The organism is Trabulsiella odontotermitis, from assembly GCF_001188485.1.
Taxonomy (GTDB): Bacteria; Pseudomonadota; Gammaproteobacteria; order Enterobacterales; family Enterobacteriaceae; genus Trabulsiella; species Trabulsiella odontotermitis_A.
In genome coordinates, this window is record NZ_JNGH01000059.1 from 1 (window position 1) to 42,973 (window position 42,973).

Annotated in this window: 33 protein-coding genes and 7 pseudogenes; 16 read left to right on the forward strand and 24 right to left on the reverse strand. The window is 56.3% G+C overall.

Going from position 1 to position 42,973, the window contains the following annotated elements; genetic code table 11:
- The 5 genes and pseudogenes from GM30_RS04385 to dapA all read right to left on the reverse strand — a co-directional run.
- A pseudogene (locus GM30_RS04385) lies at positions 1-1,334 on the reverse strand (tRNA(Met) cytidine acetyltransferase TmcA); the annotation flags it as partial.
- An 8-nt stretch (positions 1,335-1,342) separates the two neighbouring features.
- Positions 1,343-2,206 carry a KPN_02809 family neutral zinc metallopeptidase gene (ypfJ, locus tag GM30_RS04390; protein WP_049847643.1) on the reverse strand — a complete coding sequence of 288 codons (864 nt, stop codon included), beginning with the start codon at positions 2,204-2,206 and terminating at the stop codon, positions 1,343-1,345.
- A 127-nt stretch (positions 2,207-2,333) separates the two neighbouring features.
- Complete coding sequence (gene purC, locus GM30_RS04395) at positions 2,334-3,047, reverse strand: phosphoribosylaminoimidazolesuccinocarboxamide synthase (RefSeq protein WP_049847644.1); 714 nt, start codon at positions 3,045-3,047, stop codon at positions 2,334-2,336.
- A 113-nt stretch (positions 3,048-3,160) separates the two neighbouring features.
- The gene (gene bamC, locus GM30_RS04400) at positions 3,161-4,192 is read right to left on the reverse strand and encodes an outer membrane protein assembly factor BamC (protein ID WP_049847645.1); all 1,032 of its coding nucleotides are present in this window, start codon (positions 4,190-4,192) and stop codon (positions 3,161-3,163) included.
- Positions 4,193-4,208: 16 nt separating this feature from the next.
- Positions 4,209-5,087: a 4-hydroxy-tetrahydrodipicolinate synthase gene (gene dapA / locus GM30_RS04405; RefSeq protein ID WP_049847646.1), complete on the reverse strand. Its 879-nt coding sequence runs from the start codon at positions 5,085-5,087 to the stop codon at positions 4,209-4,211.
- 153 nt (positions 5,088-5,240) lie between these two features.
- Between dapA and GM30_RS04410 the strand changes: the two genes are divergently transcribed.
- Together GM30_RS04410 and bcp are read left to right on the forward strand one after the other, a co-directional pair.
- Entirely contained in the window at positions 5,241-5,813 is a 573-nt protein-coding gene (locus GM30_RS04410) for a glycine cleavage system transcriptional repressor (RefSeq protein WP_049847647.1), read from the forward strand.
- A complete protein-coding gene (gene bcp, locus GM30_RS04415; protein WP_049847648.1) occupies positions 5,813-6,283 on the forward strand; it encodes a thioredoxin-dependent thiol peroxidase in 471 nt (156 codons plus the stop codon). The genes GM30_RS04410 and bcp overlap by 1 nt, the downstream gene beginning before the upstream one ends.
- A gap of 36 nt (positions 6,284-6,319) precedes the next feature.
- Here the strand turns inward: bcp and GM30_RS04420 are convergent, their stop codons facing one another.
- Positions 6,320-7,381: an AI-2E family transporter gene (locus GM30_RS04420; protein WP_049847649.1), complete on the reverse strand. Its 1,062-nt coding sequence runs from the start codon at positions 7,379-7,381 to the stop codon at positions 6,320-6,322.
- A gap of 224 nt (positions 7,382-7,605) precedes the next feature.
- On the opposite strand from GM30_RS04420, the gene bepA reads away from it, so the two are divergent.
- Positions 7,606-9,069: a beta-barrel assembly-enhancing protease gene (gene bepA, locus GM30_RS04425; RefSeq protein ID WP_049847650.1), complete on the forward strand. Its 1,464-nt coding sequence runs from the start codon at positions 7,606-7,608 to the stop codon at positions 9,067-9,069.
- A 9-nt stretch (positions 9,070-9,078) separates the two neighbouring features.
- Positions 9,079-9,438 (forward strand): arsenate reductase (glutaredoxin), encoded by a 360-nt coding sequence (gene arsC / locus GM30_RS04430; protein WP_049847651.1) that lies wholly within the window; start codon positions 9,079-9,081, stop codon positions 9,436-9,438.
- On the opposite strand, the pseudogene GM30_RS04435 reads toward arsC, so the two are convergent.
- Positions 9,435-10,219, reverse strand: a pseudogene (locus GM30_RS04435) (transposase family protein). The gene arsC and the pseudogene GM30_RS04435 overlap by 4 nt on opposite strands.
- A gap of 154 nt (positions 10,220-10,373) precedes the next feature.
- On the opposite strand from GM30_RS04435, the gene GM30_RS04440 reads away from it, so the two are divergent.
- The 3 genes and pseudogenes from GM30_RS04440 (at position 10,374) to GM30_RS04450 (ending at position 14,044) form a co-directional block, all read left to right on the forward strand.
- Positions 10,374-11,693 (forward strand): PTS sugar transporter subunit IIC, encoded by a 1,320-nt coding sequence (locus GM30_RS04440; protein ID WP_049847652.1) that lies wholly within the window; start codon positions 10,374-10,376, stop codon positions 11,691-11,693.
- Positions 11,694-11,696: 3 nt separating this feature from the next.
- Positions 11,697-12,650, forward strand: coding sequence for a glycosylasparaginase (locus tag GM30_RS04445; protein WP_049847653.1), 954 nt, complete (start codon positions 11,697-11,699; stop codon positions 12,648-12,650).
- A gap of 3 nt (positions 12,651-12,653) precedes the next feature.
- Positions 12,654-14,044, forward strand: a pseudogene (locus GM30_RS04450) (leucyl aminopeptidase family protein).
- Between the two features lie 68 nt (positions 14,045-14,112).
- Here the strand turns inward: GM30_RS04450 and GM30_RS04455 are convergent.
- The 4 genes and pseudogenes from GM30_RS04455 to GM30_RS04470 form a co-directional block, all read right to left on the reverse strand.
- Complete coding sequence (locus GM30_RS04455) at positions 14,113-14,814, reverse strand: DnaA inactivator Hda (protein WP_072092117.1); 702 nt, start codon at positions 14,812-14,814, stop codon at positions 14,113-14,115.
- A gap of 95 nt (positions 14,815-14,909) precedes the next feature.
- Positions 14,910-16,195 (reverse strand): annotated as a pseudogene (gene uraA, locus GM30_RS04460) (uracil permease).
- Between the two features lie 90 nt (positions 16,196-16,285).
- Positions 16,286-16,912: a uracil phosphoribosyltransferase gene (upp, locus tag GM30_RS04465; protein ID WP_049847655.1), complete on the reverse strand. Its 627-nt coding sequence runs from the start codon at positions 16,910-16,912 to the stop codon at positions 16,286-16,288.
- A 186-nt stretch (positions 16,913-17,098) separates the two neighbouring features.
- Complete coding sequence (locus GM30_RS04470) at positions 17,099-18,529, reverse strand: 6-phospho-beta-glucosidase (RefSeq protein WP_049847656.1); 1,431 nt, start codon at positions 18,527-18,529, stop codon at positions 17,099-17,101.
- A gap of 252 nt (positions 18,530-18,781) precedes the next feature.
- Between GM30_RS04470 and purM the strand changes: the two genes are divergently transcribed.
- The 4 genes from purM (at position 18,782) to ppx (ending at position 24,276) form a co-directional block, all read left to right on the forward strand.
- Positions 18,782-19,819 carry a phosphoribosylformylglycinamidine cyclo-ligase gene (purM, locus tag GM30_RS04475; RefSeq protein WP_049847657.1) on the forward strand — a complete coding sequence of 346 codons (1,038 nt, stop codon included), beginning with the start codon at positions 18,782-18,784 and terminating at the stop codon, positions 19,817-19,819.
- Positions 19,819-20,460: a phosphoribosylglycinamide formyltransferase gene (gene purN, locus GM30_RS04480; protein ID WP_049847658.1), complete on the forward strand. Its 642-nt coding sequence runs from the start codon at positions 19,819-19,821 to the stop codon at positions 20,458-20,460. Before purM ends, purN begins: the two co-directional genes overlap by 1 nt.
- Positions 20,461-20,670: 210 nt before the next feature.
- A complete protein-coding gene (ppk1, locus tag GM30_RS04485; RefSeq protein ID WP_049847659.1) occupies positions 20,671-22,731 on the forward strand; it encodes a polyphosphate kinase 1 in 2,061 nt (686 codons plus the stop codon).
- A gap of 3 nt (positions 22,732-22,734) precedes the next feature.
- Positions 22,735-24,276 (forward strand): exopolyphosphatase, encoded by a 1,542-nt coding sequence (gene ppx / locus GM30_RS04490; RefSeq protein WP_049847660.1) that lies wholly within the window; start codon positions 22,735-22,737, stop codon positions 24,274-24,276.
- Here ppx and GM30_RS04495 read toward each other — a convergent pair.
- Positions 24,273-26,516, reverse strand: coding sequence for an EAL domain-containing protein (locus GM30_RS04495; protein ID WP_049847661.1), 2,244 nt, complete (start codon positions 26,514-26,516; stop codon positions 24,273-24,275). The genes ppx and GM30_RS04495 overlap by 4 nt on opposite strands.
- 352 nt (positions 26,517-26,868) lie before the next feature.
- On the opposite strand from GM30_RS04495, the gene GM30_RS04500 reads away from it, so the two are divergent.
- Together GM30_RS04500 and GM30_RS04505 are read left to right on the forward strand one after the other, a co-directional pair.
- Positions 26,869-27,066, forward strand: coding sequence for a YfgG family protein (locus GM30_RS04500; protein WP_049847662.1), 198 nt, complete (start codon positions 26,869-26,871; stop codon positions 27,064-27,066).
- Between the two features lie 77 nt (positions 27,067-27,143).
- Complete coding sequence (locus tag GM30_RS04505; protein ID WP_049847663.1) at positions 27,144-27,494, forward strand: VOC family protein; 351 nt, start codon at positions 27,144-27,146, stop codon at positions 27,492-27,494.
- A gap of 52 nt (positions 27,495-27,546) precedes the next feature.
- Here the strand turns inward: GM30_RS04505 and guaA are convergent.
- Both guaA and guaB read right to left on the reverse strand, forming a co-directional pair.
- A pseudogene (gene guaA / locus GM30_RS04510) lies at positions 27,547-29,068 on the reverse strand (glutamine-hydrolyzing GMP synthase).
- Between the two features lie 71 nt (positions 29,069-29,139).
- Positions 29,140-30,553, reverse strand: a pseudogene (gene guaB / locus GM30_RS04515) (IMP dehydrogenase).
- A 161-nt stretch (positions 30,554-30,714) separates the two neighbouring features.
- On the opposite strand from guaB, the gene xseA reads away from it, so the two are divergent.
- The 3 genes from xseA (at position 30,715) to GM30_RS04530 (ending at position 33,530) form a co-directional block, all read left to right on the forward strand.
- On the forward strand, positions 30,715-32,088 hold the full coding sequence (xseA, locus tag GM30_RS04520) for an exodeoxyribonuclease VII large subunit (protein WP_049847664.1): 1,374 nt from the start codon (positions 30,715-30,717) through the stop codon (positions 32,086-32,088).
- 65 nt (positions 32,089-32,153) lie between these two features.
- A complete protein-coding gene (locus GM30_RS04525) occupies positions 32,154-33,179 on the forward strand; it encodes a M4 family metallopeptidase (protein ID WP_049847665.1) in 1,026 nt (341 codons plus the stop codon).
- The gene (locus GM30_RS04530; protein WP_049847666.1) at positions 33,180-33,530 is read left to right on the forward strand and encodes a protealysin inhibitor emfourin; all 351 of its coding nucleotides are present in this window, start codon (positions 33,180-33,182) and stop codon (positions 33,528-33,530) included.
- On the opposite strand, the gene GM30_RS04535 is transcribed toward GM30_RS04530, so the two are convergent.
- The 10 genes and pseudogenes from GM30_RS04535 to GM30_RS04580 form a co-directional block, all read right to left on the reverse strand.
- Positions 33,527-33,748, reverse strand: coding sequence for a zinc ribbon domain-containing protein (locus GM30_RS04535; RefSeq protein WP_049847667.1), 222 nt, complete (start codon positions 33,746-33,748; stop codon positions 33,527-33,529). The genes GM30_RS04530 and GM30_RS04535 overlap by 4 nt on opposite strands.
- A gap of 66 nt (positions 33,749-33,814) precedes the next feature.
- Entirely contained in the window at positions 33,815-35,272 is a 1,458-nt protein-coding gene (gene der, locus GM30_RS04540) for a ribosome biogenesis GTPase Der (protein ID WP_049847668.1), read from the reverse strand.
- 83 nt (positions 35,273-35,355) lie between these two features.
- The gene (gene bamB / locus GM30_RS04545; protein WP_049847669.1) at positions 35,356-36,534 is read right to left on the reverse strand and encodes an outer membrane protein assembly factor BamB; all 1,179 of its coding nucleotides are present in this window, start codon (positions 36,532-36,534) and stop codon (positions 35,356-35,358) included.
- 10 nt (positions 36,535-36,544) lie between these two features.
- Complete coding sequence (locus tag GM30_RS04550) at positions 36,545-37,165, reverse strand: YfgM family protein (RefSeq protein ID WP_049847670.1); 621 nt, start codon at positions 37,163-37,165, stop codon at positions 36,545-36,547.
- 34 nt (positions 37,166-37,199) lie between these two features.
- Positions 37,200-38,474 (reverse strand): histidine--tRNA ligase, encoded by a 1,275-nt coding sequence (hisS, locus tag GM30_RS04555; protein ID WP_049847671.1) that lies wholly within the window; start codon positions 38,472-38,474, stop codon positions 37,200-37,202.
- 96 nt (positions 38,475-38,570) lie between these two features.
- Positions 38,571-39,692 carry a flavodoxin-dependent (E)-4-hydroxy-3-methylbut-2-enyl-diphosphate synthase gene (ispG, locus tag GM30_RS04560; RefSeq protein WP_049847672.1) on the reverse strand — a complete coding sequence of 374 codons (1,122 nt, stop codon included), beginning with the start codon at positions 39,690-39,692 and terminating at the stop codon, positions 38,571-38,573.
- A gap of 26 nt (positions 39,693-39,718) precedes the next feature.
- Positions 39,719-40,649: pseudogene (gene rodZ, locus GM30_RS04565) on the reverse strand (cytoskeleton protein RodZ).
- 228 nt (positions 40,650-40,877) lie between these two features.
- Entirely contained in the window at positions 40,878-42,044 is a 1,167-nt protein-coding gene (gene rlmN / locus GM30_RS04570) for a dual-specificity RNA methyltransferase RlmN (RefSeq protein WP_049847673.1), read from the reverse strand.
- A 136-nt stretch (positions 42,045-42,180) separates the two neighbouring features.
- A complete protein-coding gene (ndk, locus tag GM30_RS04575) occupies positions 42,181-42,612 on the reverse strand; it encodes a nucleoside-diphosphate kinase (protein WP_049847674.1) in 432 nt (143 codons plus the stop codon).
- Between the two features lie 161 nt (positions 42,613-42,773).
- Positions 42,774-42,973: hypothetical protein (locus GM30_RS04580; RefSeq protein WP_155483922.1), on the reverse strand; the 200-nt coding region annotated here is incomplete at its 5' end.

Sequence of the window (42,973 nt, forward strand, 5' to 3'; positions counted from 1 at the left end):
CGTAACGCGCCGTCCGATGAGCATTGCAGCCAGCGGACTCCCACCATGCGCCGCCAGCGACTGCGCCACCAGGTTGCCGCGCGGACGACGATATCCCGCCCAGACGGCACGACTGAGGGCGTCGCTCAGCCCGCCTTCATCGACCAGCCACAACGCCCCCGCCAGCCCCGCATCGCTGTGCGCGCAGGCAAAATGTTGCCCGGGAGCATCCATCATGCGGCGCAGATCCAGCGGTGACGTCCGGTAGTGCGCGCTGGACAGCAACTGATACATGGCGACAGGTAACGCCGGGTTTGTCTGCCAGGCGTCCTGCTCCACGCTGGCGTAATCAAGTTCACCCGCAGGTAGCCGCGTGAGACTGTTATCGGCAAACAGCAGCGCTTCGCTGACGATAGCTTCCAGCGGGCAGCCCTGCGCCCAGCGAATCGGGCGAGAAAGCGTCAGCTGGCGCAGATGGGGAAAGCGCGCGCAGAATTTCAGCAGAAAACCACGCCCCGTCCCTTCGTAACCCTGCACCGTCGTCGTCAGCAGCGCGCGTGGGAAGCGCGCTACCAGTTTTTGCAGTACCGGGGAAGGGATTGCCGCGGCTTCATCAACGATCAGCCAGTCTGCGCGCGCCTGCGACGCGAGCAGCGCATCCGGCGCCATAAAGCGGAATTGCTCACCGGCAAAGGCGGCCATCACGTCAGTCGCGCCACGTGCCGGTGCGGTGACGATCGCCGTGCCATTAAGCTGGCGAATGTGCATCCCTGCCAGCGCCGATTTTCCCCGCCCACGTTCCGCCGTTACCACCACCACGCCCGGCGGGCAGTCGGCCAGTTGTGTGAGGATCGCGGCCTGTTCCGCTTCTGGCTCGCCGTTGGCCGGGTGCCATGCCTCGCGGGCGGGAAATGCCGGAAGGGTCAGCGACTGCGCCTGACGCCAGATTATGGTCTGCGGATCGTCAGCCAGCGTGCGGCAAAAATGATGGACAAAGTGGGGAGCAGGAAACGGCTGCGCGGATTCACTCCAGCGAAGCGCGTCTTCATCAGGCCGTTGTGGCCAGACGTCATGCGGTGGCGTCAGCAGCACCAGCCAGCTACCGGCCTGCAGCGTGCCAGCAAGCGCGGCAAATGCCGCGACGTCAAAGCCGCGGCGGGCATCAAACATGGCGTGGTGAAACTCGCGGCCGAGTAGCTTCGCCAGCGCGTTCGGCGGACACCAGGGCTCCGGCAACGTCTGCGACCCGACCTTCAGCCAGTCGCCGGGCAGTTGCTGTTNTCGCCGCTGATGACCAGCAGACGACGAATGCCCTCGTGTTTCATGCGCGCCGTCAGTGCGCAGAGCGCCTCCATCAGCGGGATCAGAAACCTTTGCCGAAGGTGTTACATTGCGCCGGGTCGCCGCCGTCATAGCCGCGTTTGAACCAGGTATAGCGCTGTTGCGAGGTGCCATGCGTGAAGCTGTCCGGCACCACGCGGCCCTGGCTCTGCTGTTGCAGGCGGTCGTCACCGATAGCTTCAGCCGCATTCAGCGCCTCTTCCAGATCGCCCGCTTCAAGCACACCCTGCTGCTGCATGCTGTGGCCCCAGACGCCCGCGAAACAGTCCGCCTGCAGCTCCATGCGTACTGACAGCTGATTCACCTGCGCCTGCGACGCGCCCTGCTGCATCTGCCGCACTTTCGGCTCGATACCGAGCAGTTTCTGTACGTGATGACCCACTTCATGAGCGATGACGTACCCCTGAGCGAAATCACCGTCCGCGCCCAGTTTCTTTTTCATGTCATCGTAGAAGGAAAGATCGATATAAACAGTGCTGTCCGCCGGGCAGTAAAACGGCCCCATCACCGATTGCCCCGTGCCGCAGCCGGTACGGGTTGCGCCGCGGTACATCACCAGACGCGGCTGCTGGTACTGCTTGCCCGACTTCTCGAAGATCTGGCTCCAGGTATCTTCCGTCGTCGCCAGGATCACCGAGGTAAATTTGGCCGCTTCGTCATCATTCGGGCTGATGGAGGGCTGCGAGGACTGCTGGGAAATCGGCTGCCCGGTCAGCAGACCGGTAAGATCCACGCCGTAATAGCCGGCGACGAGCACCACCACCAGCAGAATAATCCCGCCCTTGCCGGTGGGAACACGGAACCCGCGCCCGCCCATCATCGATGGACCGGAATCGCTTCTTCTGTCTTCAACATTGTCGCTTTCGCGACGACCTTGCCAGCGCATAACAACCTCAAACTCTTTATTGATAATAGATAAGATCGTAGGCGGTTCGGAGGAGGATTACCATAGGAAACGAAACGAGAAAACTCAGAGGATGGATTAATCTCCTCTGAGTTTCGGGCGGGAGGGGTTAGTCCAGCTTCACGCCAAGACGGTGCGCCACTTCTTCGTAGGCTTCAATCAGCCCACCAAGGCTCTGGCGGAAACGGTCTTTGTCCATTTTATCCAGCGTTTCTTTGTCCCACAGACGGCTGCCATCCGGTGAGAATTCGTCGCCCAGCACCACCTGCCCTTTGTACAGACCAAACTCCAGTTTAAAGTCGACCAGAATCAGGCCGGCGTCATCGAACAGTTTTTTCAGCACATCGTTGGCTTTATACGTCAGCGCTTTCATCTGCGCCAGATTTTCTTTGCTGACCCAGCCGAAAGTCTCGCAGTAGGACTCGTTCACCATCGGGTCGTGCATGGCATCGTTTTTCAGGAACATATCGAACAACGGCGGATTCAGTTCGATACCCTCTTCAATGCCCAGACGCTTCACCAGTGAACCTGCGGCACGGTTACGCACCACGCATTCGACCGGCACCATCTCGAGTTTTTTCACCAGACATTCGGTATCAGACAGCAGAGCCTCCATCTGAGTCGGGATGCCCGCCGCTTCCAGTTTGGTCATGATGAAATGGTTGAATTTATTGTTCACCATCCCTTTACGGTCAAACTGTTCGATGCGCGCGCCATCCCCTGCTGACGTATCGTTACGGAATTCGAGCACCAACAGATCCGGATTTTCCGTGCTGTAAACGGTTTTCGCTTTGCCGCGATACAACTCAGCTTTCTTTTGCATCTTTTTTCACTCCAGTGAGATTAAAGCTATTAAATTGGCGTTTTTCTGCCGACGCACACGTTTGCGTCACTATACAGAAAAAAGGCTGGATTTCTCCAGCCTCACTGTATTTTTTACTTAAACGCGGCCTGGAAGACGGCGACCAGGGCGTCATTCTGCGACTGCGTCAGCGTATGGCCTTTCGGGTCGATGAATTGCAGGCTGCTGCGGTTATCGAGGTCACCTACCTGCAACTTGTAGTCACCGGAGCTGAGACCCGGATCCCGTGCCCCCAGTTCCTGCCAGCTGCTGTCGGAAAGCGGTTTGTAGGTCACCGCGATGCTGCCCTGAGAACGGGTGCTGTCGGTGACTTCCATGCCCACTTTCTTAAGCGTAGCCGGGAGACGCTGCCACACCTGGTTGAACGGTGCGCGAACCACCAGCATCGGCAAGCCGGTGTCATCAGCGGCGCTCTGCACGTCAAAAGTGGCGCCATCGCGGCCCTGCGCGGCGTTCTGCGCGTTGGTCGCGTTCTGATCGATACCCGCAGAAATCACGTTCAGCATTTCGGTGCTGTAGCGCTGCATGGAGGCGGCGTCGGCCACCGGTTTGCCACCCTGCTCGAGGTTGATCAGCTTAACGACCACGGCCTGCTGATAACCCTGCGGTTTGACAGAGATCTGATAGCGACCGCGGTACTGTTCGTCTTCATCAAGACGGTTCCAGTCAACCCAGTCGGTGCTCAGCGTCTGCGAGGCGTCGTCACGTTTGGTGATAGTGTAATTCTTCGCCTGAAGAATGCTCACCACCTGCGGCCACAATGAACCGCTGCGACCGCTTTCCACTAATAGCGTGGCCGTGTCGCCGGTGTACTGGGTACGGGCACCACTGACCAGCGCCAGCGGCTGGGCTGGCGGACGAATGTCCAGCGCTTTACCCACTGCGCCATTACCGCGGGCAACAGGAATGTTATAGTCGCCGTTCTGAAGCGGCAGGATCATACCGGCAGGCGCATGAAGTTCAGCAAGCGGTGTTGCTTCCAGATAGGATTCATCACCGCTAACCTGACGCTTGTAGCGCGAATCAGAGCTGCAGGCCGCAAGGAGTAAAACAAGCGAAACACCCGCAACCTTCGCCAGGCGCGACTTCTGTACTGAGTAAGCCATCAAATCTCCCTAAACTTTACAGCAAACCGGCGTGCTTAAGCGCGTTTGCGACGATGTGACGAGCGTTGTCGGTAATCGGCGTCATCGGCAGGCGCAGCGTATCGGTTGCTACAAGTCCCAATTCCTTACAGGCCCATTTCACCGGGATCGGATTGGGTTCGACAAATAGTTTGTTGTGTAGTGGCATCAGACGCTGGTTGATGACACGCGCGTCGGCAAACCGCCCTTCAGCGGCCAGTTTACACATTTCCGCCATGTCACGCGCGGCAACGTTGGCCGTTACCGAAATAACGCCCTGACCGCCCAGCTGCATGAAATCCAGCGCGGTGGCATCGTCACCACTCAACAGGATAAAGTCGTCTGAAACCAGCTCTTTGATCTGGTGAACACGACTTAAGTTCCCGGTGGCTTCCTTAATACCGATAATATTTTTTACTTCTGCCAGACGCCCCACGGTCTCAGGCAGCATATCGCAGCCCGTACGCGACGGCACATTATACAGAATTTGCGGCAGGTCAGTATGCTCGGCGATGGTTTTGAAGTGCTGGAACAGCCCTTCCTGCGTCGGACGGTTATAGTACGGCGTGACCGTCAGGCAGCCAACGACGCCGCTGTTGTTGAAACGCTGGGTCAGGCTGATCGCCTCTGCGGTTGCATTAGCGCCCGTTCCGGCAATCACGGGAATACGCCCGTCTGCCAGTTCCAGCGTCATCATCACCACATCGCCATGTTCATCGTGGCTTAATGTGGCGGATTCTCCGGTGGTTCCCACCGAAACGATCGCCGAGGTTCCATTGGCGACATGGTAATCAATCAGTTTTTTCAGGCTTGGCCGATCGACATTACCTTTTTCATCCATCGGCGTGATAACCGCTACTATACTTCCCGTGAACATGGGCCATCCTCTGAGCAGACGTGCAGACAAGAGCTTCAATGGTACGTTTGGTCCTGTAATAAAAGCAAGAGACCAGAGCCGTTCTGAATGTTGTATGCCGGTTTTTTTTATGCTTTCCTTATGATTACCGCACCTTTTACAGGAAGAACAGGTTTGACAGCCTCATCACAACACTATCTGGTGATTACTGCACTGGGCGCCGACCGTCCTGGTATCGTGAATACAATCACCCGTCATGTCAGCAGCTGCGGCTGTAATATTGAAGACAGCCGTCTGGCAATGCTTGGCGATGAGTTTACCTTTATCATGCTGCTGTCAGGCAGCTGGAATGCCATTACCCTGATCGAGTCAACATTACCGTTAAAGGGGGCGGAACTGGATCTGCTGATCGTGATGAAACGCACCACCGCACGTCCGCGACAGGCGTTGCCGTCCACGGTCTGGGTGCAGATAGAGGTGCCGGATTCGCCGCACATCATTGAGCGTTTCACGGCATTATTCGATACGTATAACACCAACATTGCGGAACTGGTTTCCCGTACGCAACCCGGCGAGAACGCCAGTGCCGCGCAATTATTCATTCAAATTACGGCTCATAGCCCTGCGTCGCAAGAAGTCTCAAATATCGAGCAAGCGTTCAAAGCGCTATGTACAGAACTGAACGCACAAGGCAGTATAAGCATCGTCAATTATTCACAGCATGATGAACAGGATGGAGTTGAGTAATGAACCCACTGAAAGCCGGTGACATCGCACCGAAATTTAGCTTGCCCGATCAGGACGGTGAGCAAGTAAATTTGACCGACTTCCAGGGACAGCGTGTTCTGGTTTATTTTTACCCGAAAGCTATGACACCAGGTTGTACGGTCCAGGCGTGTGGTTTGCGCGATAACATGGATGATCTGAAAAAAGCAGGCGTTGAAGTGCTGGGCATCAGCACCGATAAACCTGAAAAACTCTCCCGCTTTGCAGAAAAAGAGCTGCTGAACTTTACGCTGCTCTCCGATGAAAACCATCAGGTCTGCGAACAATTTGGCGTGTGGGGAGAAAAGTCCTTCATGGGGAAAACCTATGACGGCATCCACCGCATCAGTTTCCTGCTTGATGCAGACGGCAAAATTGAACACGTTTTCGATGACTTCAAAACCAGCAACCACCACGACGTGGTGCTGAACTGGCTGAAAGAGAACGCGTGATAAAAGGCCCGGCAAACACTGTCGGGCCTTTTTGCTTTACTCCTCGACCACCGGGCCGTCCGGCCAGGCGTGAACGACGGCTTTGATAAGCGTCGCCAGCGGAATCGCAAAGAAGACGCCCCAGAATCCCCACAGCCCGCCGAAAATCACTACCGACAGAATAATCACCAGCGGATGCAGGTTTACGGCTTCCGAGAACAGCACCGGCACCAGCAGGTTGCCATCCAGCGCCTGAATAACCAGATACACCGCGAACACGCTCCAGAATTCGGTACTGAGACCAAACTGGAACAGCGCCACGCCCACCACCGGGAACGTCACCACGAAAATACCGATGTACGGAATAAGTACAGAAAAACCGACCAGCACCGCCAGCAACAATGAATAGTTGAGCCCGAACAGCACAAAGCCAATCCAGGTCGCGATACTGACCACAATCATTTCAAACACTTTGCCGCGAATGTAGTTGGTGATCTGCTGATTCATCTCTTTCCACACCTGCCCGGCCAGACCGCGATTGCGCGGCAGCACGCGGCGAACGGCGTTGAGCATCTGCTCTTTATCCTTCACCAGGAAAAAGACCATCAGCGGCACCAGCACCAGGTAAACGGAGAGCGTGAGTAACCCAACCAGCGACGCCAGCGAATATTTCACCACTGAATCGCCGAGGGTCAGCATGCGGCTGCGCATATTCTCCGCCACGACATCGACAATACCGACGTCCATCAACGCCGGGAAACGGCGCGGCAGCGTGGCGGCATAGCTCATCAGTTGATTGAGCATCCCCGGCATGTCGCGGATCAGGTTGATGCCCTGTTGCCAGGCAATCGGCATCACCACCAGCGCCAGCAACAGTAGAATGCCGACAAACAGCACCAGCACGATGGTTGTCGCCCAGCGTCGCGAGCAGCCAATGCGCTCGAGTCTGATCGTTGGCCATTCCAGCAGATACGCCAGTACGATGGCGACCAGCAGCGGCGCTAAAAGACCGTTGAAGAAGAACAGGATCACAAACCCTGCCAGCAGGATGACCAGCAGCGCAATCGCCTCCGGATCGCTGAAGCGGCGGCGGTACCACTGCATTAACAACTCAAGCATAAAATCCTTCTTAGGACGCGTTGCGGGATTGCAGATCGTGAATTGTATCGAAATGTCACAGAAAAGACTCCGCTTTTTAATACCGATTCAGCAAACAATAAAAGACCCGGAAAGAAGATTTCCAACCGCCCGTCGGAAAGCTAAACTCGCATAACAAATAACGGTGGAACAATCACGCTTCGCACCGGTCAAACAGGCACATCCCACATTACAGGATTGAGGTTATGTTCACGCAGTTGAGAAAGACGCTGGTGGCGACCCTGATAGCGTCTCTGACGCTGGGTCAATGTCTGCCCGCTTTTGCAGACTCTGCAGATTCGTTGCCGGACATGGGCACCTCCGCAGGAAGCACGCTCTCCATTGGCCAGGAGATGCAGATGGGAGATTATTATGTGCGCCAGCTGCGCGGCAGCGCGCCGCTGATCAACGACCCGCTGTTAACGCAATATATTAATAGCCTCGGCACGCGGCTGGTGTCGCACGCGTACTCCGTACGGACGCCCTTCCATTTTTTTCTGATTAACAACGACGAACTGAACGCCTTCGCCTTCTTCGGCGGTAACGTGGTGCTGCACTCCGCCCTGTTTCGCTATGCTGATACCGAAAGCGAACTGGCGTCGGTGATGGCACACGAAATCTCCCACGTCACACAGCGCCACCTGGCGCGCGCGATGGAAGACCAGAAGCGCAACGCCCCCCTGACCTGGGTCGGTGCACTGGGCTCCATTTTACTGGCGATGGCCAACCCGCAGGCCGGGATGGCGGCGTTAACCGGGACGCTGGCAGGCACCCAACAGGGAATGATCAGCTTTACCCGTCAGAACGAAGAAGAAGCGGATCGCATCGGCATTCAGGTGCTGCAACGCTCCGGGTTCGATCCCCAGTCCATGCCGTCGTTTATGGAAAAACTGCTTGACCAGTCCCGCTATTCGTCACGCCCGCCGGAAATGCTGCTGACGCACCCGTTGCCGGAAAGCCGTCTGGCGGATGCGCGTAACCGCGCCAACCAGATGCGCCCGGTCGTGGTGCAGTCGTCGGAAGATTTCTACATGGCGAAAGCGAGAACGCTCGGCATGTACAACTCCGGGAAAAACCAGCTCACCAGCGATCTCCTCGATAACTGGGCGAAAGGCAACGTGCGCGAGCAGCGTGCCGCGCAGTATGGCCGCGCGCTACAGGCAATGGGCACCAATAATTATGCCGAGGCGAGCAAACTGCTGCAGCCGCTGTTGAGCGCCGAGGGGCAAAATCCCTGGTATCTCGATCTGGCGACCGATATCGATCTCGGGCAGAAAAAAACCGGCGACGCCATTAATCGCCTGAAAAATGCCCGCGATTTGCGCAATAACCCGGTATTGCAGCTGAACCTCGCCAACGCCTATCTGGAAGCGGGCCAGCCGGGTGAAGCCGCGACCCTGCTCAACCGCTATACTTTTAACAATAAAGACGACACCAACGGCTGGGATTTACTGGCGCAGGCGGAAGCCGCGCTGGGCAATCGCGATCAGGAACTGGCCGCGCGCGCAGAAAACATGGCGCTGGTGGGACGTCTTGATCAAGCCATTTCCCTGCTGAGCAGCGCCAGCTCGCAGGTGAAACTCGGAAGTCTGCAACAGGCACGCTACGATGCGCGCATCGATCAGTTCCGACAGTTGCAGGAACGCTTCCGTCCGTACACCAAAATGTAAGGAGTAATGATGTCTGACGCCGTCACGATTTATCACAACCCGCGCTGTTCCAAAAGCCGCGAGACGCTGAGTCTGCTGAAGGAAAAAGGCGTGGAGCCGCAGGTGGTGCTCTATCTGGAGACCCCGCCGGATGCGGCGACGCTGCGTAATCTGGTCAAAATGCTGGGCCTGCGCAGCGCCCGTGAGTTGCTCCGCCAGAAAGAAGATCTCTACACCTCACTGGCGCTGATGGATCCTGACCTGCCGGAAGAGGCGCTGATTCTGGCGATGGTGGAACACCCGAAACTGATCGAGCGCCCGATTGTGGTACATAACGGCAAGGCGCGCATTGGCCGCCCGCCGGAACAGGTGCTGGAAATCCTCGACTAATCTTCCTGCCGCAGCGCTTCCAGAAAAGCCTGCGGCGTTTTTTCTCCCAGTTTTTTCTGCGCCCTGCCCGTATTCCATAAATGACACAACCGCTGCACCGTGCGGTCGGGTTCATCAAGCGCGGGGATCAGTTCCGTCAGCGAAACGCCGATCTGAATTGCCTGCGGTTCCGTCTGCGCGGCGACGTTGCACATCACGTCGGTGCGCGTCAGCGCGAAGCATTTCGCCTGATTTGTCTCAATACATTGAATCTCAGCCGGACACGCCGACAGCGCATCATCCAGCCAGTGATTGACCAGCGCCGGTGAGATCCCCGAAAACAGCCGTGCGTAACACCAGCCGCTGACCGGCTCCTGCGCCCACAACAGATGATGATCGCCGCCGTCGTCCATCGGCAGGGCCNCGCTTTCAGCGCCTTTTTCCCCTGCAACACCCCGTCTTTGCGCCCTTTATGCGCCGGACGCAGATAGCGGTTCAGCGTCGCCCTGGAAACCGGAATGCCCAGCCCCTCGTTGACCATAAACAGTAGCTCATCCAGCGGCGCGCGCAGCACATCCCGCAGGGCGTTAATTAATGCCTCCTGCTCTTGTCTCAGTGCTTTGTGTATCACATGCGGTGTGGTGTGATGATCGGCGATCTGGCTGCGGTTGCGCCAGCGGCGCACGGTAGTGACTGAAATTCCCAGCTCTTTCGCCAGTTCTCGGTCACTTTTATCCGATTCCTGTAAGTATTTCCGGGTACGTGGCGTGGTGGTGGCATTGGCATGTAGCTTAATTTCCATTAGCGTTTCCTGCTAAAGATATAACCAATCATATGAGATTTATATTAATTACGCGAATGCATTGTGAGCGGTTTCACCTTTCCGCTCGCCGCTTTCTTCGATAATCCCTATACATAACACACACAACGTCTCTTGATCTTGTACGGAGTTCACAATGAACAATGTTCTGGGATTTCTTGAAGCAAAACTGATGCCGCTGGCGGCCAAAACCGCGCAACAGCGTCATCTTGGCGCCATCCGCGGCGCCTATGTTTCATTCATGCCATTTATTATTGTCGGGTCAATCCTGCTGGTTATCTCCTCGTTCCCCAATCAGACCTATCAGCAGTTTATGTCTCAGGCCTTTGGTGAGAGCTGGAGCGCGATTATTGAGATCCCGTTTAACGCGGTGTTCTCAACCATGTCGCTGTTTATCGGTTTTCTGGTCGCCTTCCGCCTGGCGGAGTATTACAACGAGGACCGCATCTCCTGCGGCATTCTGGGGCTGGTCTGTTTTCTGATCCTGACGCCGTTTATCAAAGTGGCGGAAAACGGCGGCATTACCGTGATCCCGGTGGAATGGATCGGTACCAAAGGGCTGTTTGTGTCGATGATCGGCTCGCTGATCTGGACCGAACTGTTCTGCTGGCTGAAACGGAAAAAACTGGTGATTAAGATGCCGGATGGCGTACCGCCGGCGGTACAGGAATCCTTCGCGGCGTTAATCCCGGCGCTGGTGGTGATGATTCTGGTGCTGATCATTCGCATCGCCTTTGAGAACACCCACTACACCACCATCCACCAGTTTATCTATGAGGTGGTCGCCACGCCGGTGCGCCATTACGGCACTTCCTATTTCGGCGCGCTGATGACGGTGTTCAGCATTACCATACTGTGGTCGGTCGGGATCAACTCCGGCTCGATGATCAACGGCATTATCCGTCCGCTATGGATGGAAAATCAGACCGATAACATCGCCGCGATCCAGGCGGGTGTCACTCCGCCGCACATTATTACCGAACAGTTTTTCGACATGATCTGGATGGGCGGTGCCGGAGCCACGCTGTCGCTGGTGATCGCCATGCTGATTTTTGCCCGCAGCAAAAACATGCGCGAAGTGGCAAGACTCGGCGCGGGCGCGTCCATCTTTAACATCAACGAGCCGATTCTTTTTGGTCTGCCGGTGATCATGAACCCGATCATGCTGATCCCGTTCAACCTCGTGCCGCTGGTGCTGGTCACCATCCAGTACGCGGCGATGAAAGTGGGCGCGGTGGCAGTAACCACCGGGGTGTTTATTCCGTGGACGCTGCCGCCGGTGATCAGCGGATTTATCGTCACCGGACACCTGAGCGGCAGTGTGATGCAGATCCTCAATCTGCTGATCGGTGCCATGCTTTACCTGCCATTCATGCGTATTGTCGACAAGCAGTATCGCGCTGCAGAAATAACGTCATCCGCAGCCGCGGATAACACGCTGGCAAAACAGGAGTAAACGATGTGGGGAATTATCGCCACCTGGCGAATGGCACTGGAAGGCGTGACCGCGTCGGCGGCTGCGCTGGCAGCAGGGAAAGCGGCCCCGGGCGCCGTTGTTGACGCCGTTGCGGCGGTTGAAGATTTTCCGTTTTATAAATCGGTGGGCTACGGCGGGTTGCCTACCGAAAACGGTGAGGTGGAGCTGGACGCCGCCTTTATGGATGGCGACACGCTGGCGTTCGGCGCGGTGGGCAATTTGGTGGATATCGCCAACCCGGTGAAAGTCGCCCACGCCCTCAGCCGCCAGCGCTATAACAGCGTGCTGGTCGGCCAGGGCGCACGCGAATGGGCGCTCAGCCAGGGCTTTGCGGCGAAAGAGATGCTCACCGAACGCGCCATGCAGCATTACCGCAAACGATGCCGGGAAACGCTCGATAAAGGGCTCAGTCCGTATGACGGTCACGACACCGTCGGCATTATTGGCCTTGATACTCATCACTCGATGAGCGTCGCCACTTCCACCAGCGGCCTGTTTATGAAAAAACGTGGGCGCCTTGGCGACTCGCCAGTCATCGGTTCCGGGTTTTACTGCGACAGCGAAACCGGCGCGGCAACCGCCACCGGCGTGGGGGAAGATCTGATGAAAGGCTGCGCCAGCTACGAAATCGTTCGTCGGATGGCGCAGGGCATGACTCCACAGCAGGCCGCGGATTCGGTGGTGTGCGAGCTGGAAGACAAGCTGATGTCGCGCTTTGGCCGCGCCGGAGATCTGTCGGTGGTGTGCATGAACCGCAACGGCGAATTTGGTGCCGCCACTAACATCAAAACGTTTTCTTTTGTGGTCGCCACCGCCACGCAGCCGTTGACGGTATTTCGCGCCGAGCGCATCCGCGAAAAGACGCATTATCAACCGGTGGACGACGAATGGATGCAGGCCTACGCCGCGCGTATTCGAGCCCCCATCGAGGAGTAACCCATGCTGGATTATCGCATCATCAATCGCCTGGACAGTCACGCCGAAGGCAGCCATCTGGTGACCTGGCCCGGCAGCCCGCTGCTTGCCGATCCGCAAGTCAGCGCGTGCGGCATTCTGAGTGAAATGGCCGCCTGCGCGGAAAACAGCGTCGCAGATACCGTCTTTGGTTGCGCACCTTTTACCCGTATTACGCTGATTCCGCTGAAATTCTGGCTGGACGGCGATGCGCTGACCCAGGCGCTGCGCCCGTTGTTCAACACACCCGCCAGCGCTCGCCTGTTGCTGGACGCGGCAGCAGAAGCACCGGGGTNNCGCTGCGTTATCTTTTTAATCTTGAACATAGCCTGATGGATCTGGGGCTGCGTGCACCGCAGCCGGATGCCGTTCGTCTGCAGCAGATCGACGTCTGGTGCCAGCCGGAACAGAGCGCGACGCTGAAAACGCAGCTTCGCCAGCAGCAGGCCATTTCGCACGGCATGGTGGCGGCACGCAGGCTCGCGGATCTCCCTTCAGAACAGTGTACGCCGCAGTTTGTGGTGGAAGAAGCGCAGCGCCTGTGCGCCAACATCCCTGCCCTGCGCTGCGACGTGCTGGACGAAAACGCCATCGTTGAGCAAGGGCTTGGGCTGCTGCATGCGGTGGGGAAAGGTTCAGCGCGCCCGCCTCGCCTGCTCGCCATTNNTAAAGGGATCACCTTTGATACCGGCGGGCTGTGGCTGAAAGAGGGCGCGGGCATGTACACCATGAAATATGATATGTGCGGCGCGGCGAATGTGCTGGGGTTGATGCTGAGCATCGCAGCGCTGGCGTTGCCGGTCAGGGTGATGGGCGTTCTGGCGCTGGCGGAAAACGCCATCGGCCCCAACGCCATGCAGCCGGGCAGCGTAGCGCGCGCCTGCAACGGCCTGACCGTGGAGATCAATAACACCGATGCCGAAGGGCGTCTGGTGCTGGCGGACGCCATCGCCTGGGCCAGCCAGCGGCATCCGCAGACGCGTTATATCATCGACATGGCGACGCTGACTGGCGCGGTAGTCAAAGCGCTGGGTTATGAGCTAAGCGGTCTGATGACGCAGGATGAACCGCTGCGCGCGGCGCTGACAGCCGCAGGAAAACAGTCTGGCGATGAGGTATGGTCGTTGCCGCTCGATGCGCGGCTGAAAAAGCAGACCGAAAGCGCCATCGCCGATCTGTGTAACACGCCGGGCAATAACGCGGCGATCAGCGCCTCGGCGGCGTGGCTGTTGCATTATTTTTGCCCGCCGGCGATCCCGTGGGCGCATCTGGACATCAGCGGCACGGCGTTGTGGCGTGAAGGAGGAAAAAGCGTGGCATCGGGAAGGCCAATCCCGCTGCTGATACAGCATTTACTGAATGATCTGCAGAGGTAGGCCCGTGCAAGCGAAGCGCCGCCGGGCAATATTGCCGGATGGCGCGTTGCTTATCCGGCCTACAAAAGTTACAGCTTCAGGATCTCTTTGACGAACGGAATAGTCAGCTTGCGCTGGGCGGTGATCGACGCCCGGTCAAGCTGATCCAGCGTCATAAACAGCGTGCGCATTTCGCGATCCAGTCGCTTGAGCAGAAAACGGCACACGTCTTCTGGCAGTTCAAAGCCGCGCAGGCGCGCGCGAAGCTGCAAGGCCAGCAGCTTGTCTTCATCGGACAACGGCTGCAGTTTGTAGATTTGCCCCCAGTCAAGGCGGGAAGCGAGATCCGGCAGCCCCAGATTCAGCTGGCGCGGTGGGCGATCGCCGGTGATCAGCAGTCGCGTTTTGCCGGATTCCAGAATGCGGTTGTAGAGGTTGAAGATCGCCATTTCCCAGGGTTCATCCCCGGCGACGCACTCGATATTGTCGATGCATACCAGCGACAGATGCTCCATCCCCTCCAGCACTTCCGGCACAAACCAGGTGCGCTTATCCAGCGGCACATAGCCCACGGCTTCACCACGCTGGGAGAGTTCCGCACAGGCGGCATGCAGCAGATGGCTGCGCCCCGCGCCTTCGCGTGACCAGAAATAGAGATATCCGCTGTGATCCTGGCGCAAAACGTTTTGCAACGCGGCGAGAAAAGAGGGGTTGTCCCCCGGCCAGAAACTCGCAAAAGTTTCATCGTCAGGGAGATAGAGTGGCAAAGAGAGCTGTGCCGGTGCGTTCAGAGAGACCTCAACAAACTACGACCTAAAATCGGCAACGAGTTTAGCACGTAACCGGAACGGAGAGAACCGGGCGGATCCTCCGCCCGGTCACAGGATCACGATTTCACGTCTTCGCTGTCTGCAGCATCCAGAACGACCTCTTCCGGGCGCAGGACGCTGATAAGCTTGAAGATCAGGCTCAGACAGATGCCGACGATGGTTGCCAGCGCCATGCCTTTCAGTTCAGCCGCGCCGATGTGCACTTTCGCGCCGCTGACGCCGATGATCAGAATAACGGAAGTCAGGATCAGGTTCTGCGCTTTGCTGTAATCCACTTTCGATTCGATCAGCACGCGGATACCGGATGCGCCAATCACCCCGTACAGCAGCAGCGACACGCCGCCCATTACCGGTACCGGGATAATCTGGATCGCCGCCGCCAGTTTGCCGACGCAGGAAAGCAGGATTGCAATTACCGCCGCGCCGCCGATAACCCAGGTACTGTAGACGCGGGTAATCGCCATTACGCCAATGTTTTCGCCGTAAGTGGTGTTTGGCGTCGAGCCGAAGAAGCCAGAAATCACCGTCGACAGGCCGTTGGCGAACATCGAACGATGCAGACCCGGATCGCGGATCAGGTCACGCTTAATGATATTTGCCGTCACCACCAGGTGACCCACGTGCTCAGCGATAACCACCAGCGCTGCAGGCAGGATGGTGAAAATGGCGAACCATTCAAAGCGCGGAGTATAGAAAGTCGGCAGTGCGAACCAGTGCGCCTCGGCAATGGGCGTAGTATCCACAACGCCCATCGCGAAGGAGAGCGCGTNGCCAGCACGCCGATCAGGATCGGGATAATCGCCATAAAACCGCGGAACAGTACGGAGCCAAACACCGTGACCGCCAGCGTCACCAGCGAGATGATGACGGTTTTAGAATCCGCCGCTTGCCCTTCTGGCGGAAGCAGACCGGCCATGTTTGCCGCAACGCCTGCCAGCTCCAGACCGATAACGGCAACGATAGCCCCCATCGCTGCCGGTGGGAACATCACATCCAGCCAGCCGGTACCGGCTTTCTTCACGATGAAAGAGACGATGCAGAACAGCACGCCGCACATAATGAAACCGCCCAGCGCCACTTCATACCCCAGCGGCAACAGCAGCAGCACCGGCGAAATAAAGGCGAAGCTCGAGCCGAGATAGGCCGGAATTTTGCCTTTACAGATAAAGAGATACAGCAGTGTCCCGATACCGTTAAATAGCAGCACGGTGGCCGGGTTAATGTGGAACAGGATTGGCACCAGCACGGTTGCGCCAAACATCGCGAACAAGTGCTGCAAACTAAGCGGGATGGTCTGCAAAAGCGGTGGTCTTTCACTAACCCCGATAGCACGGCGCGTCATAGTGTTTTCCTCAAATGTTGTTATAGGTCGTGTGTTGTTGTATTCAAAAAAAAGCCGACTATCAAAGTCGGCTTTTTTATCGCTATCTCATTATTTCGTACCAAAAATCTTATCACCGGCATCGCCGAGCCCCGGGATGATGTATCCGTGCTCATTCAATCCCTGGTCAATCGATGCGGTGTACAGCTCCACGTCCGGGTGCGCTTTTTCCAGCGCAGCCAGACCTTCCGGCGCGGCCACCAGCACCAGCACCTTGATGCTGTTGCAGCCCGCTTTTTTCAGCAGGTCGATGGTGGCGATCATGGAGCCACCGGTCGCCAGCATCGGGTCAACGACCAGCGCCATGCGCTCGTCGATGTTGGAAACCAGCTTCTGGAAATACGGAACCGGCTCCAGCGTCTCTTCGTTACGGTAGATACCCACCACGCTGATGCGCGCGCTCGGCACGTGTTCCAGCACACCTTCCATCATGCCCAGACCCGCACGCAGGATAGGCACGACAGTGATTTTCTTACCTTTGATCTGCTCAACTTCTACCGGGCCGTTCCAGCCTTCGATAGTCACTTTTTCGGTTGCCAGATCGGAGGTCGCTTCATAAGTCAGTAAGCTGCCGACTTCAGAGGCCAGTTCACGAAAGCGTTTAGTGCTGATGTCATGCTCTCGCATCAGGCCCAGCTTGTGTTTGACGAGTGGATGTTTCACTTCCACAATCTTCATTCTCATTCTCCTCTGAAGTGGCAGCCGCAAAAAAAATCGCGGGATTATAACGCTTTTTGCCGTTAATGCCATACCCACAATGCTTGACGACGATCAAGCAAAGGGTTTAACAGGTTGTTACTGATTATAAATTAAAGGAAAAAATAAGCCCCGCGATCGCGAGGCTTAAAAAGAGGAACTGTGAACTTAGAGGTTTTCGCCGTTGCTGGCGATCACCTGTTGATACCAGCCGAAGGATTTTTTCTTGCTGCGTGCCAGCGTGCCCTTCCCGTCGTTGTCTTTATCGACGTAGATAAAGCCGTAGCGTTTTTTCATTTCACCGGTACCCGCAGAGACCAGGTCAATGCAGCCCCATGGCGTGTAGCCCATCAGGTCCACGCCATCCTCTTCCACCGCTTTTTTCATTTCGCGGATATGGGCGGCCAGGTAATCAATGCGGTACTGATCGTTCACCGAACCATCGCTTTCCTGCACATCGATAGCACCAAAGCCGTTTTCAACAATGAACAACGGCAGTTGATAGTGATCCCAGAACCAGTTCAGTGAATAGCGCAGGCCCACCGGGTCAATCTGCCAGCCCCAGTCGGACTTCTGTACGTACGGGTTAGAGACCAGACTTTGGGTTTCGTCATAGTCGAAACGCGGATTATCCGCCGTGGCTTTGGTGGCGAAAGACATGTAATAGCTGAAGCCAATGTAATCCACGCAGCCCTGAGCCAGCGCCGCGCGATCGGCATCGGTGATATCCAGTTCGAAACCGCGGCGGGCAAAGTAGTTCAGCAGGTGCTGCGGGTATTTTCCGCGCACGTGCACATCGGTAAACCAGTAGCGGCGATGCATGGCGTTCATCGCCATCATCATATCATCCGGCGCGCAGGTCAGCGGGTAGACCGGGCACATGGCGATCATGCAACCAATCTGCAGTGACGGATTAATCTCTCGCGCCGCTTTCACCGCCAGCGCACTGGCCACCAGCTCGTAGTGCGCGGCCTGATACATCACCGGCTCACGATCTTCATTCGGCTGGTATTTCAGACCGGAATTGGTGAACGGCGCGAAGTCTTCGTGGAAGTTGGCCTGGTTGTTGATTTCGTTGAAGGTCATCCAGTACTTCACTTTGTGCTGGTAGCGTTCAAACGCCACTTTCGCGAAACGCACAAAGAAGTCGATTAATTTACGGTTGCGCCAGCCGCCGTACTCGGTCACCAGGTGATACGGCATTTCGAAGTGCGACAGCGTCACCACCGGCTCGATGCCATATTTCAGGCACTCATCGAACAGATCGTCATAAAACTGCAGGCCCGCTTCATTCGGCGTTTGTTCGTCGCCGTTGGGGAAAATGCGCGTCCAGGCAATGGAGGTGCGGAAACATTTGAAGCCCAGTTCCGCAAAGAGTTTGATGTCGTCTTTGTAGCGATGATAAAAGTCGATCGCCTCATGGTTTGGGTAATTTTTGCCCGGCAACACGCCTGCGGTGATCTCTCGCGGCACGCCGTGTGCCCCTGCGGTCATCACGTCCGCCACGCTGACGCCTTTACCGCCTTCCTGCCAGCCCCCTTCCAGCTGATGCGCCGCGACCGCGCCACCCCATAAGAATCCTGCTTTGAATCCAGACATTCGCTTTCCCTCACTTTTTACATCACAGAAACCGGTTTCAGTGAATGATGTGCAAGCCAGCAATATGATGCAAGAATAAGAATGTACCCGGTTTCATTTTCGTGAACAGTATCAAGTTAAGCCAGCGTAACGGCGGAAAACGCAGCCGATAAAAAATGAACGTAAAGCAGGCTCGCAAACGTTTGCTTTGGCTGATAGAAGAATGGCGCCGTTTTTTACTTCTATCGCAAGCAAACGCGCGGAGATTTCGCTGTGACCGACAAAACCTCTCTTAGCTACAAAGATGCCGGTGTTGATATTGACGCTGGTAACGCTCTGGTCGACCGAATTAAGGGCACGGTAAAGAAAACCCGCCGCCCGGAGGTCATGGGAGGGCTCGGCGGCTTTGGCGCGCTCTGTGCGCTGCCGCAGAAATACCGCGAACCGGTACTGGTTTCCGGCACCGACGGCGTGGGCACCAAGCTGCGTCTGGCGATGGATCTGAAACGCCACGACACTATCGGCATCGACCTGGTCGCCATGTGTGTGAACGATCTGGTCGTACAGGGCGCTGAGCCGCTGTTTTTCCTCGATTACTACGCCACCGGTAAACTGGATGTCGACACCGCGGCCAGCGTGATCAACGGCATCGCCGAAGGCTGTCTGCAGTCCGGCTGTGCGCTGGTCGGCGGCGAAACCGCAGAAATGCCGGGCATGTATCACGGCGATGATTACGATGTGGCCGGTTTCTGCGTCGGCGTGGTGGAAAAAGCAGAGATCATCGACGGTTCCAACGTCGCCGATGGCGATGTGTTAGTGGCGCTGGCCTCCAGCGGCCCGCACTCCAACGGTTATTCGCTGGTGCGTAAGATTCTGGAAGTGAGTGGCGCCAACCCGCAGACCACGCAGCTCGATGGTCAGCCGCTGGCCGATCACCTGCTGGCCCCGACCCGCATCTACGTGAAGCCGGTGCTGGAGCTGATTGAGCAGGTTGACGTTCACGCTATCGCCCACCTGACCGGCGGCGGTTTCTGGGAAAATATTCCGCGCGTGCTGCCGGAAAACACCCAGGCGGTGATCGACGAATCGTCATGGCAGTGGCCGGCGGTGTTCCACTGGCTGCAGGCGAACGGCAACGTCAGCCGTCACGAAATGTACCGTACCTTTAACTGCGGCGTGGGCATGGTCATCGCGCTGCCTGCGGATCAGGCGGATAACGCCGTAGCGCTGTTAAACGCAAAAGGTGAAAACGCGTGGAAAATCGGCTATATCAAAAACGCCGATTCTGAACAGCGTGTGGTCATTGAGTAATGAAGAACATTGTTGTCCTTATTTCCGGCAACGGAAGTAATTTGCAGGCCATTATTGACGGATGTCAGCAGGGAAAAATCAACGGCACGCTGCGTGCCGTGTTCAGCAATAAGGCCGATGCGTTCGGCCTTGAACGCGCCCGCGAGGCTGATATCCCTGCCCACGCGCTGGAAGCCAGCCAGTTCGCCAGCCGCGAAGCGTTCGACCGTGAGCTGATCCGCGAAATTGATATTTACGCGCCGGATGTCGTCGTGCTGGCGGGCTATATGCGTATTCTGAGTCCGGAATTTGTCGCCCACTATCAGGGCCGCCTGCTCAATATTCACCCTTCCCTGCTGCCGAAATACCCTGGGTTATATACCCATCGTCAGGTACTGGAAAACGGTGATGACGAGCACGGCACCTCGGTGCATTTTGTCACCGATGAACTGGACGGTGGTCCGGTGATTCTGCAGGCCAAAGTGCCGGTGTTTGACGGCGATGACGAAGCGGATGTCACGGCACGCGTTCAGGCGCAGGAGCACGCCATCTACCCGCTGGTGGTGAGCTGGTTTGTTGAAGGCCGTCTGCAAATGCGCGATAACGCCGCCTGGCTGGACGGCGTTAAACTGCCTCAGCAGGGCTACGCGGCGGAAGACTAAGCGCCATGCCGCCTCTTGCGCAGATCCGGCAAGAGGCGTTTTCTGTTATTACCCCCCTGAATACCTTCTGTTTTTTTATCGCGCCATCACGTGCCGCCGGAAAACTGTCATACTTATCTGGCACAGTTGGACATCCCACAGTAAAGCTAGCAATATACGCGTTGAGACGGATTTGCCGCGTCCCGTGAATGAACCGGAGTGTGAGTAGTAATGGGCCAGGAAAAGCTATATATCGAGAAAGAATTAAGTTGGTTATCCTTCAACGAACGTGTACTCCAGGAAGCGGCCGATAAAGGCAACCCGCTGATCGAGCGCATGCGCTTTCTGGGTATCTATTCCAATAACCTTGATGAATTCTATAAAGTCCGCTTCGCGGAGCTTAAGCGCCGTATCATCATCAGCGAAGAACAAGGGATCACCGCCCATTCACGCCACCTGCTTGGCAAGATTCAGGCCCGGGTACTGAAAGCCGACCAGGAATTCGACGGTCTCTACAACGAACTGCTGCTGGAAATGGCGCGTAATCAGATCTTCCTGATTAACGAGCGTCAGCTGTCAGTCAACCAACAGGGCTGGCTGCGCCACTACTTTAAGCAGTATTTGCGCCAGCACATCACCCCCATTCTTATCAACCGCGAAACCAACCTGGTGCAGTTCCTGAAAGATGACTACACCTATCTGGCCGTGGAGATCATTCGCGGCGACACCATTCGCTACGCGCTGCTGGAAATTCCGTCTGATAAGGTGCCACGCTTCGTCAACCTGCCGCCGGAAACCCCGCGCCGCCGCAAGCCGATGATCCTGCTCGACAATATACTGCGCTACTGCCTGGATGATATTTTCAAAGGCTTCTTCGACTACGATGCGCTGAACGCCTACTCGATGAAAATGACCCGTGACGCCGAGTACGACCTGGTGCATGAGATGGAATCGAGCCTAATGGAGCTCATGTCATCAAGCCTGAAACAGCGCCTGACCGCCGAGCCGGTACGTTTTGTCTATCAGCGCGACATGCCGGACGCGATGGTGGAAATGCTGCGTGAAAAACTGACCATCTCCCGTTACGACTCCATCGTGCCGGGTGGCCGCTATCACAACTTTAAAGACTTCATCGGCTTCCCGAACGTCGGCAAAGCCAATCTGGTCAATAAACCACTGCCGCGCCTGCGCCATCTCTGGTTCGATAAGTTCCGCAACGGCTTCGACGCCATTCGCGAGCGCGACGTGCTGCTCTACTATCCGTATCACACATTTGAGCACGTGCTTGAACTGCTGCGTCAGGCCTCGTTTGACCCGAGCGTGCTGGCGATCAAAATCAACATCTACCGCGTGGCGAAAGATTCACGCATTATCGACGCGATGATCCACGCCGCGCACAACGGCAAGAAAGTGACGGTGGTGGTGGAGCTGCAGGCGCGTTTCGACGAAGAAGCCAACATCATCTGGGCGAAGCGTCTGACCGCCGCCGGGGTGCATGTGATCTTCTCCGCGCCGGGGTTAAAAATTCACGCCAAGCTGTTCCTGGTTTCCCGTAAAGAGGGCGACGAGGTGGTGCGCTACGCACATATCGGCACCGGTAACTTTAACGAAAAAACAGCGCGAATTTATACCGACTACTCGCTGCTGACCGCCGACGCGCGCATCACCAACGAAGTGCGCCGGGTCTTCAACTTTATTGAAAACCCTTATCGCCCGGTTAACTTCGACTATCTGCTGGTGTCGCCGCAAAACTCGCGTCGCCTGCTGTATGAGATGATCGACAAAGAGATTGCCAACGCGCAAAACGGTCTGCCGTCGGGCATCACCCTGAAGCTCAACAACCTGGTGGACAAAGGGCTGGTTGACCGACTGTACGCCGCATCCAGCTCCGGCGTGCCGGTTAATCTGCTGGTGCGCGGCATGTGCTCGCTGATCCCGGAACTGGAAGGCATCAGCGAGAATATTCGCGTGATCAGCATCGTCGACCGCTATCTTGAGCACGATCGTATTTATATTTTTGAAAACGGCGGCGATAAAAACGTGTATCTTTCTTCCGCCGACTGGATGACGCGCAACATCGATTACCGCATTGAAGTTGCTGCGCCGCTTCTCGACCCGCGCCTGAAACAACGCATTCTGGATATTATTGATATCCTGTTCAGCGATACAGTGAAGGCACGGTATATTGATAAAGAACTGAGTAATCGCTATGTGCCGCGCGGCAATCGTCGTAAGGTGCGCGCGCAGCTGGCGATCTATGATTATATCAAATCACTTGAGCAACCCGATTAACCTATGCCCATACAAGACCAAACTCCGCGACCGCAGGAATTTGCTGCGGTCGACCTCGGCTCAAACAGTTTTCATATGGTTATCGCCCGCGTTGTCGACGGCGCGATGCAGATTATCGGCCGCCTGAAGCAGCGCGTGCATCTGGCAGACGGTCTTGATGATAATAATATGCTCAGCGAAGAAGCGATCGAGCGGGGCCTGAACTGCCTGTCGCTGTTTGCTGAGCGCCTGCAGGGGTTTTCTGCCTCCAGCGTTTGTATCGTCGGCACCCACACGCTGCGTCAGGCGCTGAACGCATCAGAATTCCTGAAACGCGCGGAAAAAGTGATCCCCTACCCCATTGAAATCATCCCCGGCAACGAAGAAGCCCGTCTGATTTTTATGGGCGTTGAGCACACGCAACCGGAGAAAGGCCGCAAGCTGGTGATTGATATCGGCGGCGGCTCGACGGAGCTGGTGATTGGCGAAGACTTTGAGCCTCAACTGGTGGAAAGCCGCCGCATGGGTTGCGTCAGCTTCGCGCAAATGTTCTTCCCTGGCGGTGTGATCAGCAAAGAGAATTTCCAGCGCGCGCGTCTCGCCGCGGTTCAGAAACTGGAAACGCTCTCCTGGCAGTACCGCATTCATGGCTGGAACGTCGCGCTGGGCGCGTCCGGCACCATCAAGGCCGCTCACGAAGTGCTGCTGGAAATGGGCGAAAAAGACGGTTTCATCACCCCGGAACGTCTGGATCTGCTGGTGAATGAGTTGCTGAAGCATAAGAGCTTCGATGCACTCAGCCTGCCGGGCCTTTCTGACGAGCGTAAAGCGGTGTTTGTGCCGGGTCTGGCCATTCTGTGCGGCGTGTTTGACTCGCTGGCGATCAAAGAGCTTCGCCTCTCTGACGGCGCCCTGCGCGAAGGCGTGCTGTATGAAATGGAAGGCCGCTTCCGTCATCAGGATATCCGCAGCCGCACGGCGCAAAGCCTCGCAAACCAGTACAACATCGACCGCGATCAGGTTGGGCGGGTGCTGGACACCACCATGCATATGTACGATCAGTGGGAAGCGCAGAACCCGAAGCTGGCGAATCCTCAACTGGCGGCGTTGCTCAAATGGGCAGTGATGCTTCATGAAGTGGGACTGAACATCAACCACAGCGGCATGCATCGTCATTCGGCCTACATTCTGCAAAACAGCGATCTGCCTGGCTTTAACCAGGAACAACAGACGCTGATGGCGACGCTGGTGCGCTGCTGTCGCAAGGCTATCAAGCTTGACGATCTGCCGCGCTTTACGCTGTTTAAGAAGAAACAGTTCCTGCCGATGATCCAGCTGTTGCGCCTTGGCGTGCTGTTGAATAATCAGCGTCAGGCGACGACCACGCCGCCGGTACTGACGCTGAAAACCGAAGCGCACCACTGGACGCTAAGCTTCCCGCACGACTGGTTCAGCCAGAACGCGCTGGTGCTGCTTGATCTCGAAAAAGAGCAGCAGTACTGGGAAGCGGTGGCCGGCTGGCTGCTGAAAATCAAAGAGGAAGACTCGCCGGATATCGCGGCTTAAGCGACGTCCGCCTCCTCCTGCGCACTGGCAACCAGATTCTCCAGCAGATCTGGTTTGCCAATGCCGTACCCCTGCAGGTAATCAATCCCCAGCGATAACGCCGCGTCGCGGATTTCGTCATTCTCAACAAACTCCGCCACCACCTGCATCTTTTTCATCCGAGCCAGCTGGCAAATCGACGCCACAATCTGATAATCCAGACTGCTGGAAACGATGTTGCGAATGAAGCTGCCGTCGATCTTAAGCATGTCGGCATCGACATCTTTCAACCGCGCATAGCTGGCGTAGCCGGTACCGAAATCGTCAATCGCCACCCAACAGCCCATCTGCTGCAGGTAGCCCATCGTCTGCCGCGCCTGTTCGGGATGCGTAATGGACTGACTTTCCGTCAGTTCGAAAATCAGTTGCCAGGGTTCGATGGCATATTTTTCCAGCAGTTTCAGCACCGCATTGGGAAAGTCAGTGCCGCAAGCCGTGGACGGGGAAATATTTAGCGAGAAGCGCAGCCCCGGCAATGCCACGCGGTTGCGGTTCATAAAGTCGAGCGATTTTTCCAGCACCCATAAATCAACACGCGACGACAGCCCAAACTCCTGCGCCACCGGCAGGAAAACCTCAGGGGCGATCAACTGACCGTCGGCGTTTTCCATGCGTAACAGGATTTCATAGTAGCTATCGCCACGCACGCCGACAATCGGCTGAGCCATCAGCCGGAACAGGTTTTGCTCCAGCGCCTGCTGGATCTGATTCATCAGCGCCACTTTATCTTTCAGCCCCTGCTGCAGATGCATCGCGCCACGGCGTTCCAGGCTTTCGGGATGCGAGGTGCTGAGAGACAGGTCGGCAATGGTGCCTAACTCGCCCAGCAACAATGAGAGGTGCGTGACCGGTGAACGGACGTAGCAATAGCTGATACCTACCGGCGGCTGGAGCGGAATGCCATCCCAGTCGAAGCGGAACTGTTTTGTTCTCGCATCCAGCGCTTTAATGCGCCGCTGATATCCTTCGGTATTGAGACGCACCACGAGATCGTGCCCGGACAGCAGATAGACGTCCTCGTCGTCGAGCAGGATCGCTTTCAGCCATCCGCCAAGGCGTTGTTTGTACTGGATTCGCATCAACACACCATAGTGACGCCCCAGCACTTCCAATTCCGGCACACGTAAAAAACAGAGCACGGACCAGGGCGTCGTCGTCAGCGCCCGATTCAGCGCCCGCAGGTTCGGCATATGCACGACCGGATCCAGATAGGCCATCCGACGGGCACGCTGATGGATCATCCGCTGACGCGTGGAAAGCATCGCCATATAAACGACGATAAACGAGAACACGAGATAGCTTGATGAGGTGATCGCCAGTTGATTGCTGTAACCCGGATAAACCGGCAAATAGCGATCGTGAAAATGGATAGAGACGATCAGCACTGGCGTCCAGATGAGCGACATGAAGCGATAGCCAAAGCGCATCGAGCCCCAGAGCATCACCGGCAATAATAACGACAACGTATAGTTAGTGCTGAATATTGAACTGTTCTCGCTTATCGGTCTCAGCAGCAACATTAACAACGCCACCAGCGCTACCCACCACAAAATGCCTTCCGGCCAGCGGATTTTAGGGTCAACCTGGCGGCGCATCTGCGAGATATAGCTGCGCAGATGGCGCGGATGACGGATGAGGCGAATCAGCAGATAGCAGAGCGGCACACCGGTAAAACAGCCAACCAGCAGCGCCTGATAGTTAATGATCGTTCGCAAGCTCAGCGGACTGACACCCTCCAGCGCAAGACGACTCGATTGCAGGCCGAGGTAAACCGCAAACTGGAACAGCACCAGAAAAAGGGTCGCCGGGAAAAACATCTGCCAGAATACCCGCTGCGCCATCAGCCGCACCGTGCCGTGCGACACCATGTAGCGTTGAGGAACACAGGCACGATAGCCGCCCCAACTGAGGATTATTGGGATCAAAAAATTGAAAATCACCCCTATCGACTCGACAGGCGGCATGTGTCTGGTGATATGCAGCCAGATCGCGAAGATCATGCCCGGCAATGCCGCCCAACCGAAAAACAGCATCAGGCTTAACATTAATGCCAGTGGCAGGTAATAAAGCGCGACGTCGCGACCGTCTAATGGGGTATATGTATTAGCAATATTTATGACTGGAAGTAACAGAACGGGGATAAACAGCGGCAACGCCCACCATTTATCTCTGTATTTTTTATAGCGTGTATACAAGCTCATTGATGCTCGAGAGACTACCCTGCTTCCTGAAGGGGATATTCAGACAGGCATCCAACCTGGCCATAACTACCGCGGGATCAGTATCCGTGCGGGACCGAGGGAAGAGTGTAGTGGGCTGCCGGGTATGGTAGTTGACTTAAATCAAATATTCATCAGCACACTATCACTTATTAGACTTTTTCTTGCGCCAGACACCACCCGCATCCACGATGCCAATAGAGGATTATTTTATATAACATTGATTAATGTTTGAGCTGACGCAATTTTACACTTCCCTTGATTGACCCTCGCGCCGCGCTGTGCCTTAATATATTCACCGCCCAAATTGTGGGTATATCAAAAGGAACCCTTTGTGAGCCAGGCCACCAGTATGCGAAAACGACATCGATTTAACGGTCGAATGACGCGGATCGTACTCCTTATCAGTTTCCTCTTCTTTTTCGGCCGCTTCGTCTACTCCTCCATCGGCGCCTGGTACCATCATCAGGACAAAAAAGAAGCGCAGCAAACCAGCCTGACCACCGAAGCCCCTGCCCAGCAACAGCGATAATTGACGACGTCTTTTTTATCGATGCGCTAAAATCACTGATATTCCCGTTTTCATCATCTACCTGAACAGGAGAGAAGATGGCTGTATTACGCATCGTCGCCAACCTTGCCACTGCCGACCCTCAGATTGCGCGGTCGTTCTATGAACGACTGTTAGGCATGGATATTGTTATGGATCACGGCTGGCTTATGACGTTTGCCAGCGACGCCAGCGCACGAACGCAGGTCAGCGTAGCTTGTGAAGGCGGTTCGGGAACGCCGGTCCCTGATATCTCCGTTGAGGTCGATAACGTGGATGAAATCTACGAGCGCGCCCAGGCTGAGGGTTTTGAGATTGTTTATCCGATCACTAACGAGCCCTGGAACGTACGCCGTTTTTATGTGCGGGACCCGTTGGGGAAAGTGGTAAATATTCTGTCGCATCGATAACAAAAAGCCCGCAATGATGCGGGCTTCGTCTTTCAGGCCACTAGCGGCGGGCTTATTCCCACTCGATCGTCGCGGGCGGCTTACCGCTGATATCGTATACCACGCGTGAAATCCCATTCACTTCGTTGATGATACGGTTGGACACGCGGCCAAGGAAATCGTACGGCAGGTGCGCCCAGTGCGCGGTCATGAAGTCGATGGTTTCGACCGCACGCAGGGAAACCACCCAGTCGTATTTACGGCCATCACCCATCACGCCAACGGAACGCACTGGCAGGAAGACGGTGAACGCCTGGCTGACTTTGTCATACAGGTCCGCTTTACGCAGCTCTTCAATGAAGATAGCATCCGCGCGACGCAGCAGGTCGCAGAACTCTTTCTTCACTTCGCCCAGTACGCGAACACCGAGGCCCGGGCCCGGGAACGGGTGACGGTACAGCATGTCGTACGGAAGGCCCAGCTCCAGACCAATCTTACGCACTTCGTCTTTGAACAGCTCTTTCAGCGGCTCGACGAGGCCCATCTTCATCTCTTTCGGCAGGCCGCCGACGTTGTGGTGAGATTTAATCACGTGCGCTTTACCGGTAGCNNCAGGGTAGATGGTGCCCTGCGCCAGCCATTTTACGTCTTCCAGTCGCAGCGCTTCTTCGTCGAACACTTCAACAAAGACGCGGCCGATGGTTTTACGTTTTGCTTCCGGATCGTCAATGCCCTTCAGCGCGCTCAGGAAGCGGTCTTCCGCCGGAACGTGAACGATATTCAGACCAAAACGGTCGCCAAACATGTCCATTACCTGCTCGGCTTCGTTCAGGCGCAGCAGGCCGTTATCAACGAAGACGCAAGTCAGGTTTTTACCGATGGCGCGATGCAGCAGCATGGCGGTGACGGAGGAGTCCACGCCGCCGGACAGGCCGAGAATGACTTTATCGTCACCCACCTGCTGACGAATACGCTCTACCGCATCGTCGATGATTTTTGCTGGCGTCCACAGCGCTTCACACTGGCAGATATCGCGCACAAAACGCTCCAGCATACGCAAACCCTGACGGGTGTGGGTCACTTCCGGGTGGAACTGTACGCCATAGAAGCGTTTTTCTTCGTTAGCCATAATGGCGAACGGACAGGGTTNCGGTGACTTTGTCACCGTGGCTCATCCATACGTCCAGCAGAGGTCTGCCTTCGGCGGTCAGAGAATCTTCGATGCCGTGGATAAACGCGCTGTCGGTTTTCACTTCAACTTGCGCATAACCAAATTCGCGCTCGTTGGAGGCTTCTACATGGCCGCCCAACTGCATGGCCATGGTCTGCATGCCGTAGCATACGCCAAGCACCGGAACGCCGGCGTTGAAGACGTATTCCGGGGCGCGCGGGCTGTTGTGTTCGGTAGTGCTTTCCGGGCCACCGGAAAGAATAATGCCGCTGGGGTTGAAATCACGGATTTGTGCTTCGGTGACATCCCATGCCCACAGCTCGCAGTAAACGCCTAATTCGCGTACGCGGCGGGCAACCAGCTGAGTGTATTGAGAGCCAAAGTCGAGGATAAGAATGCGATGTTTATGAATATTGTCGGTCATTGACGGTTGTTCCGGGCAAATGGCAATGAGTGAAAGTAAGCGCCCGGTGAAAGCACCGGGCGCAGAAATCATTAAGAACCGAGGCGGTAGTTCGGGGATTCCTTCGTGATGGTCACGTCGTGAACGTGGCTTTCCTGAATACCCGCACCGCTGATGCGTACGAATTCCGCTTTAGTACGCAGCGCGTCGATAGTACCACAACCGGTCAGCCCCATACAGGAGCGCAGGCCGCCCATCTGCTGGTGGATGATCTCTTTCAGGCGACCTTTATAAGCCACGCGGCCTTCAATGCCTTCCGGTACCAGTTTGTCAGCAGCGTTGTCGCTCTGGAAATAACGGTCGGAAGATCCTTTGGACATCGCGCCGAGGGAGCCCATTCCACGGTAGGATTTGTAAGAACGGCCCTGGTACAGCTCGATTTCACCCGGAGACTCTTCGGTGCCCGCCAGCATGGAGCCAACCATCACGGCGGCAGCGCCNNCCGGAATGCCGGTGCCTTCCAGCGCTTCAACCGCGTCGGAAACGGCGGTGATCTGCGGAACACCCACGCCGGTGACGATACGCGTGGTACAAATGGAGCCAGGACCAATACCGACTTTCACCGCGCTCACGCCCGCGTCCGCCAGCGCACGTGCGCCTGCGCCAGTGGCAACGTTGCCGCCAATGATTTGCAGGTCAGGATATTTCGCGCGGGTTTCACGGATGCGTTGCAGAACACCTTCGGAGTGGCCGTGTGAGGAGTCGATAAGCAGTACGTCAACGCNCCGCCGCAACCAGCGCATCAACGCGCTCTTCGTTACCGGCACCGGCACCCACCGCCGCACCAACGCGCAGACGACCATGCTCGTCTTTACAGGCGTTCGGTTTACGTTCTGCTTTCTGGAAATCTTTTACGGTGATCATGCCGAGCAGGTGGAAGTTGGCGTCAACGACCAGCGCTTTCTCGATACGGCGTTCATGCATTTTTGCCAGTACCACTTCGCGGGTTTCGCCTTCACGGACGGTCACCAGACGCTCTTTCGGGGTCATGTAGACGCTGACAGGCTGCGTCAGGTCGGTCACGAAACGCACGTCACGACCAGTGATAATACCCACCAGTTCGTTGTCTTCGGTGACCACCGGGTAGCCGGCGAAGCCGTTAATCTCGGTCAACTCTTTCACTTCACGCAGCGTGGTGGTCGGCAGTACCGTTTGTGGATCGGTGACGATGCCGGATTCATGTTTCTTCACGCGGCGAACTTCTTCTGCCTGGCGTTCGATAGACATGTTTTTGTGAATAAAGCCGATGCCGCCTTCCTGTGCCAGGGCGATTGCCAGGCGTGCTTCCGTGACGGTGTCCATCGCGGCGGAAAGCATAGGAATGTTCAGACGAATAGACTTCGTCAGTTGCGTGCTGAGGTCAGCAGTATTCGGCAAAACGGTGGAGTGAGCGGGAACGAGGAGGACGTCATCAAACGTCAGTGCTTCTTTGGCGATACGTAGCATGGGCAATATCTCTACCTGGGGTGATATTAAATATTGCCGTGGCATTATACAGAGCGTAACCGATTGCATCCACACTTTTTTGCAAATAAAGCTTGCGCTCCCCTGTCAGCGGGTTACTATCGACTGAATAACCTGCTGATTTAGAATTTGATCTCGCTCACATGTTACCCTCTCAATCCCCCTCCATTTATACCGTCAGCCGCCTGAATCAGTCGGTGAGATTGCTGCTGGAAAAAGAGATGGGACAAGTGTGGATCAGCGGCGAAATCTCCAATTTTACCCAGCCCGCCTCCGGCCACTGGTACTTCACGCTGAAAGATGACAACGCCCAGGTGCGCTGCGCGATGTTTCGCAACAGCAACCGTCGGGTGACGTTTCGCCCTCAGCATGGTCAGCAGGTACTGGTCCGCGCGAATATCACGCTGTATGAACCGCGCGGCGACTACCAAATCATTGTTGAAAGCATGCAGCCCGCCGGGGAAGGTCTGCTTCAGCAAAAATACGAACAGCTGAAAGCGGTGCTGAGTGCTGAAGGGCTGTTCGATCAGCAATTCAAAAAAGCGCTGCCCTCACCCGCCCATTGCGTCGGGGTGCTCACCTCCAAAACCGGCGCCGCGCTGCATGACATTTTGCACGTCCTCAAACGCCGCGATCCGTCGCTGCCCGTCATTATCTACCCGACTGCCGTGCAGGGCGACGACGCCCCCGCGCAAATCGTTCGCGCCATTGAACTGGCGAATCGCCGTCAGGAGTGCGACGTGTTAATTGTCGGGCGCGGGGGCGGTTCGCTGGAAGATTTGTGGAGTTTTAACGACGAACGCGTGGCGCGTGCCATTTTTGCCAGCCAGATCCCGGTTGTCAGTGCCGTCGGCCATGAAACCGACGTCACTATCGCAGATTTTGTCGCTGACCTGCGCGCACCCACGCCGTCCGCCGCTGCGGAAATCGTCAGTCGTAATCAGCAGGAATTGCTGCGCCAGATCCAGTCCGGCCAGCAACGGCTGGAAATGGCGATGGATTACTATCTGGCGCACCGCCATCGCCGCTTCACGCAACTGCACCATCGCCTGCAACAGCAACATCCGCAACTGCGCCTCGCGCGTCAGCAGACGGTGCTGGATCGCATGCGCCAACGCATGAATTTCGCGCTGGAAACGCAGCTCAAGCGCGCCGGTCAACGGCAGCAGCGTGTGCTGCAACGGCTGAACCAGCAAAACCCGCAGCCGCGCATTTTCCGCGCGCAAACGCGCATTCAGCAGCTCGAATACCGGCTGGCGGAAAACCTCCGCGCGCGCCTCAGCAGTACCCGCGAACGCTTTGGTAATGCGGTCACGCACCTGGAAGCGGTCAGCCCGCTCTCCACGCTGGCGCGCGGCTACAGCGTGACCACCGCGCCGGACGGCAAAGCTATCAAACAGACGAAGCAGGTCAAAGCGGGCGATCTGCTGACCACCCGCGTGTCAGATGGCTGGGTGAAAAGCGAAGTCACCACGGTTGAAACCGCACCCAAACCCCGTCAGCGGAAGAAAGGGTAAAACTCGCATACACTGAAGACTGTTTCTTTTTTAATTCGGCTTTGCCAGAACGAAAGGAGATCAGCATGAAAGCGACCCATTCTTACAGCGTCATTCCTCCCTACATTTTGCGCCGCATTATCGATCATGGTTCCGCACCGCAACAGCAGTGCGCCCGCCAGACTCTGACGCATGTTCAGACGTTAATGGCGCATATGCCGGGCAAACCTGCCGCGCCGCACGTCAGCCAGGCGGGGCAGCTTGAACGTGATATCTACGATGCCAAAAACACGCAGGACCTGCCGGGCACACCGGTACGACGAGAAGGCCACCCGACTAATGGCGATGTTGCCGTTGATGAGGCGTACGATTATCTCGGCATCACGCATGAATTTTTCTGGCAACAGTACCAGCGCGATTCACTCGATAACAAAGGACTCATTCTGACCGGCACCGTCCACTACGGGCGTGAATACCAGAACGCGTTCTGGAACGGACAACAAATGGTGTTTGGCGACGGTGACGGCGAGATCTTCAACCGCTTTACCATCGCGATTGATGTTGTGGCACATGAACTCAGTCACGGCGTGACGGAAACCGAGGCCGGTCTTATCTATTTCGAACAGTCCGGGGCGCTAAATGAATCGCTGTCCGATGTTTTTGGCTCGCTGGTAAAACAGTACCATCTTAAACAACGTGCGGACGAAGCCGACTGGATTATTGGCGAAGGGCTGCTGGCGGAAGGGATCAATGGCAAAGGGCTGCGCTCGATGTCAGCACCAGGGACGGCGTATGACGATCCGCTATTAGGCAAAGATCCGCAGCCTGCCCACATGAAAGACTTTGTGAAAACCCGCGAAGACAACGGTGGCGTGCATCTGAATTCCGGTATTCCTAACCGGGCATTTTACCTGGCAGCAACCGCGCTCGGCGGCTATGCGTGGGAAAAAGCGGGCTATGCCTGGTATGATACCGTCTGCGATCGCGCGCTCGCGCAGGACGCTGACTTTATCGATTTTGCGAAGCTGACCATCGCTCACGGCGAGAAACGTTCCGGGAAAGCGACGGCGGACGCCATTGAGCAGGCATGGAAAACGGTGGGAGTCATGTAAATGCAGATACCGGATCTGACCGATGATGCGGTCATTGAACTGGCACGCGAGGGCGGCGTGGCGTTTATTCCCAAACTCAGCGGCCAGCGAACCATCACCCTCGCCGCACTCAATCCCTCTCAGCGTCAGCGGGTGATAGATATCCTCCGGCAATCGGCGCCGCGCGGTGTGCCCCCGGGGCAGCCCGAATCACCGGGTCGTGGCGATCAGCGTTATTTTCGTATTCAGATCATCTGGACCCAGCACAATCAGGCGCAATACACCGATATTATTATTCTGGTTCCGGAACAGGAGGCTCCGCCATCGCTGGTGGACCTCTGGCAGAAAGGGGAAGACTGCGTGTGCGATTAAGCGCTCAGCGGCACGAATTCAACGCGTTTTTTTGAAATCAAACCGTGACCGTTCTGACAGAAGTAATCCACCGCACCGCAGGCTTTCAGCACCTCAAGCGGTTTGTGGCACACCGGGCAGCGCGCCTCGAGCGGGATGGCTTTATCGCAGGTGGCGCAGTGTGCTGTACCGTTGATCACGTTCAGTGGGTTATGGCAGGCCGGGCAGTTGATGTCCATCGCGACTCCTCACGTTTCCCTTCGCACCCGCCCTCTCCTGACGATGGAGAAGGCGGGCCGGGGTGATTACTTGCTTTTCTTGATGTGCTTAATCAGGCGTTTACGTTTACGCATCTGGTTCGGGGTCAGCGTATTGCGCTTGTTGGCAAACGGGTTGTCCCCTTCCTTGAACTGAATGCGGATAGGCGTGCCCATCACATCCAGCGATTTGCGGAAGTAGTTCATCAGATAGCGCTTGTAGGAATCCGGCAGGTCTTTGACCTGGTTGCCGTGGATCACCACGATTGGCGGGTTATAACCCCCGGCATGCGCGTATTTCAGCTTCACGCGGCGACCACGCACCAGCGGCGGCTGGTGATCGTCTGCCGCCATGTTCATGATGCGGGTCNGCGTGGAGCTGTCATAAGCTTCACGTACGGATTCAAACAGGTTGCCGACGCCGCTGCCGTGCAGCGCAGAGATGAAGTGCACACGGGCGAAATCAATAAAGCCCAGGCGGAAATCGAGGGTCTCTTTAACCTGCTCTTTCACTTCCTGGCTCAGACCGTCCCACTTGTTGACCACAATCACCAGTGAGCGCCCACTATTGAGGATAAAGCCCAGCAGCGAGAGATCCTGATCGGAGATACCTTCGCGGGCGTCAATCACCAGCATCACCACGTTGGCGTCTTCGATTGCCTGCAGGGTTTTGATTACGGAGAATTTTTCTACCGCGTCGGTGATTTTGCCGCGCTTACGCACCCCGGCGGTATCAATAAGCACATACTCGCGCTCATCGCGTTCCATCGGGATATAAATACTGTCGCGCGTGGTGCCCGGCATGTCAAAAACGACCACGCGCTCTTCGCCAAGAATACGGTTAGTTAGCGTTGACTTACCGACGTTCGGACGGCCAACAATCGCCAGCTTAATGGGCAGATCCTGCGGGTTAAAATCGTCTTCCGGCTCTTCAAGGTCTTCGCCGTTTTGTTCCGCTTCAAACTGTGCCCAGTAGGCGGCGTCTTCGTCGACCTCTTCCGGCGGGCTTACTTCGTCAACCCACGGCAGCAGTACGGTTTCCAGCAGACTGGTGACACCGCGCCCATGAGACGCGGCAATCGGATAAATTTCGCCAAGCCCCAGGGACCAGAAATCAGCAACGGCCTGATCGGCATCGATGCCGTCAGTTTTGTTCGCCACGAGGAACGTCGGTTTTTCGCGAGAACGCAGGTGTTTTGCAATCGCGATATCTGCTGGCATCAGGCCCGCGCGCGCATCCACCATAAACAGCACCACGTCGGCCTCTTCAATCGCCAGCAGCGACTGTTCCGCCATGCGGGTTTCAACGCCCTCTTCGTTGCCGTCGATACCACCGGTATCAATACAGATAAACTCACGGCCTTCCACTTCAGCACGACCGTATTTACGGTCACGAGTCAGACCCGGAAAATCCGCGACCAGCGCATCACGAGTACGCGTCAGGCGGTTAAAAAGCGTGGATTTTCCTACGTTAGGGCGCCCGACAAGCGCGACCACAGGTACCATGTTAAATGCCTCTTCAATTCTAAAAACAGTAAAACGGCCCCTGACTGAACAGGAGCCGTTTATTACAACTCACGACGACTGACTTAACGCGTAATCGCGTACAGCGTGCCGTCTTTCGCCTGGATTAACAGTTTGCCGTCTGCCACAACAGGATCGGTCAGGAAGCCGGAGCTGTCGACCTTCTGCTGCGCCACAAAGCGGCCATCCTGCGGGTTGACCCAGTGCATGTATCCTTCGCTGTCGCCAACGACCAGGCTGCCGTTATACAGTGCCGGCGCGGTCAGCAGACGGTGCAGCAGATCGCTCTGCGTCCACAGCGTCACGCCGCCATCGGTGGTCAGCGCCAGCAGGCGATCGTTCTGATCGACCAGGTAAATGCGGTCGCCATCAACGATAAAGTCGTTTACCGAGCCCAGTTCACGTTTCCACATGATCTGGCCGCTGCGCAGATCCAGTGCAGTCAGGTTGCCGTTGTAGGCCAGCGTATAAACAACGCCTTCGACCACAACCGGCGTGGTGTCGACGTCGCTCAGGCGATCGATTTCTGTCGCGCCAGTAGCCTGCGAAATACGTTGCTGCCAGATGATCTGGCCCTGCTGCATCAGCACGGCGCTGACGCGGCCATTATCGCCGCCCACAATGGCAGCGCCGTAGGCGGTCGCTGGCGCAGATTCACCGCGCAGAGACAGAGATGGCATATCAAGGTTCACGGTCCATTTCACCGCACCGTCGCTTTCGTTCAGCGCCTGCAGCTGACCGTTGCTGGTATGGACCAGCACCATGCCATCGCTGACCACCGGACGAGACAGCGCTTCACCCGCGACCACGGTTTCCCATGCCACGGTACCGTCACCGGTATTCAGGGCATACACTTTCGCTTTTTCACTGCCGACATACACATGGCCGCCGGATACGGTCAGACCACCGGACAGCAGCGCTGGCGCGTGGGAGAACCAGCCGTCTTTTTCCGCCAGGTTCACAGACCACACTTCACGACCGTCATCCATGTTCACCGCTTTCACGGTGCCTTTGCGATCGGCAGCGTAGACCACGTTGTCCGCATAGGCCGGATGCAGGTTGGAATAGTATTCGCCAATTCCGCTGCCGACCGAGGTGTCCCAGGCGGTGGACGGCGTGAACTGGTTTTCAACCGTAGGCAGCGGAGACATTTTGACGACGTCTTCTTCGCTGTTAAATAAAGAGCAACCACTCAGCAGAGTCACTGAAAGCAGTCCTGGCAAAAGTAATTTACGCAATTGCATCGCGTCCCTCTCAGATGGACAAATTATTTATTTTCATGCGCATCATTTCGCTAAGCGCGGGTGAAGCATCGCTCTTAACGCCCGCTTCCCACGCGGTACGCGCGCCTTGCTTATCGCCTTTGCTCAGCAGAATTTCACCGCGCAGATCCGCGACGATAGCCGTCCAGCCTTCGCCTTTGATGCCATCAAGGGTTTTCAGCGCGGCATCGGGCTGTTTCAACTGAAGTTGAAGACGAGCAAGACGCATGTTGATAACCGATTTAAGATTATCATCAGAGGCGGCAGCCAGCCCCTGCTGCAACTGTTTTTCTGCTTTGTCGAGCTGGTTTGCATCGACATACTGTTGCGCCAGCTCCAGAGAAGCAAACGCGCCGTAGGTGTTTTTCGTTTCAGCAGCGAATTTTTCTGCTGACGCGATGGCCTCCGGCTTTCCTGAATTCAGCGAAGAGACCGCATTCTCATAGGCCAGCGACGCGCCTCTGGCCGTTTCGACCTGATGAGAGGTCCAGTAGCGCCAGCCGACCAGCGCGCCCACCCCGAGTATCACTCCGACCGCCAGCGCCTTACCGTTCTCCGCAAAGAACCGTTTAAGTGCATCGACCTGGTCGTTTTCGTTATTGTAAATTTCCACGCAGTCCTTCTCCTGAATGATATTTCCCGGGAGATTAGCCCAGTAGTGTCCGCAAATGCGCCGCAACGCTGTCCTGCGCGACGGTCGTTTGCTCACCTGAGCGTAAATCTTTCACCACCACGTTGCGTTCAGCAATCTCAGATTCACCCAGCACCAGCGCGACGCGGGCGCCCCACTTGTCGGCACGGGCAAACTGCTTCTTGAAATTACCGCCGCCATGGTTAGTCATCAGTTTAACCCCTGGCATGGCATCACGAACCTGCTCAGCGAGGCGCATTGCCGCTGACTGAGTATCGGAACCGGAAGCCACCAGGTATATATCGACAACAGGATCGGCTTTAAATTCCGGGTTAACAGCCTGAACCAGCAAAACTAATCGCTCGAGGCCCATCGCAAAACCGACGCCCGGCGTGGCGCGACCGCCTAACTGCTCAACCAGACCATCATAACGCCCACCGGCGCAGACGGTACCCTGGGAGCCCAGGCTGTTGGTGACCCACTCAAAAACCGTGCGGTTGTAGTAATCCAGACCGCGCACCAGACGCTGATTCACGGTATAGGCAATACCGGCATCATCGAGGAATTTGCACAGCCCGGCGAAGTGTTCTCTGGACTCGTCGTCCAGGTAATCGCCCAGCGCAGGCGCATCGTTCAGCAGCGCCTGTACGTCAGGGTTTTTCGAATCCAGCACGCGCAGCGGGTTGCTGTACATACGGCGCTTGCTGTCTTCATCAAGCTTGTCAGTATGCTGCTCCAGATACGCCACCAGCGCATCACGGTAGTTCGCACGGGCTTCCAGCGAGCCGATGGAGTTCAGCTCCAGGTTGACATCGTTGGCGATGCCCAGCGCGCGCCACCAACGTGCGGTCAGCATGATCAGTTCGGCGTCGATGTCCGGGCCCTGCAGGCCAAACACTTCGCAACCCAGCTGGTGGAACTGGCGATAACGCCCTTTCTGCGGACGCTCGTGGCGGAACATCGGCCCGATGTACCACAAACGTTGTTCCTGATTGTACAGAAGACCATGTTCGATGCCGGCGCGTACACAGCCCGCAGTACCTTCCGGGCGCAGCGTCAGGCTGTCGCCGTTACGATCTTCGAAGGTATACATCTCTTTTTCGACGACGTCGGTGACTTCACCAATCGCGCGTTTGAACAACGGGGTCTGCTCTACAATCGGCAAACGGATTTCACTGTAACCGTAGCTGCCGAGCACCTCTTTCAGTGTGCCTTCAATGCGCTGCCAGATGGCGGTTTCGCCCGGCAGGTAATCGTTCATGCCGCGAATGGCTTGAATGTTTTTTGCCACGTTTATTCTCTTTCTATATACAAAAATGAACCCTTAGCGCTGATGCGCCCGCGGGTTCAATCATACACGGGAAGCGCATCGCTTCCCATCACGTTATTATTTTACGTCGACCTGCTGGACGTCGATGCGTCGGGCCTCGTCGAGCATGCTGGCTTTCGCGCGGATGCGCGCTTCAAGCTGGGCAATCATGTCGTCGTTGTCGAGCCTGTCTTTGCGTACCCCGTCTTCGTACAGACCGCTTTTGCGATTGCCACCGGTGACGCCGAGCGTGGACACCAGCGCTTCACCCGGACCGTTCACCACGCAACCGATAATGGAAACGTCCATCGGCGTAATGATGTCTTCCAGGCGCTGCTCCAGCGCGTTAACGGTGCCAATCACGTCAAATTCCTGACGCGAACAGGTCGGGCAGGCGATGAAGTTGATGCCGCGCGCGCGAATGCGCAGTGATTTCAGGATATCGAAACCCACTTTGATCTCTTCGACCGGATCCGCCGCCAGCGACACGCGCAGCGTATCGCCGATCCCTTCCGAGAGCAGCAGCCCGAGGCCGATGGCGGATTTCACCGCCCCGCTGCGTGCACCACCCGCTTCGGTGATCCCCAGATGCAGCGGCTGATCGATCTGCTTCGCCAGCAGGCGATACGATTCCACGGCCAGGAACACGTCCGAGGCTTTCACGCTCACTTTGAACTGATTGAAATTGAGACGATCGAGGTGATCGACGTGACGCATCGCGGATTCAAGCAGCGCCTGCGGCGTTGGCTCTCCGTATTTTTCCTGGAGATCTTTTTCCAGCGACCCGGCGTTGACGCCGATACGGATCGGGATGTTTTTGTCACGCGCGCAGTCCACCACCTGGCGGATGCGCTCTTCATTACCGATGTTGCCCGGGTTGATACGCAGGCAGTCAACGCCATACTCGGCGACTTTCAGCGCAATGCGGTAATCGAAATGGATATCCGCCACCAGCGGAACGCTAACCTGCTGTTTGATAAGTTTAAAGGCTTCCGCGGCATCCATGGTCGGAACAGAGACGCGGACGATGTCCGCGCCAACGCGCTCCAGCGCTTTGATTTGGTTGACCGTCGCCTCGACATCCGTCGTCCGCGTGTTGGTCATTGACTGTACGGCGATGGGGGCTCCATCGCCAATCGGCACGTTCCCAACGTAAATGCGTGTGGACTTCCTACGTTGAATTGGAGCCTGGTTATGCATGAAAAATCTCCCGCGTTGCCCGCTTGCTACTGTGCCGGTGATTGTTCGGCATTGAGGGTCAAACGCGCAACCTGGTTAGTTCTGATAAAGCGGCTGAGATCGACAGGTTTACCCTGATACTGGATCTGAACTGCGGCCGGAGCGCCAATTTTAAGCTTATAAGGCGCCTGTCCGGTTAAGTTAAGCGTGCCATCTTTGCGTTGCAGACCGCTGAACAGTTTTTTTCCTGTTGCGTCAGAGACTTCCAGCCAGCAATCGGCATTGAAATTCATCACAATAGCGCCAGTGCCTGCCGTTTGTGCAGCCACACCNNTAGCCGTGTTATCAACGGTGGCCTGCGATGGCGGCACGACAGCATTTGCCTGCGCGTTATCCGCCGGGGCGGTCGCGGTCGGTGCCGGCGTTGCGGATGCGGAAGCGTCAGGCGCTGGCGGCTCTACCGGGGTAGTCTGCGCGGTGGCATCTGGCGTTTGCGTCGCGCCGGTATCCAGCGGAATACTCTGCTGTGAACTTGTGTTGGTGGCATTCAGCTCGGCGGAGGATTGATCGGCCATGCTGGAGATCTCTTCCTGCTGGGCCTTGTGATTTTGCCACCACCAGGCCCCCGTCAGACCGATCACCACAAACAGCACAAGCCAGGTAAAGCTCATCAGCCAGCCGTCGCGTCTTTTGCGACGCTTACCTAAGGTCATGCCCTGCATCGGCGCGACTTTGGTCATTCGGACAGGTGTCTCTTTGATCGGAAGCAGTTCTTCTTCCGGGATATGCACCAGTCGGGCATAAGAACGGATGTACCCACGCAGGAAAGTTGAAGCCAGATCGGCAGGGGGCTTNNACCTTCAGACACAAGCGTTCTGCAACGGCTTGTTGGCTGAGTCCGAGTTGCTCACGGGCTTTACGCAGACGTGCACCCGTGGTTTGTGCTTCATGTTGGTCGTGAGTGGCTTCAGTATTCATTCGCTACAACTGCTGGTACGTGAAATTTAAGAGTCAGGTGCCGGTAAACCCGCACCGCGAAATATCTACCCGATTACTAAACAAGCCTAAGCTGTTGTTGAACCGCTACATACTGCCTCAATCCCGACGGAAACGCACCGTAATTATTAATGCTAATGATGCAATTTACCTAATCCGTCACCTTAAAGAATACCGCGCGCGTCATCCTGAAACGCGCGGTTCAGGATCTCAGACGGCTTTCACCGCAATAGGTTCACCCTGCATGCGTTTTCGCATGGTGCGTTTAGTACGATCGATAACGTCTCCGGCCAGCTGACCGCAAGCGGCGTCGATGTCATCGCCACGCGTTTTACGCACGATGGTGGTAAAGCCATACTCCATCAATACTTTCGAGAAACGGTCGATGCGGCTGTTAGAACTGCGACCATACGGCGCGCCCGGGAACGGGTTCCACGGGATCAGGTTGATCTTGCACGGCGTCTCTTTCAGCAGTTCCGCCAGCTGGTGCGCATGCTCGGTGCCGTCGTTCACATGGTCGAGCATCACGTACTCGATGGTCACGCGGCCCTGGTTGGCGTTGGATTTCTCCAGATAACGACGCACGGCGCCCAGGAACGTTTCAATGTTGTACTTTTTGTTGATCGGCACGATTTCGTCGCGGATCTCGTCGTTCGGCGCATGCAGGGAAATGGCCAGCGCGACGTCAATCATGTCGCCAAGCTTATCCAGCGCGGGCACTACGCCAGAGGTGGAAAGCGTGACACGGCGTTTGGACAGCCCAAAACCGAAATCATCAAGCATGATTTCCATCGCCGGGACGACGTTCGTCAGGTTAAGCAGCGGTTCGCCCATCCCCATCATCACCACGTTGGTGATCGGGCGCGTGCCCGTGACTTTAGCCGCACCGATGATTTTCGCCGCGCGCCAGACCTGACCGATAATTTCAGAAACACGCAGGTTACGGTTAAAACCCTGCTGTGCCGTTGAGCAGAATTTACACTCCAGCGCACAACCAACCTGTGAAGAAACGCACAGGGTGGCGCGATCGTCTTCAGGAATATAAACCGTTTCAACACGTTGATCGCCCACGGCAATGGCCCATTTGATGGTGCCATCGGTAGAGCGCTGTTCTTCGACGACTTCCGGCGCGCGAATTTCCGCGACCTCTTTCAGTTTGCCGCGCAGCACTTTGTTGATGTCAGTCATCTCATCAAAGTTATCGCAGCAATAATGGTAGATCCATTTCATCACCTGATCGGCGCGGAAAGGCTTTTCACCTAAATTTTTGAAAAACTCGCGCATCTCCTGGCGGTTTAAATCCAGCAGGTTGATCTTGGCGTCCTGGGAAGGCACCGTCAGAGCGGCGGTATCAGGCGTGACAATTTGTTCAGACATAATGTATTCCGGCCTCGTTATTACACGTTATGGCCCCTGGAGGGTTAAAAAGAAACGCCCCGCAAATTCGGGGCGCTGTATTGTACAAATTATGGCGCATGAATGCCACGACTGCACGCGGCATTCATGAAAAACATTAGCGGGTGCGAGCGCAGACTTCGCCTTCGCCAAAGAAGAAGGCGATTTCACGGGCGGCAGATTCAACGGAATCAGAGCCGTGAGTACCGTTTTCGGTGAAGCTGTCAGCGTAGTCAGCGCGCAGCGTGCCCGCCAGTGCGTTAGCCGGGTTGGTCGCCCCCATCAGGTCACGGTGACGCTGTACCGCGTTTTCGCTTTCCAGTACAGAAACCACGATCGGGCCGGAGGTCATGAATTCCACCAGACCGTCGAAGAACGGCTTGCCGTCGTGCTCAGCATAGAAACCGCGTGCCTGCTCAACGCTCAGGTGCAGCATTTTGGTGCCAACGATTTTGAAACCCGCTGCTTCAAAGCGAGAGAAGATATTACCAATTACGTTTTTTGCTACCGCGTTTGGTTTGATGATGGAAAAAGTACGTTCAATAGCCATTGATAACCTCTGGTGATGTTCTGTTGTTTTACGCATTACGCGGTATAAATCTGGCGCGAATTATAAAGAGCAAAAACGACCTTGCCTATGGATTAAGGTAACATTTTTTTAAAATAAGATGAGTTTCAGCAACAGATCACATCGCAGAGGCAAAAAATAGTCTATTGCAGCGTGAAAATGGCAGTGACGGTTTGCCCTGTTTCATCCATCACAAGCAATTGATAATCACCCGGTTTCTCCAGCCCCAGTGTGACACTGGCACCGGTTTGCTCCAGCGGTTCACCATTAACAAACCACCACAGCCGCCCTTCGCCACCGCTGGTCTGCAATACCAGCGACACGCGGTTGGTACCCGGCAAAC

Coding starts and splice junctions, on each gene's coding strand:
- GM30_RS04445 (WP_049847653.1), top strand. CDS start 11,697: ATGTGGGGAATTATCGCCACCTGGCGAATGGCACTGGAAGGCGTGACC.
- GM30_RS04440 (WP_049847652.1), top strand. CDS start 10,374: ATGAACAATGTTCTGGGATTTCTTGAAGCAAAACTGATGCCGCTGGCG.
- GM30_RS04505 (WP_049847663.1), top strand. CDS start 27,144: ATGGCTGTATTACGCATCGTCGCCAACCTTGCCACTGCCGACCCTCAG.
- dapA (WP_049847646.1), bottom strand. CDS start 5,087: ATGTTCACGGGAAGTATAGTAGCGGTTATCACGCCGATGGATGAAAAA.
- GM30_RS04535 (WP_049847667.1), bottom strand. CDS start 33,748: ATGGACATCAACTGCCCGGCCTGCCATAACCCACTGAACGTGATCAAC.
- GM30_RS04525 (WP_049847665.1), top strand. CDS start 32,154: ATGAAAGCGACCCATTCTTACAGCGTCATTCCTCCCTACATTTTGCGC.
- bamB (WP_049847669.1), bottom strand. CDS start 36,534: ATGCAATTGCGTAAATTACTTTTGCCAGGACTGCTTTCAGTGACTCTG.
- GM30_RS04495 (WP_049847661.1), bottom strand. CDS start 26,516: ATGAGCTTGTATACACGCTATAAAAAATACAGAGATAAATGGTGGGCG.
- bcp (WP_049847648.1), top strand. CDS start 5,813: ATGAACCCACTGAAAGCCGGTGACATCGCACCGAAATTTAGCTTGCCC.
- bepA (WP_049847650.1), top strand. CDS start 7,606: ATGTTCACGCAGTTGAGAAAGACGCTGGTGGCGACCCTGATAGCGTCT.
- GM30_RS04420 (WP_049847649.1), bottom strand. CDS start 7,381: ATGCTTGAGTTGTTAATGCAGTGGTACCGCCGCCGCTTCAGCGATCCG.
- GM30_RS04530 (WP_049847666.1), top strand. CDS start 33,180: ATGCAGATACCGGATCTGACCGATGATGCGGTCATTGAACTGGCACGC.
- ispG (WP_049847672.1), bottom strand. CDS start 39,692: ATGCATAACCAGGCTCCAATTCAACGTAGGAAGTCCACACGCATTTAC.
- purC (WP_049847644.1), bottom strand. CDS start 3,047: ATGCAAAAGAAAGCTGAGTTGTATCGCGGCAAAGCGAAAACCGTTTAC.
- rlmN (WP_049847673.1), bottom strand. CDS start 42,044: ATGTCTGAACAAATTGTCACGCCTGATACCGCCGCTCTGACGGTGCCT.
- ypfJ (WP_049847643.1), bottom strand. CDS start 2,206: ATGCGCTGGCAAGGTCGTCGCGAAAGCGACAATGTTGAAGACAGAAGA.
- ppx (WP_049847660.1), top strand. CDS start 22,735: ATGCCCATACAAGACCAAACTCCGCGACCGCAGGAATTTGCTGCGGTC.
- xseA (WP_049847664.1), top strand. CDS start 30,715: ATGTTACCCTCTCAATCCCCCTCCATTTATACCGTCAGCCGCCTGAAT.
- bamC (WP_049847645.1), bottom strand. CDS start 4,192: ATGGCTTACTCAGTACAGAAGTCGCGCCTGGCGAAGGTTGCGGGTGTT.
- ppk1 (WP_049847659.1), top strand. CDS start 20,671: ATGGGCCAGGAAAAGCTATATATCGAGAAAGAATTAAGTTGGTTATCC.
- GM30_RS04470 (WP_049847656.1), bottom strand. CDS start 18,529: ATGTCTGGATTCAAAGCAGGATTCTTATGGGGTGGCGCGGTCGCGGCG.
- upp (WP_049847655.1), bottom strand. CDS start 16,912: ATGAAGATTGTGGAAGTGAAACATCCACTCGTCAAACACAAGCTGGGC.
- purN (WP_049847658.1), top strand. CDS start 19,819: ATGAAGAACATTGTTGTCCTTATTTCCGGCAACGGAAGTAATTTGCAG.
- ndk (WP_049847674.1), bottom strand. CDS start 42,612: ATGGCTATTGAACGTACTTTTTCCATCATCAAACCAAACGCGGTAGCA.
- arsC (WP_049847651.1), top strand. CDS start 9,079: ATGTCTGACGCCGTCACGATTTATCACAACCCGCGCTGTTCCAAAAGC.